The organism is Thiomonas sp. 13-64-67, from assembly GCF_002282795.1.
Taxonomy (GTDB): Bacteria; Pseudomonadota; Gammaproteobacteria; order Burkholderiales; family Burkholderiaceae_C; genus Thiomonas; species Thiomonas arsenitoxydans.
Window position 1 is genome coordinate 1 of the sequence record NZ_NCKP01000017.1, and the last position, 45,088, is coordinate 45,088.

General features: G+C 62.8%; 36 protein-coding genes and 1 pseudogene. 18 read left to right on the plus strand and 19 right to left on the minus strand.

Annotated elements, in window-relative coordinates:
- The 4 genes from B7X30_RS06535 to B7X30_RS06550 all read right to left on the minus strand — a co-directional run.
- A partial coding sequence (locus B7X30_RS06535) for a PA2778 family cysteine peptidase (RefSeq protein ID WP_286729951.1) occupies window positions 1–650 on the minus strand: 650 nt, incomplete at its 3' end.
- Between the two features lie 10 nt (window positions 651–660).
- Window positions 661–1,038: a PA2779 family protein gene (locus tag B7X30_RS06540; protein WP_286729952.1), complete on the minus strand. Its 378-nt coding sequence runs from the start codon at window positions 1,036–1,038 to the stop codon at window positions 661–663.
- A gap of 95 nt (window positions 1,039–1,133) precedes the next feature.
- Window positions 1,134–1,940, minus strand: coding sequence for a sulfite exporter TauE/SafE family protein (locus B7X30_RS06545; RefSeq protein WP_286729954.1), 807 nt, complete (start codon window positions 1,938–1,940; stop codon window positions 1,134–1,136).
- Between the two features lie 139 nt (window positions 1,941–2,079).
- Window positions 2,080–3,369, minus strand: a complete 1,290-nt coding sequence (locus B7X30_RS06550) for an NAD(P)/FAD-dependent oxidoreductase (protein ID WP_013106334.1) — start codon at window positions 3,367–3,369, stop codon at window positions 2,080–2,082.
- A gap of 425 nt (window positions 3,370–3,794) precedes the next feature.
- Between B7X30_RS06550 and B7X30_RS06555 the strand changes: the two genes are divergently transcribed.
- Together B7X30_RS06555 and B7X30_RS06560 are read left to right on the plus strand one after the other, a co-directional pair.
- Entirely contained in the window at window positions 3,795–4,304 is a 510-nt protein-coding gene (locus B7X30_RS06555) for a YeeE/YedE thiosulfate transporter family protein (RefSeq protein ID WP_276707144.1), read from the plus strand.
- Window positions 4,301–4,906, plus strand: a complete 606-nt coding sequence (locus B7X30_RS06560) for a YeeE/YedE thiosulfate transporter family protein (RefSeq protein WP_013123657.1) — start codon at window positions 4,301–4,303, stop codon at window positions 4,904–4,906. The genes B7X30_RS06555 and B7X30_RS06560 overlap by 4 nt, the downstream gene beginning before the upstream one ends.
- Window positions 4,907–4,998: 92 nt before the next feature.
- Here B7X30_RS06560 and B7X30_RS06565 read toward each other — a convergent pair whose 3' ends face one another.
- Complete coding sequence (locus tag B7X30_RS06565) at window positions 4,999–5,310, minus strand: hypothetical protein (RefSeq protein ID WP_286729958.1); 312 nt, start codon at window positions 5,308–5,310, stop codon at window positions 4,999–5,001.
- On the opposite strand from B7X30_RS06565, the gene B7X30_RS06570 reads away from it, so the two are divergent.
- The 12 genes from B7X30_RS06570 (at window position 5,309) to B7X30_RS06625 (ending at window position 29,294) form a co-directional block, all read left to right on the plus strand.
- Window positions 5,309–6,028: a DUF6969 family protein gene (locus tag B7X30_RS06570; RefSeq protein WP_286729959.1), complete on the plus strand. Its 720-nt coding sequence runs from the start codon at window positions 5,309–5,311 to the stop codon at window positions 6,026–6,028. The genes B7X30_RS06565 and B7X30_RS06570 overlap by 2 nt on opposite strands.
- 65 nt (window positions 6,029–6,093) lie before the next feature.
- Complete coding sequence (locus tag B7X30_RS06575; protein ID WP_013123659.1) at window positions 6,094–7,080, plus strand: sulfurtransferase; 987 nt, start codon at window positions 6,094–6,096, stop codon at window positions 7,078–7,080.
- 292 nt (window positions 7,081–7,372) lie between these two features.
- Window positions 7,373–7,990: an XrtA/PEP-CTERM system exopolysaccharide export protein gene (locus B7X30_RS06580; RefSeq protein WP_013106340.1), complete on the plus strand. Its 618-nt coding sequence runs from the start codon at window positions 7,373–7,375 to the stop codon at window positions 7,988–7,990.
- Between the two features lie 40 nt (window positions 7,991–8,030).
- Entirely contained in the window at window positions 8,031–9,689 is a 1,659-nt protein-coding gene (locus B7X30_RS06585) for a TIGR03016 family PEP-CTERM system-associated outer membrane protein (RefSeq protein WP_286729963.1), read from the plus strand.
- A gap of 9 nt (window positions 9,690–9,698) precedes the next feature.
- Window positions 9,699–11,846, plus strand: coding sequence for an XrtA/PEP-CTERM system-associated ATPase (locus B7X30_RS06590; RefSeq protein WP_286729964.1), 2,148 nt, complete (start codon window positions 9,699–9,701; stop codon window positions 11,844–11,846).
- Between the two features lie 52 nt (window positions 11,847–11,898).
- Window positions 11,899–13,506 carry an XrtA system polysaccharide chain length determinant gene (locus B7X30_RS06595; protein WP_013123663.1) on the plus strand — a complete coding sequence of 536 codons (1,608 nt, stop codon included), beginning with the start codon at window positions 11,899–11,901 and terminating at the stop codon, window positions 13,504–13,506.
- Window positions 13,507–13,515: 9 nt separating this feature from the next.
- A complete protein-coding gene (locus tag B7X30_RS06600; protein WP_286729965.1) occupies window positions 13,516–14,466 on the plus strand; it encodes an XrtA-associated tyrosine autokinase in 951 nt (316 codons plus the stop codon).
- 26 nt (window positions 14,467–14,492) lie between these two features.
- Entirely contained in the window at window positions 14,493–15,362 is an 870-nt protein-coding gene (locus B7X30_RS06605) for a cupin-like domain-containing protein (protein WP_286729966.1), read from the plus strand.
- A gap of 15 nt (window positions 15,363–15,377) precedes the next feature.
- Window positions 15,378–16,430 carry an acyltransferase family protein gene (locus B7X30_RS06610; RefSeq protein WP_286729968.1) on the plus strand — a complete coding sequence of 351 codons (1,053 nt, stop codon included), beginning with the start codon at window positions 15,378–15,380 and terminating at the stop codon, window positions 16,428–16,430.
- Window positions 16,431–16,482: 52 nt separating this feature from the next.
- On the plus strand, window positions 16,483–23,307 hold the full coding sequence (locus tag B7X30_RS06615; RefSeq protein WP_286729969.1) for a polyketide synthase: 6,825 nt from the start codon (window positions 16,483–16,485) through the stop codon (window positions 23,305–23,307).
- 6 nt (window positions 23,308–23,313) lie between these two features.
- Window positions 23,314–28,200 (plus strand): non-ribosomal peptide synthetase, encoded by a 4,887-nt coding sequence (locus B7X30_RS06620; RefSeq protein ID WP_286729970.1) that lies wholly within the window; start codon window positions 23,314–23,316, stop codon window positions 28,198–28,200.
- A gap of 50 nt (window positions 28,201–28,250) precedes the next feature.
- Window positions 28,251–29,294, plus strand: a complete 1,044-nt coding sequence (locus tag B7X30_RS06625; protein WP_286729971.1) for a cupin-like domain-containing protein — start codon at window positions 28,251–28,253, stop codon at window positions 29,292–29,294.
- Between the two features lie 22 nt (window positions 29,295–29,316).
- Here the strand turns inward: B7X30_RS06625 and rnhA are convergent, their stop codons facing one another.
- Window positions 29,317–29,772, minus strand: a complete 456-nt coding sequence (rnhA, locus tag B7X30_RS06630; RefSeq protein ID WP_286729972.1) for a ribonuclease HI — start codon at window positions 29,770–29,772, stop codon at window positions 29,317–29,319.
- A gap of 5 nt (window positions 29,773–29,777) precedes the next feature.
- Entirely contained in the window at window positions 29,778–30,668 is an 891-nt protein-coding gene (locus B7X30_RS06635) for a class I SAM-dependent methyltransferase (RefSeq protein ID WP_423837705.1), read from the minus strand.
- 24 nt (window positions 30,669–30,692) lie between these two features.
- Here B7X30_RS06635 and gloB point away from each other — a divergent pair, with 24 nt between their 5' ends.
- Together gloB and B7X30_RS06645 are read left to right on the plus strand one after the other, a co-directional pair.
- Window positions 30,693–31,511: a hydroxyacylglutathione hydrolase gene (gene gloB / locus B7X30_RS06640; protein WP_286729973.1), complete on the plus strand. Its 819-nt coding sequence runs from the start codon at window positions 30,693–30,695 to the stop codon at window positions 31,509–31,511.
- Window positions 31,512–31,616: 105 nt separating this feature from the next.
- A complete protein-coding gene (locus B7X30_RS06645; protein ID WP_286729974.1) occupies window positions 31,617–33,191 on the plus strand; it encodes a transglycosylase SLT domain-containing protein in 1,575 nt (524 codons plus the stop codon).
- Window positions 33,192–33,207: 16 nt separating this feature from the next.
- Here B7X30_RS06645 and B7X30_RS06650 read toward each other — a convergent pair whose 3' ends face one another.
- From B7X30_RS06650 to B7X30_RS06705, 12 genes and pseudogenes are all read right to left on the minus strand, one after another.
- The gene (locus tag B7X30_RS06650) at window positions 33,208–34,467 is read right to left on the minus strand and encodes a CaiB/BaiF CoA transferase family protein (protein WP_286729975.1); all 1,260 of its coding nucleotides are present in this window, start codon (window positions 34,465–34,467) and stop codon (window positions 33,208–33,210) included.
- Complete coding sequence (locus B7X30_RS06655) at window positions 34,460–34,858, minus strand: MAPEG family protein (protein ID WP_276707163.1); 399 nt, start codon at window positions 34,856–34,858, stop codon at window positions 34,460–34,462. The genes B7X30_RS06650 and B7X30_RS06655 overlap by 8 nt, the downstream gene beginning before the upstream one ends.
- Window positions 34,859–34,996: 138 nt before the next feature.
- Entirely contained in the window at window positions 34,997–36,535 is a 1,539-nt protein-coding gene (gene mctP / locus B7X30_RS06660; protein WP_013123673.1) for a monocarboxylate uptake permease MctP, read from the minus strand.
- A 4-nt stretch (window positions 36,536–36,539) separates the two neighbouring features.
- On the minus strand, window positions 36,540–36,752 hold the full coding sequence (locus B7X30_RS06665) for a DUF3311 domain-containing protein (RefSeq protein ID WP_013106355.1): 213 nt from the start codon (window positions 36,750–36,752) through the stop codon (window positions 36,540–36,542).
- 198 nt (window positions 36,753–36,950) lie between these two features.
- Window positions 36,951–37,469, minus strand: a complete 519-nt coding sequence (locus B7X30_RS06670; protein WP_286729976.1) for a DsrE family protein — start codon at window positions 37,467–37,469, stop codon at window positions 36,951–36,953.
- Window positions 37,470–37,559: 90 nt separating this feature from the next.
- The gene (moaE, locus tag B7X30_RS06675) at window positions 37,560–38,051 is read right to left on the minus strand and encodes a molybdopterin synthase catalytic subunit MoaE (RefSeq protein WP_286729977.1); all 492 of its coding nucleotides are present in this window, start codon (window positions 38,049–38,051) and stop codon (window positions 37,560–37,562) included.
- A gap of 4 nt (window positions 38,052–38,055) precedes the next feature.
- Entirely contained in the window at window positions 38,056–38,313 is a 258-nt protein-coding gene (gene moaD / locus B7X30_RS06680; RefSeq protein ID WP_013106358.1) for a molybdopterin converting factor subunit 1, read from the minus strand.
- A 3-nt stretch (window positions 38,314–38,316) separates the two neighbouring features.
- Window positions 38,317–39,612: a molybdopterin molybdotransferase MoeA gene (locus tag B7X30_RS06685; protein ID WP_286729978.1), complete on the minus strand. Its 1,296-nt coding sequence runs from the start codon at window positions 39,610–39,612 to the stop codon at window positions 38,317–38,319.
- Window positions 39,609–40,130 carry a molybdopterin-guanine dinucleotide biosynthesis protein B gene (gene mobB / locus B7X30_RS06690; RefSeq protein WP_286729979.1) on the minus strand — a complete coding sequence of 174 codons (522 nt, stop codon included), beginning with the start codon at window positions 40,128–40,130 and terminating at the stop codon, window positions 39,609–39,611. Before mobB ends, B7X30_RS06685 begins: the two co-directional genes overlap by 4 nt.
- Window positions 40,130–41,528: pseudogene (gene thrC, locus B7X30_RS06695) on the minus strand (threonine synthase). Before thrC ends, mobB begins: the two are co-directional and overlap by 1 nt.
- Entirely contained in the window at window positions 41,528–42,838 is a 1,311-nt protein-coding gene (locus B7X30_RS06700; RefSeq protein ID WP_286729980.1) for a homoserine dehydrogenase, read from the minus strand. The pseudogene thrC and the gene B7X30_RS06700 overlap by 1 nt, the downstream one beginning before the upstream one ends.
- Before the next feature lie 18 nt (window positions 42,839–42,856).
- Window positions 42,857–44,026 carry a pyridoxal phosphate-dependent aminotransferase gene (locus B7X30_RS06705; RefSeq protein ID WP_286729983.1) on the minus strand — a complete coding sequence of 390 codons (1,170 nt, stop codon included), beginning with the start codon at window positions 44,024–44,026 and terminating at the stop codon, window positions 42,857–42,859.
- Between the two features lie 280 nt (window positions 44,027–44,306).
- Here B7X30_RS06705 and B7X30_RS06710 point away from each other — a divergent pair, with 280 nt between their 5' ends.
- Window positions 44,307–44,627 carry an Mth938-like domain-containing protein gene (locus B7X30_RS06710; protein ID WP_286729981.1) on the plus strand — a complete coding sequence of 107 codons (321 nt, stop codon included), beginning with the start codon at window positions 44,307–44,309 and terminating at the stop codon, window positions 44,625–44,627.
- A gap of 153 nt (window positions 44,628–44,780) precedes the next feature.
- Window positions 44,781–45,088: peroxiredoxin (locus B7X30_RS06715; protein WP_286729982.1), on the plus strand; the 308-nt coding region annotated here is incomplete at its 3' end.

Sequence of the window (45,088 nt, forward strand, 5' to 3'; positions counted from 1 at the left end):
GCCACGGCGCGCAAATACGTCAATTCATCAATTCCAGGCGGAAACTGCCCGGGCTTGACGGCAATGAACGCCCATCTCCCGCCTGCAGCCCAAGACCGATCAAACTGCTCGATGGAAAGCTGCAGATCACGGGCCGTACTGGAACGCAGAGTCACGCGATCGCCCGGCAAGTCATACGCCACCAGCACGGCATAGTGCCAATCGCGCGCACCCAGCCCGACCTTCTGCAGCACCACCACCGGAAAGCCGGCAGCCACCTGCTCGAACACAGCGCCGAGCTTGGGAGGTAGAACCACAGGAATGCGCCCTGCCCGGCGCGACGCCCCGAGCAGATCGAATTGCAGGCTTCCTTCCAGACCCGGCGTGAACACCTGCGGGATCAACTGCTTCGGCGTGGTGCGCACTCCGCTGAAGACCAGCACAGAGGCCAGCGAAGCCGGTCCGCAGTAGTGACTGTCATCCGAAAAAAACGGCACTCCAGCCACAGTCGCAGAAGCTGGCAAGCCAGCGGGCTCATCCACCAAGCGCCCCTGCTGAAATTGCAGCGGCGCCGTCGAAAAGACCCCAGGCGGCAAGGCGGCGCAACCGCCGAGCAACAGACTGAGCGCAAGAGTCAGTTGCGCTGCGACGCGCAGGCGACAAGCCGTCATGCACACCCCATCAAAGCGCCAGCACGACCAGAATCGCCACCAGCAGAATGATCACCATTTCCTGAAAACCGAGCGCGCCTGCGGCCGGCATGCTGTTGATCCTGCCAGCCAGTTGCGCCACTTCGGCATTGCTCAGCGCCGCAAGGCGTTGCTGCGTCACTTCCTGGCTCAACCCCATTTGCTCCAGCTTGGCCTGCACATCGGCCCGCGCCATGAAATGGTCAAGCGTCGACCGATCCGCGGCCAGCGTAGCCGCGTCCTGGCCGGACTGCGGCTGGGTGAGCTGCTGCGTACCAATCAGTTCGGCACGCGCGGCGGGTGCAGCGGCCATCAGGCTCACGCCCAATGCAGCCACCAGGAATTGACGGGAAATACGAGAAGGAAACATTCGTCGGCCCTTTCAATAAGTGAAATTTTCCAGACTCAACCGCCCGGAAACTGGGAATGTTGGCAGGCGATCAAGTTTAATCGCCTCCGGGTCGATTACCCACCGAACGCAATCAATGCGCCGATAAAAATCAGAAAAATCGAGAACACCCGTTTGAGCGCGTCGCCCGAAATGCGATGCGCCACGCGTACCCCATACGGTGCAAGCACCATCGAAGCAACAGCAGTCGCCGCAGCCGCAGGCAAAAAAACATAGCCAAACGCCCCTGGCGGAAGGGGATGAGCGGGCGCATGAACCGAGATCATGTAACTCAGCGCGCTGGACAGGGCGATGGCCAAGCCGCAAACCGTACTCGTCGCCACCGCCTTGACCGGCTGAACGCCCAGAGCCACCAACAAGGGCACCGTCATCGACCCGCCACCGATCCCCACGACGGAGGACACAGCCCCGATGCCCACACCTGCCGGCAACAACCAGGGTGAACGCGGAATGTGCTCCTGACTTGGCACTGTCTTTTTGCGTTTACCAGCTGCCATCTGTACCGCCATAACGGCACAGAACCCGGCAATGACATAGCGCAGGACTGGGCCGCTGAGCATCTGCGCCAAATGCGCTCCGATGAAACCCCCGATCACCATACCTGGCGCCAGCCAGCGCCAACTCGGCCACAGCACGCCGCCGCGTCGGATATGCGCCGTGGCAGAGGAAATAAAGGTGAGCACGATACTGGCCATCGACGTCGCCACGGCCACATGAATGACCTCATCGGCTGGAATGCCCAACGCAGGCAGCGCAAAGCTGAGCGCAGCCACCAGCAGCAAGCCGCCCCCAATGCCCAACAGCCCACCCAGAAAACCTGCAGAGGCTCCGGCCAACAGAAAAATCGCAATGGAAAGCCACATCATCATTTCTCTTCGAGCGCCAATAACCCCTGGCAGCCTAACTGCTCAGACCGGGTTCTGCCGCGAAGCAACCGCCATGATCCCCACAAAAAAGCCCGCAGACCGTACAGCCTGCGGGCTCGAACTGATGCAAGAGGGATCAGTCTTTGCGCTCTGGATGCAGCAGGCGCTCCATGCCGATGAGCTTCATCATGTATTTTTCGTAAATCGGCTCGGAGTTGCCCTTCTTCATCTTGCGGATGAAGTATTTTTCAAACGCAATCTTCGCCAGGTGCACCCACTTGCCTTCGCCGAACCAGTTGACGTTGCGCGGCGGTATCTGCGGAATGGCCACGAACGCCGCGCCGGTATTGCCGAAGTCGGCCAGGCAGATGGCCTGCCAGGTGCCGCGGTGCGAGGGTTGTTTGCCCGCGAGTTCCTCCTCGAGGTTGTGCACGATGGCCGTGACCATCGACTCGATCATGTAACCCGTTTTGGGCACGCCGCAGGCAACCGGCGTCGGGCCGGTCGGTGGAATGGCGATGCAAACGCCAGCGGAGTAGATGTTCTTGTATTTCGGGCTGCGCTGATGTTGATCGACGATGACAAAGCCACGCGGGTTGCACAGCCCCTCCACCGCAGCCACCGCGTCCACACCCTTGAAAGCGGGCAGCATCATGGAGTGCTTGAACGGCAGTTCGTGCTGTTTGACCAGATTGCCCTGCATGTCGAGTTCATCCACGAACATCTTGCCGTCTTCCACCTTGGTGGTCTTGGCATTGGTGATCCAGCGGATGTCATGGCTGCGGAAGGCGCTTTCCATGATGCCCTTGGAGTCGCCCACGCCATCCAACCCCAGATGGCCGATGTAGGGCTCTGAAGTCACGTAAGTGATGGGCACCTTGTTGCGGATTTTTTTCTTGCGCAGCGCGGTGTCGAGCACCATGGTGTATTCGTAGGCCGGGCCGAAGCAGCTCGCTCCCGGCATTGCGCCCACAATCACCGGCCCCGGATTGGCCACCAGCTTCTCATAGTCGGCGTAGCACTTTTCAGCATGGTCGATACTGCAGATCGAGTTGGTATACCCGCCATGCGGGCCGGAACCCGGCACCTCCTCGAAAGACAGCTTCGGCCCGGTAGTGATGATGAGATAGTCGTAATTGACCTTGGCGCCATCCTGCAGGGTCAAGGTATTGCTCTCCGGCTCGATCTTGGTCACCGACTTGGCGATGAAGTCGATCCCCTTTCGCTCCAGATACGGCTTGATCGCAAAGATCACCTCGTCTCGACTGCGCCAGCCCACGGCCACCCAGGGGTTGGAGGGCACAAACTGGAAATAGTCCACGGCATTGATGACCGTGATCTTGTGTGCTTTGCCGAGCGCTTCACGCGCTTCATAGGCGGCGGGCATGCCGCCAATGCCGGCGCCCAATACAACGATATGTGCCATACCCTGGTCTCCTGATGTGCAAGTGAGTGCCCGAATGCGCTCGGGCGGCGTTCAACAAATTCGGCCCCATCCAGCGGCAAGCGAGGGTTCGACTCCTGCAAAACAGTCAGCCTGTTGGTTGAGGATGAGAACCCGCAGCGGTACTGAACGTCACCGCTTCGCCAGCGAGTCTTTGCCTAGGTATTCAAGCATATCTATACAGCCCCTTTCATCTCGGGGATTCCTGTCACGCCCACCAAAAAAGCTTGATTAAACGCAAATTCAATGAGGCCGCATCAGTGTTAGTCCTAGTCTGGAAAAACCCTAATACTCCCGGAAGCATAATGAAATCTTTCCTATACTTGATTTGAGACAAGCTGATCGTTCGATCAGCACGCGGCCACACGCATGGATGTCGCCGCATCACCCCTGGAGGAAGCCTACTCATGCGCAATACACCTCGTCCACTCTGGAACCCCTACGTTGCCGGGGTTTTGTTGGGTTTGGGACTACTGGCCACGTTTCTAGTCACCGGAAATGGTTATGGCGTGACCGGTGCAACCACCCTGGCGACTGCAGCCGTAGCGGGCAAGGTCGATCCCAATACCGTTGCCGCCCACACCTATCTCCACAACCTGTTTGAAGTCGGTCTGGATCGCTGGGTAGTCTGGGAAGTCGTTGGCTTGGCCATCGGCGGCTTGATTGGCAGCGTATTGGCGGGCCGCTTCAAGCTGCAAATCGACGGCCCCACTCAAGCAGGGCGCAGCCTGCGACTCGTCCTCGCAGTCATTGGCGGCATCGCAGCAGGTTTTGGCGCTCGTCTCGCCCTGGGTTGCACCAGCGGCATGGGACTCTCGGGCTCCGCAACGCTGGCCGCTGCGGGCTTCTTGTTCCTGATCGGATTTTTCATTGCTGGCGCCGTGTTCGGCCAACTCACGAAAGGACTCTGGAAATGAGCTTCCCTCTTGGATACACCGGCCCCGTATCGGGCATCATCCTCGGCCTGATTTTCGGCTACATCCTTGAAAACGCCGGCTTCGGCAGCGGTTGCAAACTCACCGCCCAGTTGCGCTTCAAGGACTGGGCCGTGTTCAAGGTTATGTTCACCGCCATTCTCGTGTCGGCCGGCGGCCTCTATCTGTTGCAAGGCCTAGGCGTGATTGCTGTTGACAATATGTTCGTGCCCTCGGTCTTTCTCTGGGGCAGTTCGCTGGGCGGCGTGCTGATTGGCGTCGGCATGGCCGTCGGCGGTTACTGTCCAGGCACGTCCATCGTGGCCTTGTTCTCCGGCAAGCTGGACGGCTTGATTTTTCTGCTTGGCATCGGCATCGGCACCCTGGGTTTCAACTCCGTGTTCAGTTCCATCGAGGGCTGGGCCTGGAAGCAGGTTGGCCCAGATGGACTGACCTTGCCGCAGTTGCTGCACCTTCCTGCCTGGGCTGTCTGGGGTCTGCTGTTCGCCGTGCTCGTAGTTGTGGGCTACCTCACCCGAACCAATGCCTCTGCGCGCAAGACCAGCAACAAATCTTCCGGCTCGTTTGCACCGCAAAACAGCTAAATCGCATTGCGCTGTCAGCGCATGGCCCTGCACGCACGTTGATAGTGCGCAGGGCCGCAAGCAGTTGCCCTGGATTTTTTTTCAACCACTCATCAGGAGTTCCACATGGCTAAAGCCCGCATCAAACTCTCGCAAGCCCTTCCCGCCCTGGCCCTTGCTGCGGCTGTAATCGCGCCCATGCCGCAGGCCCTGTCTAGCCTGTCCGCCACCGGCGTTGCGCAGGCTGCGAGCAATCCCTGCGCACCAAGCAATCCTTGCGCTCCGTCCAAGAAGATGGACAAAAAAATGGAAAAGAAGAGCAGCAATCCTTGCGCTCCTTCCAAGAGCAGCAATCCTTGCGCTCCGTCCAAATAAGCTGACTTGAACACATGGCGCAGTCTCTGCACTGCGTCTTGTTTATCCATGCTCCAGTCCTCTTCCCTGTTGTCTGGCCACGCGCCCAAAGGTCGACGCTTTACCGCCGACCTCTTGCGCGCATTGCCTCCGCAAGAGCGAAGCGATCTGTATGCCTACGGTCTCAAGGCGCTTGAAGCCACGCAGTCGCTGCTGCAACAGGGCAAAACGGTGATCTCCGAAATCATTGGGAATGCCGCGTATGTCGAGTGGGAGCACTATCCGCAGCGCGATGCAAAAAGCCGCACCGGGGCTTTGTTTTATTACCACGCCCATGCAGCGAGCCAACGAATGTCGGCAGAGCATGGTCACTTCCATGTCTTTGCTCCCAACGACCGTGCCGAGTGCCCGTCCGACCAGCGCTACACCCACATCGCGGGCTTGTCGATCGATGCGCGTGGCATGCCATTGCGCGTATTCACGACCAACCAATGGGTCACAGCCGAATGCTGGGAAGATGCCGAGCGCGTCTGCACCCTGGCGCGCCAGACTACGCTCAAAGATGCCAAGCCGCACAGGGTCGGGCAGTGGCTGGATGCCGTGTTCGCCTTTTTTCGACCGCAGATCGATTTGATCGCCCACATGCGCGACGCGCGCGTCAAGGCGCTGCAGGCGCGGGGGCGCACCCAGTTGCTTGAAGACCGACGCACGCATATCCTGAGCCAGTGCCGTATTGATTTTTCGACGCAGATCTTTGCGTTGGAGGAGTTGGGCGCAGATGCGCCCTGAGTAGGTAGAGTCGGGCGGGTACACGCCCTGAAATGCAGTTACACCAATCCAAACGAGGAGCCAACATGAAACTGAAACACCTGATCGGCATGAGCATCATCGCTGTAGCCGCGGCACAAACCGCCGGTGCGGCCACGCTGCCCGGCCCGCTGGTCACCCCCCAATGGCTGAATGCCAATAAAGACGCGGTCACCATCATCGACATCCGTGACGAGCCCAAGACCTTCACCGAAGCTCCGAAATTCGAGGTCGATCCCAAGACCAAGGTCAAGACCCTGGTGAAAACGGGCGGGCACATCGAAGGCGCCATTCCGGTGGACTTCGGCAAGATCCGCCAGGAACGCACGGTGGACGGTGTCAAGATCAAGGCCCAGCTGCCGACCGCCGAGTACTTCACCAAGGTCATGGACGACTCGGGCCTGAACAAGACCGACAAGCCCATCGTGATCGTGCCCACCGGCGAGAGCGTCGACTCCATGGACATGGCCACCCGCCTGTACTTCCAGCTGCGCTACTTCGGTGAGCCGCGCGACAAACTCGCCATCCTCAACGGCGGGGTCAACGCCTGGATTCAGGCCGGCTATCCCGTCTCGACCGATAAGGTAACGCCGACCAAGGGCGACTGGGCCGCCGGCGCTGAAGACAAGGCCATTCTGGCCTCGATGCAGCAAGTCAAGGAAGGTCTGCAAGGGGGCAAGGATCAGTTCATCGATGCCCGCCCGACTGCCCAGTTCCTGGGCATTGTGAAAAAGCCGATCAACAAGACCGCCGGTCACCTGCCGGGTGCGCGCTCCTTCCCGACTGACGCCATCGTCAAGCCGGTTGGCGCCGCGCATGAATTCATGAGCGCCGACGATTACAAGAAGATCTACGCCGAGTTCAACATCCAGCCCGACGCGCAGACCATTACCTACTGCAACACCGGCCACCTGGCCTCTGGTGCCTGGTTCGTCTCCCACGAGATTCTGGGCAACAAGAACTCCAAGCTCTACACCGGCTCGATGATCGAGTGGACCAACCTCGGCAATCCGACGGTCGGCCTGCCACAGTAAAGAAAGCAGCAGCCAGCCGCCCTGAGCGGCTGTCATGACGACGCCCGGGCCTGCCCCGGGCGTCGTCGTTTTAATCCCCCGCGTTCGGGCGGGATAAACAGCTCGGTGGATTCGCCCCCTCTCAGCGCAGTGCGCCCATTCGAGGGGGATGCCCGTGATTCCCGAGGCAGACGTGAGATATTTCACAGGCAAACTCACCACAAAACCGATCAAATGAGGGCTTGAACCTCCTACACTGCCCATCCACAATTCCGTCGTTTTCATCCTTTCTCCGACATTACAGAGGTCGAGCATGTTGATCCGCAATTCCCGATTCAGTCTTTGGCGCATGGCCGCCGCCTCTATGGCAGCCCTCCTGCTTGGCGCCTGCGCCGCGAACAACTACCCGCCCGCGCCGGAAAAAATCACCCAGGGCGCCTATCACTACAAGGTGGGCGCTGGCGACACGCTCAATATCAACGTCTGGCGTAACCCGGATTTGTCTATGTCCATCCAGGTTCGCCCGGACGGCAAAATCTCCACTCCGCTGGCGCCTGACGTTCAGGCGGCCGGCAAGACGCCGGGCGAAATCGGCCAGGAAATCGAGGCGCGGCTGTCGAAGTATGTCCGCGATCCGGTGGTGTCCGTGGTCGTGACCGGGTTTCATGGACCGTACAGCCAGCAGATCCGTATCGTCGGTCAGGCCGTGCGCCCCATCGCCATTCCCTACCGCGAAAACATGACCTTGCTCGACGTAATGATCGCCGCCGGTGGCCTGACCGAGTTTGCCGATGGCAATGCCGCCGTGCTGGAGCGCCATGGCAAAACCTACAGCATCAAGCTGGGCAACCTGCTCAAGCGCGGTGAAATGTCGGCCAATGTCCCGGTGGAGCCGGGCGATGTCATCATCATCCCGCAGAGCATGTTCTGACCTTGACTCTGCTTTCATTCACCTCACCCGAATCCTGCCCATGCAGACCTCTAGCCGCAAAGTCTTGTTCGCGCTGACCCCGCTGGCCTTTTGTCTTCTGCAGGCGGGATCGGCTTGTGCGCAGGCCATTCCCGGCCTCAATCTCGCCGCACCCGGTGGCGTGGCGCTGCCTCAGCAACTCGAAGGCGGCGAAGCGCAGGGTGGGCTGCTGACACCGCTGGGAACGGCCAGTGCACCGCTCCCAGCGCGTGGCAACTTCGTCCAGCCCTCTGTGGGCATGTCGGTCGTGCAGACCAGCAATGTCTATTTCGGCTCGAACAACCCCGCGCGCTCCGACACCATCTTCAGCATCACCCCGGGCATTGCGTTTCAAACCCTCGGGCCCGACTTGCGCACTTTCGGCAACTTTGTGCTCAATGCCCAGTATTACGCCCGCAGTAGCTACAGCAACACCGTCCTGCCCTCCGGCACTCTGGGCCTGAATGCCAGGCTGGTCGATCAATGGTTGTATTTCGATGCCGGCATCAACTCGCAACAAAACGCGTTGCTCACCATCCCGGCCCAATCCACCGGCACCGCGACCTACACCACCACCCAATACAGCCTCAGCCCATACATCGACCATCGTTTCAACGATGATCTCCGGTTGCGGGCGCGCAGCGAAAACGTCTGGACCCGCATCAGCGGCAATCAAACCGGCGCCGCTTTGAGCAACGGTCGCTATGGGAAGCAGAGCATCCGCCTGGATCGACGTCCCACCCCCCTGGGCTGGGGCCTCGATGCCAAGCAAGAGGAAACGGTTTACACCGACAGCGGATCGCTTGCCGTGCGTGACGAAATCGCGCGTGCCCGGGTTCTTTATGCCTTCACGCCGCATTTCGAAGGCGGACTGATTGGCGGCTATGAGCATTACTCCACGGGCTATGCCAGCCTGGGGCACAGCATCTACGGCGTGCAGCTCAACTGGCGACCCAATGTCTTCACCCGCTTCGACGGCGTGGTGGAACGGCGCTTTTTCGGCACAGGCTGGGATATCAGCGCCTCGCAGCAGATTCAGCGCCTGAGTCTGCGGCTGAACTGGAACCGGGCGCCCTCGTCCTATCTCGCTTCGCTGCAGACCATTCCGTCGGGGGTGAGTTTGTCCACCCTGCTGGGTGGCATGCTCGCCTCGCAGTACCCCGACCCTGCCGCTCGTGCGCAGGCGGTGCAAAACCTGCTGGCCGTCACCGGTCTGCCCGCCACCCTGCCCAACGCTGTCAACTATTACACCCAGTCTGCCACCCTGCAAGACACCCTGACCTTGACCGGGGTCTTGCTCGCGCAGCGCAATAGTTACACCGTCTCGGTGTTTCACACCAAAACGCAAGACCTGATCCTGCCCGGCTCACCCCCTTTGAACAATCTGCTGCTCGCCTCGGCTGACTATGTTCAAAACGGTATCGGCCTGAGCTACGGACGGCGCCTCACCCCGGTGATGAGTCTGAACGTCGGCCTGCTGCGTGCTTTGAGCACAGGGTTTGGTCCCAATGAAGGGGTCAGCACCCGCCAGACCACATTCATCGTGCAACTCAGTCGGCGCCTTTCCCCGCAGACCATCCTGGTTCTCGGCGCACGCAGGCAACTGCTCGATACCGCCAATAGCGGCCTTCTCAGCGCAAACGAATCGGCGGTTTATGCCGGTGTCACCCATCAGTTTTGAATCAGGCTCATGTACGCAGCGCACTTCGGCCTGAGCGCCCCGCCCTTCCAGCTCAACCCAGACCCCAGCTTTCTGTTCGAGAGCAAGGGACACAACTACGCCCACCAATATCTGCGCTTTGGCGCCATGCAGGGCGAGGGGTTCATCATCGTCACGGGAGAGATCGGCGCGGGCAAAACCACCCTGGTGCGCGCTCTCCTCAATGAGCTTGATCCAACCAAGGTCGCCGCAGCCCAGATCGTCAGCACCCAACTCGAAGCCGAAGATTTACTGCGCGCGGTGGCCAACGCCTTCGGCGTGCCGTCCAAAAACGCGTCAAAGGCCGAGTTGCTCGCCGCGCTCGAAGCGCATTTCACCACCCTGATGCTGCAGAACCGTCGTGCCCTGCTGGTCATCGACGAAGCGCAGAACCTAAATGCGGCGGCCATTGAAGAGTTGCGTATGTTGTCCAACTTCCAGTATGGCAACCGTGCGCTGCTGCAAAGCTATCTCGTCGGGCAACCTGAACTGCGCGAGGTGCTGCGCGCACCCAATCTGGAACAACTGCGCCAGCGCATCATCGCCAGTTGCCACATCGGCCCGATGGACTCGGACGAAACCCGCGCCTACATCATCCACCGCCTCAAGCGAGTCGGATGGACGGGGCGCCCGCAATTCGATGATGCCGCTTTCGCTTCGGTGCACGACTGGACGGGCGGGTTGCCGCGTCGCATCAATATGTTGTGCAATCGTCTGCTGCTCTCGGCCTTTCTCGACAACACCGACCAGATCGACGCTGCGCGCGTCGACACCGTGGCCCGCGAAATTCGCGAGGAGATCGGCGGCCTACTGCGCCCTGCCGATCCAACCGAACCGCAGGCCCCCACCATCACCGCGCCGGTACAGCGAACCGCTCCCGCCGCACCTGAGCCGCCCCTCCAGACGGACGCTGCTTCGAGTCTGCCCGTTTTGCGCGATGTCGCCGAAGCCCTCACCCGCGCACCTGCGCCACCCAAGCCGGGCGAGCCCGGCCCGCTGCTCTGCATCGCCCAAACCCTGGAAGATCGCATCGCCCTGCACCCGCTGATGCAAAAAATGCGGGCCTATTCCGGCTTGCCCCAACCCATGCTGGTCGGGCTGGAACAACTGTCTTCTTCCGCCATCGCCAACGACCCAGCACTGGCCGAAATCGATCTCGCCCTGCTGCCTGACGCGCAGGATGAGCGGCCCAGTCTTGCGGTCTGGGTGAATTGGCTCGACCAGATTTTCACCACCTACCGACCCGCCGCAGTGCTCACGTTCGCAGACAGCGATGCCGCCCTTGCGGCCGGCCTGATGGCCCAGCGCCAAAAGATCTCGCACGCGCATATCGAGTCCGGCCTGCGTCATGGCCAGCGTGCCGATACGCAAGAAATCGACCGCATCGTCATTGATCAACTGACCGATCTGCATCTGACCCTGGGGACGGATTGCGCCGATACGCTGACGCATGACGGCATCCCTCCCGCATCCATCCGCGTGGTGGGCAACCTGCGGATCGATGCCGTCGTGCAGGGCCTGGCCAATGCACCAGACCCCAAGCTGTTCGCCACGGAAATCGGGGTGCCCAAGACCTATCTCTCCAACCCCCAGGGCTATGCGCTGCTGCTGCTCGAAGACGCTGAATGGGCGACTTCGCGCGACAAGATGATCGACATGCTGGCCAACGCCAAGCGCCTGAGCCGCATTCTTCCTGTCATCTGGCCGATGCCGACCGCCCTGCATAGCCGCCTGCTGCAATACGGTTTGAGCAACTCCCTGCGAGGTTCGCGCGTGGCCTGCGTGCCCGAGTTGCCCTTCGGGCAGACGCTGGCCCTGCTCAGCAAGACCACCTGCCTGTTGACAGACCGCGCCAATCTGCAGGATGCCAGCTCCTATCTCGCCATCCCCTGCCTGACCCTGCAAGACTACTGCGCCCGCACCCAAACCCTCAAGCAGGGCAGCAACCAGCTCGTCGGGCGAGATTTCCGTCGCATCTTCCAGGCCATGGGTGACATTCTGGAAGGCGACAAAAAAGCCCGTCCCAACCCGTTCGAGGACGATGGCAATGCCTCCGACCGCATCGCTCAGGCGCTTGAAACCTGGCTGATGACTCAGTGGGAAAACCAGGTGCTCGAAACCCTGGAGACCCAGGCATGACGCACATAACGCCACGAGTCCACAGCCGCACTTCACTCTGAAAAGCCACATCATGAACGATTTACTACGTCCCCTGTTCAACCTCCTGCCCGGCATGTGGGACAGGCGCTGGGTCGGACTGCTCACCGCGTGGGTCATCATGGCGCTGGGCGGCATCGGCGTGGCCATGTTCCACGAGCGGTATATGGCGTCTGCGCGCGTTTATGTGGACACGCAAACCCTGCTCAAACCGCTGATGCAAGGCCTGACCGTGCAGCCCAATATCGACGATCAGGTCGCCATGGTGGCCCGCACCTTGCTTGCCCGCCCCAATCTGGAGCGGCTGGTGCGTGAAAAGCATCTCGCGGTCGATGATGGTCAGCCCGAATCGGTCAACCGCACCGTCGATCAACTGCTCAAGAGCATCAAGCTCGGCATCAACGCGCGAGAAAACCTCTACAGCGTCAGCTACGTCAACAGCGATCCGCAGGTTGCGCTCGGCGTCGTCAAAGATCTGGTGAACATGTTCCTCACCTCGGGTATTGGCGGCAAGCAGCAAGACACCCAGCAGGCGCTCAACTTTCTCGATGCCCAGGTCGCCGACTATGGCCGCCAGCTCAGTGCCGCCGAGCAAAAGCTCAAAGACTTCAAGACCCAGCATCCCGGCTATTCCGGTGCGGCGAATGTCGACTACTACACCCGAGTCAACCAGGCCTCCGACCAACTCTCCCAGCTCCAGGGTCAGCTCAGCGCGGCGATTGCCGCGCGCAATGCCATCAGCGGCCAGATGCGTGGGGAATCTCCCACCATCAGCGTGACATCGCCCTATATGGCTGCCGCCGCTGGCCCCGCGGCGCCCGGTGTTCCTGCGTCCGTACTCGATGTGGACCGGCGCATTCAGGAGCAGCGCGCCCGGCTCGACGATCTGTTGCAGCGCTACACCAACGACTATCCCGATGTCATTTCTGCGCGCCAGACCCTGGCCCGGCTGGAAGCGGAAAGAAAATCACGCCTGAAGGCCGCCGCGGAACATCCCGCGCAAGCCGCTGAACCAGCGTCTATCGGCGCCAACACCATCAGCACCGCCAACCCGGCCTACCAGCAGCTGCGCGTGCAGGTCGCACAGGCCGACGCCAACGTGGCCTCGCTTCAAGCCCAGGTGGGCGAGGCTCAGGCACGGTTGGCCGAGCTGCGCAGTCAGGCCAACAAAATGCCCGCGCTCGACCAGCAATATGCCGAACTCATGCGCGGCTACGACGTCATTCGCAAGAGCTACGACGACCTGGTTGCGCGACGTCAGTCTGCCGGGCTGACGCAAAGCGTCGATGCTTCTTCGCAGCTTGCCGTGTTCCGCGTGGTCGATCCCCCGCGTGTGGAGCAGCGTCCGCTGTTCCCGAGCAAGCCCATGCTCATCGCTCTGCTGGTGTTTTTTGCACTGGCCTGCGGAGTGGCGGCAAGTTTCATCGTCTCGCAGATCATGCCGACCTATCACAGCCCGCGCCACCTGCGCGAAACCATCGACCGCCCCGTGCTCGGCAGCATCTCCCTGCTGAACTCGCCCGAAATTCTCAGCCACGACAAACGGAACAATATCAATCTCGCGCTGGGTATCGCCGGACTCGTGCTGATCGGGCTGCTCTGGGCCATCTGGGCCCATTTCACGCGGCAGCCCGGCGTTTAAGGAAACACCATGAGCACCATTGAACAAGCCGTCAAGCGTCTCGAGGAACTCCGCACCGCCGGAGTCGATGTCCTCTGGAAGCCCGAATCCGCCGCTGAAGTCGCCCCAACTGCGCCCTCGCCCTCACCTTTTGCAACCGCGCCCGCTGGCGCCGCGAGTACGCAACCCCATACCGCCCCAACCCAGCCGTCCGAGGCCGCCAAACACACGGCGAAGCCACAAGACATGGGCACGCGTTCGAAGCAGGTCGAGATCGACTTGAACAAGCTGGCGGCTCAGGGCTATATCGTGCCGCACGCCACCCGCTCGCTGCTGGTCGATGAGTTCCGCGTGGTCAAGCGGCCGCTGCTTGCCAACGTCACCGGGGCCGCCTCGGCCAAGATCGACCGGCCCAATCTCATCATGGTCACCAGCTCGCTGCCGGGCGAAGGCAAGACCTTCGTGGCGGCCAACCTCGCCATGAGCATCGCCGCCGAGCTGAACCACACGGTGCTGCTGGTCGATGCCGATCCTTCGCGCAGCAGTCTGCTCGAACGCCTGGGCATCGCCCCGGCGCAGGGTTTGATCGACAAACTGCTCAACCCCGAGCTCGACCTGTCCGATCTCATCCTCGCAACCAACGTCCCCAAGCTCGCCGTGCTGCCCGTGGGCACACCCAACGCGCAAGCCACCGAGCTGTTTGCCAGCGCCACCATGGACCTGCTGCTCGAAGAAATGGCGCACCGCTACCGCGACCGGGTCATCATTCTCGACGCACCGCCGCTGCTGCCCTCCGCCGAAGCGCGCGCGCTGTCTTTGCACGCCGGGCAGATTCTTTTCGTCGTGCAGGCCGGACGCACCCATCAAGGCACGGTGCAGCAGTCACTCGGCATGCTGCAAGACCATCCCATGGTCTTCACCCTGCTCAACCAGAGCCGCGGGCCAAAGGCCGGGTCGCCCTACGGGTACTACGCCTACTAAATCAAGCGCAGGAAAACATCGTGGTTATGCAATGTTTCGACGCTGAGCTGGAAGCCATGCTGCTGGACCGCGCGCCCTTCAAGCTATCTCACAAACTCCTCGGCCACCCGGCGTTGACCTTGGAGAACCTGGGCGCCGTCTTACCGAAACTGCCCAAACGACAAGTGATGTTTTCCAACTCGAAGCTGCAAAACGGTGACGATTTCGAAGCCACTTTCCGCAAACGCCCCAAAGAAGTCAGTATTGATGAGACGATAGAGCAAATTCGCACCTCGAATGCCTACATCATGGTCAGCCGTCCCGAGACGGATGATTCATTCAAAGACCTGCGTAACGCCTTGGTTGACGACCTGCGCGGAATTCTGCGCAGCCACGGACTCGGAAGCGAGCCCATCGATCCCCACCTCTATTTGTTTATCGCTTCACCGAACAGCATCACTCCATTTCATATTGATCGCTACTCCACATTACTGATGCAATTTCGCGGCTCAAAGACGATTCACGTCTACGAGCAGTGGGATGATCGTGTCGTGAGCCAGATTGATCGGGAGGCCTACGTCGCCTACGCGCGTACAAAGCTGCCTTGGTCTGCCGAAATCGATGCACTCGGACATTCGTTTCATTTTTCGCCTGGGGAAACCTTACACATCCCGTTCATTGCGGGGCACCACGTGCGCAATGGTCCCGATGATGTGTCGATTTCCATGTCGATCATCTTCAATACAGAACAGAGCATCCGCTGGCGACGGGCGTTGGCCTTCAATTACGAGGTGCGCAAGCGAATCGGCGCAATCCCGGCTGGCTTGAGCAAAGTCGGGCGTTCTCGTGTCTTGGATGGCACCAAGGCGGCGATGATGCGCGCCATCGAGCGTCGGCGGACGCTTGCAGAAAGATGAGCACGGGAGCGGCAGTTGAGCCCACAGTCCCATGCCCGCCACTTTGATGCCCTAGACGCCTTACGGGGGCTGGCCGCTTTTGCGGTGGTGGTTTTGCACTACACCGAGCACAGCTCGCTCAACGACTTTCTGCCAGGCGCCTGGGTTGCGGTTGATCTGTTCTTCGTCTTGTCTGGCTTCGTGTTGATGCACAGCTATGGCGAGCGTATTTTGACCGGTATGCGTTTCAGTCGGTTTGTCAGGGTACGGCTGACGCGCCTGGGGCCCATGTACGTCATGGGATCGCTCCTCGGCATCATTTCCGCCGTGATGCTCGCCCAGACGCAGACCCCACCGGTTCCGGGGATTCATCAGCTCGTAGCCGCCTCAGTATTTGGCGTTCTCGGTCTGCCCTTTTTCAATCATGGGGTCTGGCCGTTCGGGCATGGGCATCTGACCGGCCCTTTGTTTCCACTTGAAGTCCCCGCGTGGTCTTTGTTCTTCGAGGCCGTGGTGAATGTGCTGTTTTTTGCCTGGCTGAAATATGCGCGACGTCTGAGCGCATCCGTTCTCTCGGCCTTGGCATTCATCGTCTTCATCGTGCTCACCGCCAAGATGCACGTTTTCAACCCAGGCTGGGGAACTTCCAATTTCTGGCTGGGTTTTCCGCGTGTCATCGCAGAATTTTTTTTGGGGGCCTGGCTTTACCAACTGCGCCCTCAGACCTGGCGTCCTCATAGCTTGCTGGCGGTAGGCGCCGCCGTGCTGTTTTTTGGGGCCATGTTCAGCGCTCACCCCTGGATCAATTTTTTCGATGCCCTCTTGATCGCCCCCCTGACAGTCGCCCTCGCAGCAAGTCTGTCCTTGAGCCGTTTTTTTCACAAAACAGCCAGCTTGGCCGGAAAGCTGTCTTATCCGCTCTATCTTGTGCACTATCCCCTCTATCGAATCGCGTCGTCAAACCGCTTCGTTGTCCTGCTGTCACCCAGAGCGCATCTGGCGACGATGGCATGTCTTGCCCTCACGCTGGCTTGGGCCTTCCTGCCTGTGGACACGGCCATACGTCAATGGCTTGAGGGTCTGCCATGAAACATTTCGCTGATGCATCCCCTCTTCACGGCCTTACCAGCAAGGGCAGATGATGGAACCTCATCCTCCAGAAAACGCACAGACGCGCGAGCCAGATTCGCCGTCTCAAAGAGCCGATTTTCTGCTGCACGAGCTTTTTGAACGGCAGGCCAGGCTCAGCCCGCAGGCCATTGCCTTGGTCAGCTCGGAGGCCTCATTCACTTACGACGAACTCGATCGGCGCACCAACCGACTCGCCCATCTGTTGAGTGAACAAGGCGCGAGGCCAGACGCCCTTGTTGCGATCATCCTGGATAGTGGCGCGCTCTTGGTTGAAGCAATTTTGGCGACCTTGAAATGCGGCTGCGGCTACTTGCCGCTTGACCCGAATCAGCCCATCGCCAGGCTGGAGAGCCTGCTAGGCGATGCGCAACCCCTGCTGCTGATCACAACGACCGACACCGCCGCAGCACTCGAAGACTGCCGCGTGCAAACCCTCGCCATCGACGACCCCGCTGTGCTGCAGAACTGGGCCTCGCAGCCTGCCGCTGCGCTGCGTCCACGTGAACTTGGCCTGACGAGCGCCTCACTGGGTTATTTGATTTACACCTCCGGCTCGACTGGCGCCCCCAAAGGGGTGCTCATGCCGCAAGGGCCGCTCCTTCATCTCATCAACTGGCATCTGCGCTGCGCGCCCGAGCAATCCGGTTTGCGCACCTTGCAGTTTTCCGCCCCCGCCTTCGACGTCGCGTTTCAAGAACTGTTCTCCACGCTGGCCAGCGGAGGCTCACTCGTACTGGCGACCCGCGAACAGCGGCGTGATGTGCAGAAATTGGTGCAATTGATCCAACACCACCGCATCGAGCGCCTGTTTCTGCCCTTCATCGCTTTGGCGCATCTGGTCGATTACTGCGAGCAGCATCGAATCGACCTGCCATCCCTGAAGCATGTCATCACCGCGGGGGAGCCCTTGCGCGCTGACGCCGCGATCAAATCGTTCTTTTCCCGGTACCCGCAAAGTCGTCTGCACAACCACTACGGCCCGAGCGAATCCCATGTCGTGACGGTCAAGACGCTTCCCGATGACCCGACCTCCTGGCCCGCGCTTCCCAGTATTGGGCGACCCATCGGAGAGGCGCGCATCCTCATTTTGAATGCCCAGGGCGAGGTGCTCACCGCAGGCGCGGAAGGCGAAATCGCGATAGCGGGTCCAGTCATCGCACGCGGTTATCTCAACCGCCCCGAGCTGACGGAACAGCGATTCAAAGACTTGCCTGCAGTGGGAAGGGTTTACCTGACGGGAGATCTGGGCTTCATCGACGCCGAAGGAGACATTCGCTGCCTCGGGCGCGCGGACGACCAAGTGAAAGTGCTCGGTCATCGTGTCGAACTCGGTGAAATCGAAACACGCCTGCGAGAACATGCCGACATCGCCGATGCCGCCGTGACACTGCGCAACGATCTGCCCTTCGGCTCAGGCTTGGTCGCCTATTTGACCGCGCGGCATCCAGGCCACGTTCCAAGCCCGACCGACATTCGCGCCTGGTTGGCGCAAACGCTGCCCCAATACATGCTGCCAGCCGTTTACAACTGGCTGAAGCACATGCCGATCAGCGTCAACGGCAAGCTCGATCGGCGGGCACTGCCCATGCCGGAATTCGGGCCGCAAAAAACCGCAGCGGACGACAGCGTCGCCTCCACAAGCACGCAAGATCGCATCCGCGCGGCATTTACCCGCGTACTCGGTTTGGGCAGCGTCACCCCCACGGACAATTTTTTCGATATCGGCGGCAATTCGCTGCTCGTCATGCGCGTTCTCTCTTTGCTCGAAGCGGACGGCGTGACGCTGAGCACCAGCGCGTTTTTCAGCAACCCAACCCCCGCGGCGCTGGCCGAACAGTTGGATCGCGACCAAGACACATCGTGGGACGAAGCCCGCCGCATGCCGCGTGGAGCAAACCCCCGAGATCATCGCGCTACGCACGCCGGCGCCTCCGTGCCGATCGCCATCGTCGGCATGGCGGGCCGCTTTCCCGGCGCGAAAAACGTGCAGGATTTCTGGGACATGCTGCTGGCTGGCGCCGACGGCATCAAACACTTGCGTGATGACGAACTCGATCCCAGCTTGCCGTCAGAACTCACGAACGACCCGCTCTATGTCAAAGCACGCGGGCTGATCGACGACGTGGACGGCTTCGATCCCGCCTTTTTCGGTATCTCCCCGCGAGAAGCCATGTTGATGGATCCGCAGCAACGCATCTTTCTGGAACTGTGCTGGGAATGTCTTGAGCATGCTGGGCATGCCCCCGACCTAAGCCAGGCTCCCGTCGGCGTTTTTGCGGGCATGCACAACGCCAGCTATTTTCTGCACCATGTTCAGCACCGCCCCGATCTGATCGACAAAATCGGCGACTTTGCCGTCATGCTGGCCAACGAAAAGGACTACATCGCCACCCGAATTGCCAACCGCTTGAACCTCACCGGCCCCGCAGTCAGCGTGCATACCGCGTGTTCCACATCGTTGGTGGCGGTTGCGCAGGCCGTCACGAGTTTGCGCGCAGGTCAATGCGACATGGCACTGGCTGGCGGCGTTGCCGTGACTTGCCCGCCCAACAGCGGCTATCTCTACCAAGAAGGCGCCATGCTTTCGCCCGATGGCGTCACCCGTACCTTCGATGCCCAGGCGCAGGGCACGGTGTTTTCCGATGGCGCTGCCGTGGTGTTGCTCAAGCGACTGAGCGACGCCCAGGACGATGGCGACACGATCTACACGGTCATTCGCGGCGTAGCCATCAACAACGACGGACGCGACAAAGCCAGCTTCACAGCGCCAAGTCTGGACGGTCAGGCCGCCGTCATCACCGCCGCACTGGCTGACGCCGGCGTCAGCCCGCGCAGCGTGAGCTATGTCGAATGCCATGGGACCGCCACGCCTTTGGGCGACCCCGTCGAGGTCGAGGCGCTCACCCGCGCCTTCCGCAGGCAAACCGCAGACATCGGCTTTTGCCGACTGGGTTCCGCCAAGAGCAACATCGGCCATACCTTGACTGCTGCGGGCGTCACCGGCGTCATCAAAACCGCGCTGGCTTTGGCACAGGAGTGCATCCCGCCGTCGATCCACTACACCACGCCCAACCCCAAGATCGATTTCGCGTCCAGCCCCTTCATCGTCAACGATGCACTCACGACATGGGCGAGCGGCGAGCAGCCGCGCCGCGCCGGGGTCAGCTCCTTTGGGGTGGGAGGCACCAATGCCCACATCATTCTCGAAGAAGCGCCCGCGACGCCAACATCCAGCCCAGCGAGCGGGCCGCAACTGCTGATGCTGTCGGCCCGCAGCCCAAGCGCGCTCGACGCCCAGGTCAGCCGCCTCACCGCGCATTTGCGCAAAAATCCCGATGTCAATCTGGCCGATGTGGCCTACACCTTGCAGGTGGGCCGCAGCCCTTTTGCACAGCGTCTTTGCCTCGTCTGCGAAACGCCAGAGCAGGCGATAAGAGCCTTGTCGGAACCGGCCTGGCCCCTGCGTTCACAACGCACAGCGCGCGGTGATCCACCCCCTCAAATCTGGCTTTTCCCGGGCCAGGGTGCACAGTACCCCGGCATGGGAAGCGGTCTCTACGCTGCAGAAAGTGACTTCCGCGCAGCGCTCGACGACGCCATCGCCGCCTGCGCCCCGCACCTGAGTTTTGATTTGCGGGCACGCCTGTTCAGCGCCGACCCAGATGCGCTGGCCAGCACGCAAACCACGCAGCCCGCCACATTCTGCATTGAATACGCACTGGCGCAAACCTGGCTGGCGCGCGGCGCCAAGCCCATCGCCCTGATCGGCCACAGCATCGGCGAATTCGCTGCGGCCGTTCTGGCCGGCGTTCTGTCGTTGGCCGACGCGGCCCGGCTGATCGCACGGCGCGGCGCGCTGATGCAAGCGCTCACGCCCGGAAGCATGTTGTCGGTGCGATTGTCGGCAGACGATTTACGCATCCAGCTGCCGGACGACATCTCGCTTGCCGCCATCAACGGCCCGACGTCCTGTGTCATCGCCGGGCCGACTGCAGCGATCAGCAGCTTCGACGCCGCTCTGCAGGTGCAAGGCGTGCAAACCCGGCTGCTGCAAACCTCCCATGCTTTTCACTCCGCCATGATGGAGCCCGCGCTCGTAGCCTTTCGCTCCGAAGTGTCTACTGTCGCCTTGGCGCCTGCGCGCCTGCCCATCGTCTCGACCCTCACAGGCCGTAGCTTGACCCCGGCAGAGGCCGTCGATGCCGAATACTGGGTACGCCATCTGCGGGAGCCGGTTCGCTTCTCCGCCGCCGTACGCGACGCGCTGAACCGTCATGCCAACGCCGTTTTTCTGGAAATCGGCCCGCGTCGTGCGCTCTCCACACTGGTGCGTCAGCATGCCCCCGCCGATGGCACCTCGGTCGTGGCCATCCCGTCACTAGCCGATGCGCCCGAGCAGGAAACTGCCTGCATGTTGCTGGCGGCAGGCGCACTCTGGACCGCAGGCATCGCCTTGCCAGTTTCAGCCGCCCATCCGCCCACGAATCGCCACCGGATCAGCCTGCCCACCTATCCCTTCGAGCGCCAGCGTTACTGGATCGAGGCCATAGCGCAGCACCCTTCCCGCCCCGCCACATCCCCGGCCTCGGATCGTCCTGCCGCAACGAGTTCCATCGCACCAGCCGCGCAAACGCTGACGTCCACGTCAATCGAGCCAGTACCCGCCATGTCCATCGCCCAGCCCATTCCCACAGCCCCCCTGCGCAAAAACCGCCTGATCGCCCAGTTGCGCGATTTGTTCGAGGATGTCTCAGGCCATGAGGCAAGCGGCGCCGACCCGGGCATGGCCTTTGTCGAACTGGGCATCGATTCGCTCACCCTCACCCAAGCCGCGCTGCAAATCAAAAGGCAGTTTGGTGTGCCGGTCACCTTCCGTCAGCTGATGGAAAACCTGCGCAGTTTCGATCTGCTGGCCGATTACCTCGACGCCCAACTGGAGCCCGAGCCCGCCGCGATGCCTGCGCCGAGTCCGTCACCTCTTTCAGCGCCTCTTTCGGTATCTCTGTCCGCGCCGCTCGCTGCTACACCCCCTCATCCCGCCGTGCTGCCGCAGCACGCGCCGACCGACGCAGTGCAGTGGCTCATCCAGCAGCAAATGCAGCTCATGTCCCAGCAACTGGCCTTGCTAGGCGGGCAGACGATGATCGCCCCTCAAACGCCGCCGCCTGTGTCCATGCCGACGCCCACGCAGACGCCCGCAACGGTGCCTCCACCTGCGGCAAACGCCAGCCCTGCGCAGCCCCTGCCCGCAGCGCCCGATGCAAACGGCGAAGACAGCGCGCCATTGCGCTACGACGTCAAAAAAGCCTTTGGCGCCATCGCCCGCATCCACACTCAGTCCAGCCCGCTGACCGAACGTCAAAAGGTGCGCCTTGCCGCCTTCATGCGCCGCTACGTCGAACGCACGGCCAAGAGTCGCGCCTACACCGTGCAATACCGCGACCATCTGGCCGACCCGCGGGTGGTCAACGGCTTTCGTCCGATGACCAAGGAGATCACCTATCAAATCGTGGTCAATCGCAGCAAGGGCGCGCGCCTTTGGGATCTGGACGGCAATGAATACGTCGATGCCCTCAACGGTTTCGGCATGAATTTGTTCGGCTGGCAGCCCGACTTCGTGCTCGACGCCGTGCGCCGCCAGCTCGACGACGGTTACGACATCGGCCCGCAACACCCGCTGGCCGGCCCCGTGGCCGATTTGATTTGCGAACTCACCGGCTTTGACCGTGCCGGTCTGTGCAACACCGGTTCCGAGGCGGTCATGGCTGCCGTGCGCATTGCCCGCACCGTCACCGGCCGCAACACCGTGGTGCTGTTCTCAGGCTCTTATCACGGCACCTTCGACGAGGTCGTGGTGCGTCCAAGCAAGGGCGGCAAAGGCATACCGGGCGCGCCGGGCATCATGCGGGGCATGTTCGGCGATGTGCGCGTGCTCGACTACGGCACGCCCGAATCGCTGGAGTTCATCCGCGCGCATGCCGATGAACTCGCCGCCGTATTGGTCGAACCCGTGCAAAGCCGCCGACCCGAATTCCAACCCGTCGAATTCCTCAAGGAAATCCGCGCCGTCACCGAACGCAGCGGCGCTTGCCTGATTTTCGACGAAGTCATCACCGGGTTCAGATCCGCCCTGGGGGGAACCCAGCAGCTCTTCGGCATCCGCGCAGATCTGGCCACTTACGGCAAGGTCATCGGCGGAGGCATGCCCATTGGCGTCGTTGCGGGCAGGCGCGAGTTCATCGACGCGCTCGACGGCGGCGCCTGGCAGTACGGCGATGACTCAATTCCCACTGTCGGCGTGACCTACTTCGCCGGCACCTTCGTGCGCCACCCCTTGGCGCTAGCCGCCGCGCATGCCAGCCTGCTGCACCTCAAAGCGCAAGGACCGGCGCTGCAAGACACGCTCAACGCCAAGACCGCGCAAATGGCCGACGAGCTGACTGCGTTCTGCCGTCAAGTCGGTGCGCCGCTGGAAATCCGTCATTTCGCCTCGCTTTGGCGCGTGGGCTGGCTGGAAGATCACCCGCTGCAAGACCTGCTGTTTGCCATGATGCGCAGCCGCGGCGTACACATCCTCGACAACTTCCCCTGCTTTCTGACTACGGCGCACAGCGAAGCCGACATCCGCCTGATCAAAGAAGCGTTCAAGGACTCGGTGCGCGAATTGCAGGAGGCGGAATTCCTGCCGCAGCGCAAATCATCGGCATCGGCGTCTTTCGACGCCAGCCACCCGCCCGTGCCCGGCGCGCGCATCGGCAAAGACCCCGGCGGCAACCCCGCCTGGTTCGTCCCCAACCCCGAGCAGCCCGGCAAGTACCTGCGCCTCGACGCCTAAAAAGCCATGGACACTCCCAACGCCACCGCGGTCGATTACGACCCCTTCGCCGACGCCGCGCCCGTCGCCCGCGTCGCCCCCACCACTGAAGCCCAGCGCGAAATCTGGCTGGCCTGCCAGCTCGGCGGAGACGCCACGCTGGCGTACAACGAATCCATCACCCTGCATCTGCGCGGCGCGGTCGATCTGCCAGCGCTTACCGCCGCGGTGCGCGCCCTGCCGGATCGCCACGACGCGCTGCGCGCCACCCTCAGCGCCGATGGGGAACAGTTGCTCATCGCCGAGCGCCTGAACCTCGACATCCCCACAGACGATCTGCGCGGCCTGACCTCCGAGCAAAGCGATAGCGCCCTGAAGCAAGCCGCCGCGCAGGCCGTCGCCATGCCTTTCGATCTGCAACAAGGGCCGCTGTTTCGCGCACGCCTGCTGCGCCTGGCCGACGATCATGTCGCCCTGCTGCTCAGCGCGCATCACATCGTCTGCGACGGCTGGTCGTTCGGCGTACTGGTGGACGAAATCGGTGCGCTCTACTCGGCCCGCAAGGGCGAAGCCCCTGAGCCCGATGCGCCCGCGAGCTTCGTTTCGTTTGCGCAAGCGCTTTCCGCGCGACAAGGCAGCGCCGAACATCAGGCCGATGAGGCGTACTGGCTGAACCGCTACGCCAGCATTCCTGCGGTGCTGGAGCTGCCTTGCGACCACCCCCGGCCCGCCACGCGCGCTTTCGACTCCAAGCGCATCGACCATGTGCTGCCCGCAAACTTGGTGAGCGCCGTGCGTCAACTCGGCGCCAAGTCAGGCGCCAGCTTGTTTTCCACCCTGCTGTGCAGCTTCGGTGCGTTGCTGCAGCGTCTTTCGGGCAATGATGAAGTGGTGGTCGGCGTACCCGCTGCGGGGCAAACGCTGCCGGGTTTCGAAACCGTCGTCGGCCACGGTGTCAATCTGCTGCCTTTGCGGCTGATGCCCGACGCCGCCGCCCCGCTGGTGCAGTCGCTGCCGGCCGTGCAATCGGCCGTGCTCGATGCCTTCGAGCACCAGCATTACACCTTCGGCACCCTGCTGCAAAAACTGTTGATCGAACGCGATCCATCGCGGGTGCCGCTCGCCCCGGTCATGTTCAATCTCGACCAGGCCATCGATCTGCGCAGCTTTGGCCATCTGCAAGTCAGTACGGTTTACAACCCGCGGCAGGCCGAGAACTTCGAACTGTCCATCAATGCCGTCCCCGTGGTCAACGGCGGCCTTCGGCTCGAGTGCCAATACGCCACCGCGCTGTTCGACGAAGCCACCGTGCGCCGCTGGCTGGCGAGCTACCAAGCCTTGCTGACGCATCTCTGTGCCGCGCCCGATGCGGCGCTCGGCGCCATCGACATCGTCACCGATGCCGACCGGCAGCAACTGGCGCAACTCAATGCCACTTCGTCGCCGCTGCCTCCCGGCCTGCTGCTGCACCAGTTGCTGCATGCGCAGGCCACGCGCACGCCCGACGCCACCGCGCAAATCTGCGGCGCTAGCCCGATGTCCTACGCCCAACTCTGGGCGCAGGCGCATTGCATCGCCCACACGCTGCGCGCACGCGGCGTGCAGCGCGGCTCGCGCGTCGGCCTATGCCTGCCCCGTGACGCCGACATGCTGCCCGCTTTGCTGGGCGTTCTGGTCGCCGGTGCAGGCTATGTGCCGCTGGACCCGAGCTTTCCCACCTCGCGCCTGGCCGACATGGCCGAAGACGCCGACCTCGCCCTGCTGATCGCCAAGTCCACCACAGCCGCCGCTCTGCCCTGGCCGCGCGCGCAAAGCCTGTGGCTCGACGGCGATGCCGCCCAAATCGCCGCCCAGCCCGACACCCCGCCAGCCGCAGAGGCCCAGCGCGACGCCACGCCCGAATCGCTGGCCTACATGATTTACACCTCGGGCTCCACCGGCAAACCCAAGGGTGTCATGCTGCCGCATCGCGCCGTGGTGAACTTTCTGCTCGCGGTCGCCCAACGCCCTGGCCTGACGTCCGGCGACATGCTGCTGGCCGTGACCACACTGTCGTTCGACATTGCCGTACTTGAACTCCTGCTGCCGCTCGCCGTCGGCGCCACCGTGCTGCTGGCCAGCCGCGAACAAGCCGCCGATGGCTTCGCCCTGCGCGACCTGCTGCAAACCCACCCGGTCACGGCCCTGCAAGCCACGCCGAGCACCTGGCGCCTGCTGTTCAGCGCAGACTGGGCGGGCCAAAGCAAGCTCAAAGCGCTGGTCGGCGGCGAACCCCTGCCTGCCGACCTCGCCACCCAGTTGCAGCGCAGTTGCGGTGCGGTGTGGAATATGTACGGCCCGACGGAAACCACCGTGTGGTCCACCTGCTGGCGGGTGCAAGACAGCGCCGCAGGCATCGCCATCGGCACGCCGCTGGCCAACACCCAGGTGTGGGTGCTCGACCCTCGCGGCAATCTTTGCCCCGTTGGCGTGCCCGGCGAAATCCACATCGGCGGGGCCAGCGTCGCCCTGGGCTATTGGCAACGTGAGGCGCTCACGGCGGATCGTTTCGTGCCCGACCCTTTTTCCAACGAACCCGGCGCGCGTCTGTACCGCACTGGCGACCGTGGCCGCTGGCGCAACGACGGCCAGCTCGAACATCTCGGGCGGCTCGACTTCCAGGTGAAGCTGCGCGGCTTTCGCATCGAGCTGGGCGACATTGAAACCCACCTCACCCATCACCCCGAAGTCGCGCAGGCGGTAGCGATGGTACGCGAAGACACCCCGGGCGATGCCCGGCTGGTGGCCTATGTCGTCCCCCGATTCGCGCAAGTGGAGTTGGACCCCGCGCAGTTGCGCAAGCATCTGCAGCAAGACCTGCCCGCCTACATGATTCCGCAGCACATCGTTGCGCTGCAGACGCTTCCGCTCTTGCCCAATGGCAAGATTGACCGCAAGCGCCTGCCTTCGCCTGTCAGCGGCGGCGGGCCGGTCGAGGCCGAGCGCAGACTTCCGCAGACGCCCACGCAAAAGCGGGTGGCCGCAGTGATGGAGCAGGTGCTGCGGCTGCCCGGCATGGCACTCGACGACGACTTTTTTTCCCTCGGCGGGCATTCGCTGCTGGCGGCGCAACTCGCGGCGCGCCTGCGTGAGCAAACCGGTCTGGATGTGCAAATGCGCACCGTATTCGATGCGCCCAGCATCGACGGTCTGTCGCGCTGGATCGACACCCACGCCCAAGACAATAGCGCCAAGGTCGAAGCCATTGCGCACCGCAGCGAGCAGACCGTCGCGCCCGCCTCGCTGCAGCAGGGGCGCATCTGGTTCCTCGAACAGCTCGACCCTGGGCTGCCAACCTACAACACCCCTTCCGCGCATCGCCTGCGCGGGGCGTTGGATGTCGTCGCCCTCGAACGCGCGCTCAACGCCATGGTGGCACGCCAAGCCAGCCTACGCACAGTGATCGTGGAGCAAGACGGCGCGCCGCTGCAGGTCGTTGCCCCCGAACTGACTGTGCAACTGGGCAAGATTCACGACCTCTCCGCCCTGCCCCCTGCCGACCGCGAGGTCGAATTGATGAAAAGGCTGCAGGCCCGCAGCGCCGAGGTCTTCGATTTGGGCGAACTGCCGCTGTTCAAACTGGGGCTCTACCGTCTGGCAGAAGACGACCATGTGCTGTTTTTCATGCCGCACCACATCATCTGGGACGGTTGGTCGTTCGATCTCATTTACGACGAAATGGCGGCGCTTTACCCCGCCTTTGCAGAAGGCCGCGCGCCCGATCTGGCGCCGCTTCCCGTCACCTATGGCGACTACGCCGCCTGGCAGCGGCGATGGCTTGAAACGCCCGACCTTCAGCGCCAGCTCGGCTACTGGCGTGATCAACTCACCCCGTTGCCCGCGCCGCTGAATCTGCCCGCAGACCGCCCCCGCCCCAAGCGCATGACCGGTGGCGGCGACACCTTCTGGTTCAGCCACCCGACCGATTGGTTTGCCAGCCTGCACCAATTCGCGCTGCAACAAAACGCCACGCCCTACATGGTGTTGCTCAGCGCCTTCGCTGCGCTGCTGTGGCGGCAATCGGGCCAGACCGATCTGGTCATCGGCACGCCGGTACGCGGGCGGCCCACGGTGGATCTGGAGAGGGTCATGGGCTTTTTCGTCAACGCCTTGCCGCTGCGGATGTTTGCCGCTCCCGACGCGCCGCTGGAGCAAATGCTGCATTTCTCATCGGTTCAGAGAGACGACAGCCGGAACCCGATCTATCAGGCCTTCTTCTCGTATCAGGATGTGCGACAGCGAAACACCCACTGGGGAACCCTGGAGCAGGAGAATCTCAAGGTCTATCAACCTGCCGCAGCCGAGGACGTTCGCCTGTGGTTCCTCAACACCCCGAGCGGCGTGATGGGTGGGTTGACCTATAACACCGACGTGTTCGAGGCCCCTCGCGTGGCGGCGTGGATGGCGCAGTACAGCCAGTTGCTCGTCGACGCCATGGCGCACCCCGAGACCGCGCTCGCGGATTTGCCCGCCTTGGGGGGCACGGTGAGTGTCAGCAGCCCGGCTTCGACCGCATCGCCCGTCGCTTCGCCAAGGGCGCCCGCCGCAGCCGCACCTGCTGCAGACCGCCTGCAAACCGAGACGGAGCGACAGCTCGCCGCCCTCTGGGCCGAGCTACTCGCCACCCCGCATATCGAGCCCGACGACAACTTCTTTGATCTGGGCGGCCACTCGCTGCTGGTCATGCAGGCCGTCTCGCGTATGGAGAAATTAACGGGAAAACGCCTCGGCCCCCGTCATTACGTGTTCGATTCATTGCGGCAGATCGCCCTCGAATACGACAAAACAGAACAAGCCGCACCCAGTGGCAAAAAGAGTCTCTTCCAGCGCCTGTTCGGGAAAGAGACCAGCAGTTCGACACACTCAGCAAACTGACGCCGCCCAAAGAAGGCAGCCCATCATGCACATTTCCTGGAGTTCAAACCATGCAGCAAGCCACACCGATTGGAGGTGGACCTGATCGCGCACGCGCCCAGCCACTGCAAACCCGCCCGCCCCTCGCCATCGACGTGGTGCAGGCACAGGACCTGCCCTACAACGAGTTCCTGAACGAGTACGTTCGCAAGAACCGGCCCGTGGTCATCGCCGACTCGGTGCGGGAGTGGCCGGCGCTGAGCCGATGGACGCCCGGATATTTCCGCGACAAGTTCGGCGACCAAACCGTGCAGGTGTCCTACACCAAACGCATGGCGATGCGCGACTTCGTCGATGCCGTCGAGGCATCGACCGTCGATGCGCCGGGGCCTTACCTCTATCGCCTGTTCATCCACGATCACCTGCCGCAACTGCTGGCCGATCTCCGTCCGCAAAATGCCTACGCCTTTGCGGGTCGCCATGCGAGCCCGCTGATGCCCGAGCGCTGGCGCCGTCCCGACGGTTTTCTCAAACTGCTCATGGGGGGCGTGGGCAGCAAGTTTCCAGTCATGCACTACGACCTGGAACACGCCCACGCGCAGATCACCGAAATCTACGGCGACAAGGAGTTCTATCTCTTTCCACCCGATAACGGCGACAAGCTCTACCCGCGCCCCACCCAGAAAAACTGGTCTCAGGTGGACAACCCCGCCGCGCCCGATCTGAGCCGCTTTCCGCGCATGGCCGAAGCCACGGCCTACCGCGCCGTGCTCAAGCCCGGGCAGACTATTTTCATTCCCATGCTGTGGTGGCATGCAGCCCGGCCGTTGTCCATTTCCATCTCGGTCTGTACGGCCTTGATGGATCGCTCCAACTGGCCCGGTTTTGTGGAGGACGTCTGCGACCGATCCAAGAACTCGGCGGCCAAGACGGCGCTCAAGCGCTTCTATCTCAAAGGGGCGGGCAGCGTTATGCAAGCCATGGAAAACCTGCAGACGGCAACACCGCTACTGGCAAAGCGCCTCAAATTCCCGTCGGCCCTTTCACCGGCATCCCCGGACTTCGCCAAAGACCCCTCAGAAACGCCGATGAAGTTCCGACTTTCAGTCGAGTGAATGGGCGTGGCGGCGCAGTGACCTACCCGCGCCCCGCCGCCTCCACGCCCTGGTTCGCCAGAGCGTCGGCTTGTTCGTTGCCGGGGTCGCCGGTGTGGCCGCGCACCCACACCCAGCGTAGGGTGTGGGGCGCGGCGGCTTTTTCCAGGCGCTGCCACAGATCGACGTTTTTCACCGGCTTTTTGTCGGCGGTGGTCCATCCGCGCCGCTTCCAGCCGACGATCCATTCGGTCATGCCTTTGAGCACGTATTGCGAATCGGTGTGCAGCAGCACGCGGCTGGGGCGCTTGAGGGCTTCGAGCGCCATGATGGCGGCCATCAGTTCCATGCGGTTGTTGGTGGTTTGCGGCTCGCCGCCGTGCAGAGTTTTTTCATGGGCACCGCTGCGCAGCACCACGCCCCAGCCGCCGGGGCCGGGGTTGCCTTTGCAGGCGCCGTCGGTGTAGATGATGATCTCGTTGTCGGATTCGCTGGTCATAGGGTTCAGATTTTTGTTTTCGCCCGGCGCTGCGCGATGGGTCGCAGCGCGACGGCGCGACGCTGGGTGCGCATTTCCACCTTGCCGACCAGACGCATGGCGGGCACGCGCTTGATCGCCGCTAGGAAGTACACCGCGCCGAACACGGGCCACCAGCGGTCTCCGGCCTGGTCCATGAAGCGCCAGCGGTGCAGCCACAGCGGCGAGCACAGCGCGGGGCGGTAGCAACCGAAGCGGCCTTGGGTGACTTCAAAGCTGAGCAGCCGCAGCCAGTCGCGCACGCGGCGGGGTGCGAGAAATTCGCCGTGCTGAGGCAGATACCAGCCGCCGCCCACGCGCCCGACCAGTTGTCGCATACCCCACAGGCTCCAGGTGTTGAAGCCGCTGATGACGATCTGCCCGCCGGGCACCAGCACGCGGTCCACTTCGCGCAGGCAGGCGTGCGGATCGTCCACCCACTCCAGGGTGTGCGGCAGCACGACCAAATCGAGCGATTGGGCGGGAAACGGTAGCGCGGTGAAGTCGCATTGCAGATGCTCGGTATGAATGGCGTGGGCGTCGGCGGGCTGCGGCTCGGGGGGAAGCTGTGCGCTTTCTGCCGCCAAGCCTACGGCGTCCACCAGGCCGGGCTCGGCATAGACCGGCTCGCCGCCGTAATGCTCGGGCAGCAGGCAGGCCGGGCGCACGCCGGGCAAATCGGGCTGGGCCGACTCGGCGCCGTCGAGCGCCAGCCAGCGATGCGGCATGCGGTTGTGCGCCAGCCCCTGCAAAGCCGGATTGCCGAGTTGCAACGCGTGATAGCCGAAAATGTCGGTCACCACGCGGTCGATCTGGCTCTGTTCCCAAGCCAGGGCGTAGCGACCAGGAGGCGTCTGCAACCAGTGCTGCAGGCTCATCAACGGCCACAGATCGGAGTCACCATGCATACAGAAGCGCTTGCTGCCTTTCGCGATAACTACATCTGGTTGATTAGGCCCGACGCGAACGATCCGCGCACTTTGGTGGTCGACCCGGGCGACGCCGCGCCGGTGATTGGCGCCCTGGAACGGGGCGGCCTGGAACTGCGCGGCATTCTAGTCACCCACCATCACAGCGACCATGTGGGCGGCATTCGCGAGTTGCTGCAGTGGTGGCAGGCGAAGCACCCCGCCGATGAGCCGCCCGTCTGGGGGCCAGCCGCCGAGGCCATTCCCGCACGCACGCAGGCCATGCGCCAGGGCGATGTGTTCTCGCCGACGGGCTGGCCCCTGCGTTTGGAGGTGCTGGAAGTGCCGGGCCACACCCTGGGGCATATCGCCTATGTGGCCACCGCGCTGCAGGGCGAGGAGCCGCCGTCGCTGTTCTGCGGCGACACGCTGTTTTCCGCAGGCTGCGGTCGTCTGTTTGAAGGAACTCCGGCCCAGATGCACCATTCTTTAAACAAACTGTCGCAACTCCCTGAAAATACGACAGTAAATTGTGCCCACGAGTACACCCTCTCTAATCTACAATTCGCACGGGCTGCAGATCCCCTGAACGAGGCGGTGGTGGCGCACCAGAAACGGTGCCTGGCCTTACGCGCCAAAGGGCTGCCCACCTTGCCGAGCCATATCGGCCTGGAGAAGCAGATCAACCCGTTCCTGCGCACCGACCAGCCCGGCGTGCTGCAGGCGCTGGAGCAGCACAAGGGCCAAAAGCCCGGGGACGCGGTGCAGGCGCTGGCCTGGCTGCGAGAGTGGAAAAACGATTTCAAGGGGTGAGAACCGATGCGGCAACTGAGACGACTGCGATTTTGGGCTTTGGGTGCAATGGTCGCAATGGCCGCCGGATGCGCCGCCGTCCCTCCCTCCGAAAAAACCGCCGCCTTGTCTCTAACCTCACCGCCCAGCAGTTCCACCGCCGCCGCTTCCGCAACCGCTGAACCCGGCACACCGCTCAAGGCCGAGGTGGTCGGCGGCGGCGCCATCACTCCCGCAGAGCAAACGGCGCTGCAAGACGACACCAAAGACATCACCCCGCAGTACAACGACATTTGGCAACGCATCCGCGCCGGTTTCGCCATTCCCAATATGGACAGCCCGCTGGTGGGGCAGGCCGCGCAGTGGTACACCACCCGGCCCGACTATGTCGCCCGCATGACCGAGCGCGCGCGCAAATACCTCTATTACACCGTGCAGGAAGTGCAAAAGCGCGGCATGCCCACCGAACTGGCGTTACTGCCTTTCATCGAGAGCGCCTACAACCCCGACGCGCGCTCGGTGGCCCACGCTGTGGGCATGTGGCAGTTCATTCCGTCCACCGGCAAGCACTACAACCTCAAGCAGAACATGTTCCAGGATGATCGCCGCAGCGTGCTGGCCTCGACCAACGCCGCGCTCGACTATCTGCAGAACCTCTACAACATGTTCGGCAACTGGCAGCTCGCCCTGGCCGCCTACAACTGGGGCGAAGGCAGTGTGCAACGCGCCATTGCCTACAACAAGGCGCACAACCTGCCAGTCGATTACCAAGACCTGCGCATGCCCAACGAAACCCGCAACTACTACCCCAAGCTGCAGGCGGTGAAAGACATCATTTCCGATCCGAGCAAGTACGGCATCACCCTGCCCGAGATTCCCGATCATCCCTACTTCAAGGCGGTCACCATCACGCGTGATATCGACGTGTCGCTGGCCGCCAAACTGGCCGGCCTGACGCCCGACGAGTTCCGCTCGCTCAACCCCTCATACACCAAGCCGGTGATCCTGGGGGCGACCAACCCGCGCATTCTCTTGCCCTACGACAACGCCACGCACTTTGCGCAAGCGCTGCAGGCTTACAACGGCCCGCTGTCCACCTGGACGGCCTACACCGTCAAAGCTACTCAATCGCCGATGCAACTGGCGAGCGAACTCAAGGTCAGCGAAGCCGTGCTGCGCGAGACCAACGACATTCCGGCGCGGCAGCTCATCCGGGCCGGTTCGACCGTGCTGATTCCCAAGGCGGATGACGGCAGCAATAAAAACGTCAGCGCGGCCGTCGCCGAAAACGCGGTGTTGGCCTTTGCGCCCGAAGCCCCGCCGGGGCGTCGCATGGTGCTGCGCGTCGGCCGATTTGGCGACTCGGTGCAGGGCGTAGCGCACCGCTATCACCTCAGCCCGCTGCAAGTGGCGCAGTGGAACCGCACGACCGAGCGCGGCATTTTCCGCAAAGGGCAGTTCGTGACCATTTACGTCACGCACACCCCGCGCATTTTCGTGGCCGAGCGCCAGGCGGACGAGCGGCGCATCGTGGCCGAGCGTAAGGTGGTCAAACGGCGCGTGGTGGCCGAACGCAAACCGCAGGTCAAGCGCCGCAACATCGTGCGCCAGCCTGTCAAGGTCGCCGAGCGTCAGCGCAAAGAACTGCACTACAGCGTGCAGACGCGGGACAAGAAACTGATCGACGTCGCGCAGCAGTAAGCGCGCGATCACGCGTTCAGACCGCGCCGTCCTGCCGCAACGCGGCGATCTGCCCGGCGTCCAGACCCAGTTCGGCCAGCACCTCATCGGTATGCGCTCCCAGCGCCGGGCCGAGCCAGCGCGTGGCGCCGGGCGTGGCTGACAAGCGGGGCGCGGGCGCGGGCAAATCGACCGGCGTGCCGTCTGCCAGAGCGTGCGGCTCGATCATGCCGCGCGAGCGAAACTGGGCATCGGCCGCCACATCGGCAATGCTGTAGATGCGGGTGGCGGGCACCTCGGCCGCACGCATGGCCTGCACGATGGCTTCGGGCTCTTGTCCCGCAGCCCATTGCTGTATGGCCGCGTCGATTTCGTCGGCGCGGGCCATGCGGCCTGGATTGCGCGCCAGCCCGGCATCCTCGGCCATATCGGCGCGGCCGATGGTGAGCATCAGCCGCTTGAAAATCGCATCGCCATTTCCCGAAATCTGTACCCACTCGCCGCCCTTGCTGCGATAGACGTTGGATGGCGTGATGCCCGGAATGCTCGTTCCCGTGCGCTGCCGCACCGTGCCGTCGTAGCTGTATTCCATCAGCGTGCTTTCCAGCAGATTGAACACGCTCTCGGTCAGCGCCACATCGACCACTTGCCCTTCGCCGCCCTGCTCCCCGTTCCACCGCCCGCCGGTGGCGTCGCGGTGGCGCAGCGCCATGAGCGCGCCCATGGTGGCGTGCAACGCGGCGATGGAATCGCCCAGCGACAAATTGGCGCGCATGGGCGGGCGATCCGGGTCGCCGGTGACATAGCGCATGCCGCCCATGGCCTCGGCAATGGCGCCAAAACCCGGCTGCAAGCGCATCGGCCCGGTCTGGCCGAAGCCGGAAATGCGCACCATCACCAGACTGGGGTTGACGGCGCGCAGGTCGTCCCAACCCAGGCCGAGCTTTTCGAGTGCGCCAGGACGCATGTTTTCCACCACCACATCGGCCCGCGCCGCGAGCTGCAGCACGATGTTGCGGCCCTGCGGGTGTTTGAGATTGACCGTGATGCAGCGTTTGTTGCGCGCCTGCGCGGTCCACCAAAGCGACTCGCCTTTGTGTAGCTTGCGCCAACTGCGCAGCGGGTCGCCGCCCGGATCATCGCCGCGTGCGGGCGACTCGATCTTGATCACGTCCGCGCCGAACTCGGCCATCAGCCGAGTGGCAAACGGCCCGGCAATCAGGCTGCCGAGTTCGAGCACGCGCAGGCCGCCGAGCGCACTGCGCGCAGGCTGTGTTGAAGCGACCTGCTTATCCATAGAACGGAGCAAACAACAGGGCGATGTTGACCAGCAGCGCCAGCCCCCACACCGCCGAGCGCAACGAGGCGCGGTCGTTGAGGTAGCACCAGAGATAAACCGCGCGCAACACCAGCCAGGCGATCAGCAGACCGTTGATCAGTTCCAGCGGCGCTTTCAGATACAGGGCAAACAAGGCCGCCGCAAACAGAAAGGGCAAGGCCTCGAAGCTGTTGGCCTGCGCCGCGTTGGCACGGCGTCTGCGTGGGTCGGTCTGCCGCTCCATCCAGAGCCGGGGCTCGTTGTTGTCGTAGCGGTTTTCCTTAGAGCGAAACGTGCCCGACTTGGCCTTGCCCGCCGCGACGATGGGCAGTTGCGAGGCAATGAGCAGCAGGATGGCGGTGAGCAGCATGGGGGATCTCCGGGGTGAGTGCGCAGCATACAAAAACCAAGGGCCGACTGCTGTCGGCCCTTGGCACTACCGTCGCGTTTGGCCGGAGTCAAACCTCCGGCGTGCGATCTTCAGGGAGCAGAAACTTGTCTTATGTCGTTAGCCCGCGTAGTCTGCGGCCACGGTTGCATCCTGCTTGTTGGCCATGCCCAAGGCACCGATGACCAGGGTGGCGACGATGGCGACCACGAAGTTGATCACCAGCGCGTACAAGCCGATGTAAGCCGGAATCACCATGCCCGCAATGTGCAGCCCATAGCCCGAGGCCTTGAAGCCGCTGAGCGACGCCGCCCAGACGCCCCAGACCAGACCCGCCGCCCAACCCAGCAGCAGCGCCTTGGCGTCGAACCAGCGGGTGTAGATGCCTGAGACGATAGCCGGCAGGGTCTGCAAAATCAGAATACCGCCCAGCAGTTGGAGCTGAATGGCATAGGTCAGCGGCAGAAACACGATGAACAGCAGCGCACCGAACTTGACCAGCAACGATACCAGCTTGGCCATCTCGGTTTCCTTGTGCGTGCTGCAGTTCGGATTGATATAAGGCTTGTAGATATTGCGGGTGAACAGGTTGGCCGCTGCGATCGACATGATGGCCGCAGGAACCAGCGCACCGATCGCCACCGCCGCAAAACCCACCCCGACAAACCAGCTCGGAAAGTAGTGCAGCAGCAAACCCGGCATGGCAAACTGCGGGCCGTACTGCTTGAAGTAAGGCGCCAGATCAGGCAGCTTGGCAATGCCCGAGGCATAGGCCATATAACCGAGCAGCGCGATGAGGCCGAGCATGAAGGAGTAAGCGGGCAGGAACACCCAGTTGCGGCGCAGGGTGTTGGGCCCCTTGGCCGAGAGCACGGCCGTGGTGGCATGCGGATACAGCATCAGCGCCAGCGCCGAACCAAAGGCCAAAGTCGGATAGAACGTCTGCAGGCCCAGGTTGCCGTCTTTCACCGGCGGCAGCAGCAGATGCCCCTTCGGGATGGCGGCGAAAATGTTGCCGAAGCCGCCGAGCTTGTACGGCACCACGATGATGAGCGCGATCACCGTGATGTAGACCAGCAGATCCTTGACCACCGCAATGGACGCTGGGGCGCGCAGCCCGCTGGTATAGGTGAACGCAGCCAAAATGACAAAGGCGATGACCAGCGGCACATCCCCCATCAGCCCCTGCGTGGAAAAACCCAGCCCGCCGATCACCACCTGAATGCCCACGAGCTGCAGCGCGATATAGGGCATGGTGGCGACGATGCCGGTCACCGCGATCGCCAGCGCCAGCGCCGGGCTGCCGTAGCGTCCGGCGACGAAATCGGACGCGGTGATGTAGTTGTGCTTCTTCGCCACGATCCACAGACGCGGCAGGATGGCGAACACCATGGGATACACCAGCACGGTGTAAGGCAGCGCAAAGAAACCCAGCGCCCCGGCGCCGAACACCAACGCGGGCACGGCCACGAAGGTGTAAGCGGTGTAAAGGTCACCCCCGATGAGGAACCAGGTGATCCAGGTGCCGAAGCGTCGTCCGCCCAGACCCCACTCATGCAGATGATTCATATCCCCCTTGCGCCAATGCGCCGAGGCGAATCCCAGAACCGCGATACCGACAAACAACGCGACAAAAACAACGGTGGCAACGACATTCATGGCGTCAGTCTCCGCTTCCAGACGGCACGACCATCTTGTAGACGATGGCGATGAAAACCCCGGACAGCGGCACCCAGACGAGTTGCCACCAGTAGAAGAAGGGAATGCCGAACACGCTGGGTTCCAGCTTGTTGAAGTAGGGAATGGCGAGCACGGCAACGCAGGGAATCGCAAGCAGAATGAACTGCAGCGGCCCCAGTTTTTTGGGTGTGGACATGGAACGGGTCTCCAGGCTCGGCTGACGCGCCAGGGGCGGCCAACCTTCGGTTTTTTCACCGGCATCCATCGCCGGTGCGCTGACCTGTCGGAGATTAGCCCAGCCGTTTACAAATTCGGGTATCCGAATGTGTCATTCGCAAGCAGGAGAAAACGAACGAGCGTTCGTGAGGGTTTCTACTGAGAGCGAGCAAAAAAATCAGCGGATTTGTTCGGTCGATTCCCGCTTGATCAGGATGCGCGGAATGATCAGGGCATAACCCTGCTGCTGCCAATAGATCAACTCGGTCATGGCGTTGGGCACGATTTCGATGAAATCCAGAAAATCCGCCGGGGTGTAGCCGAAATCGTGCGCCGCCTGTCCGCACACCTTGAACTTCACGCCCATCTGCGCGTAATAGCGCATGCGCTCGACGGCTTCACGGTAACGGTCCTGATTGCGGATAACGGTGGCGGCAATCTCAGTGCCGTGCAGCACCACGACGGCCTGCACATCTTCGGGCGAGAAGTCATAGGGCGAGGCCTGCACCGTGTTGGACACCGAGCGCACCCAGAACAGTGCATTGGAAAGGGTTGCGGGGTCGTCGAGGTAAAACTCGAACACCACTTTCATCGGCGCCTTGTAGGGCGTTTGCACCACCTGTCCAGCGGCGTTTGCTGCGCTGCTGGACACCGCGCAGAGCGCTGCGATCAATACCTGTCGTCTTTTGGCTTGCATGACATCCCCTTGCGAACCCAGATGTATCCGGGTGTAATCGATGGGACATCGAGCGCCTAGCGGGTCAACCCGAGGGCAACCCAGGGATGCTCAGTCGGCGTTGTCGGACTCGACGCCCCAACGGCGCAGAGCGGCGTCGTCGGATTCGCGGGCATCGACCCAGTGACCGCCCTCGGGCGTGGTTTCCTTCTTCCAGAACGGCGCCTGGGTTTTGAGGTAATCCATCAAAAATTCGCAGGCGGCAAAAGCCGCGGCGCGGTGGGCGCTGGCCACCAGCACCAGTACGATGTCGTCGCCCGGCAGCAGGCGGCCCACGCGGTGAATCACCGTGACACCCAGCAAGGGCCAACGCGCCTGTGCCTCATGCACCATGTCGGCAATGGCGCGCTCGGTCATGCCGGGGTAATGCTCCAGGTCCATTGCCTGCACATGGCCGGGGTCGAAAACGCCCGGATGATGATCGCGGCAAATCCCGACAAAACTGGCGATCGCGCCCACGTCCAGCCGCCCAGCCCGCAGCACCTGCAGTTCTGCGCCAAGGTCGAACGGCTCGGTCTGGATGCGAATGGTGATCGGCTCCATGGGCTCAGCCCCCGGTGACGGGCGGAAAAAACGCGACTTCGCAGCCGGGCTGCAGCGCTGTGTCGCCGTCGCACATGAGCTGATTGCACGCCATGCGTAGCGGTTTTTCAGCCGCCAGCGCCAGGGCATAGCGCCCGCCCTGCGCCCGCAGCCAGTCGCGCGCCTGTCCCACGGTGAGCACCGCTTCGGGCAGGTCGTGCGTTTCTTGTGACACACCGACGATTTCGCGCACGCTGGCGAAATACCGAATCTGAACGAGCATGGGTCAGCCCTGAAGCAAGGATGAAAACGGAAGGTAGCGCAGCACATCGCCACGGGCGATGGGCTGCTGCGGCGGGTTGTCCACCAGGCCGTCGGCCCAGACGGTCGAGGTGAGCACCGCGGAATTCTGCGAGGCAAACAGCTCGGCCTCGCCTTGCGCGTTGAGCCGAACGCGCAGATATTCGCGGCGCCTGTCCGGCTTGGGCCAATCGAACGCGGCGCGCACCGGCAGCGTCTGCACGGCGGTTTGCCCTGCACCCTGCAAGGCGAGCAAAAAGGGCCGCACAAACAGCAAAAAGGTAACGAAGCTCGAAACCGGATTGCCGGGCAGGCCGATGAAGGCGGCTTCGCCCTGTTCTCCGCCCTGTTCTCCGCCCTGTTCTCCGCCCTGTTCTCCGCCCTGTTCTCCGCCCTGATTTTCGCTGCGGCGCAGATGGCCGAAGGCCAGCGGCTTGCCAGGCTTCATGGCGATCTGCCACAGATCGAGCGCGCCTTCGGCCTGCACCGCGGGTTTGACGTGGTCTTCCTCGCCCACCGACATGCCCCCGGTGGACACCACGAGGTCGTGGCCCAGCGCGGCTTGGCGCAGCACGGCACGGGTGGCCTCGAGCTGATCGGGCACGATGCCGAAATCGGTCACCTCGCATCCCGCAGTTTCCAGCAGGGCGCGGATGACAAAGCGGTTGGAGTTGTAGATGGCGCCGGGGCGCAGCGGCTCGCCGGGCATGGCGAGTTCGTCGCCGGTGAACAGCATCGCCACGCGCGGCTTGCGACGCACTCGCAGCGAGGCCACTCCCACGGAAGCGGCCAGCCCGAGATCCTGCGGCCGCAGCCGTTGCCCGGCCGCGAGCACCACACTGCCAGCCGCCACATCCAGGCCGCGTCGCCGCACCCAATCACCGGCCTTGGGCGGCGCGTTGATGCGCACCTCGTCACCCTCGGCGGCGCATTGCTCCTGCATCACCACGGCGTCTGCGCCCGGTGGAATGAGCCCGCCGGTAAAAATGCGCGCCGCCGTTCCCGGCTGCAAGGGCTGCGGCACGGCACCGGCCGGAATGCGCTGGCTCACCAGCAGGCGGGTGCCCGCGGCAGACACATCGGCGCTGCGCACGGCGTAGCCGTCCATCGCGGTGTTGTCAGCCGGGGGCACGTCGATGGTGGAGCGCACCTCTTGCGCCAACACCCGACCGAGAGCGGATGAGAGCGGCAGCGTCTCGGTCTCGCTGATTGCGCTCGCAGCGGCCAGCAGACGCTGCAAAGCGACATCGGGATCGATCAGGGGCGAAGCTGGTGCAGTCATGGCAGGTACTCGAATTTGGGGGCATTGTCCGTCAACCAGTCGGCCACGGCAGCCGGGTCGTTGATGTCGAGGACGGCGGCAGGGGCAGGCTGCGGGAGTTGCTGCGGCGAGTCGGTGGCGATGGCGAGAACCTGCGCATCCTCGGGGTAGCACAGAGGCCGCCCGGTACTGGCGCGCCACACTTCAACCTTGGGGAGCCGGGCCTGCTTGAAGCCTTCGACAAACACCCAGTCAGCGGCTGGATCGAGCATGGGCAAAAGCTCGTGCGCCCCAAGCTCTCGCGGCTCTGGCAGACGGCGCTGCAGCGTGATCAGGCGGTCGGATGCGGCCAGCACCTCAAACGCGCCGGCCTCGCGGTGCCGCCAGGTGTCTTTGCCCGGATGATCGAACTCGAAGCGGTGATGCGCGTGTTTGAGCACCGACACCCGCAACCCCTGTTGCACGAACCGCTTGACCAGCGCCTCGACCAAAGTGGTCTTGCCGCTGCCAGAAAATCCGGCAAATCCGACGACCTTCATCAGGAGCCCGCCAGCCCTGCGCCGCAGTGCATCGCAATGTAGGACTTCACCGCCTCCACCTCGACCGGCATGACGGCAAAACGCTGCGGGCGGCGTTCGAGGTCTTCGAGCCCGGCCGGGCGCTGCGGGCAGGTGCCCACGGCTTCCTGAATCGTTTCGGGGAACTTGGCGGCCAGCGCCGTTTCGAGCACCAGCATGGGCACGCCCGGCTCCAGGTGCTCGCGCGCCACTTTCACGCCGTCGGCGGTATGGGTGTCGATCAGCCGTTCGCTGCCCTGCCACACGCTGCGGATGGTGGCGAGCCGGTCGGCATGGGTGCTGCTGCCCGAGGCGAAGCCGTAGTCGGTCGCAATCCTGGCAAACGCCGGGTCGGCCGAGAGGTCGAAAAAGCCCTTGCTCGGCAGTTCGTCCGCGAACAGCGCGTGCACGCGCGAAGCGTCGCGCCCGAGCAGATCGAAGATGAAGCGCTCGAAGTTCGACGGCAGACCTGCGCGGGCGGTAGATGCCGGTGCGGAAAAACTCGTCGAGCACATTGTTTTCGTTGGTGGCCAGCACCAGCTTGCGGATCGGCAGCCCCATCATCCGCGCCACATGCCCGGCGCAGATGTTGCCGAAGTTGCCCGATGGCACGGTGAAGCTCACCTGCTCGTCGTTACTGCGCGTTGCCTGAAAATAGCCGGCGAAGTAATAGACGATCTGCGCCGCCAGCCGCGCCCAGTTGATGGAGTTGACCGTGCCGATGCGCCAGCGGCGCTTGAAGTCGAGGTCGTTGGACACGGCCTTGACCATGTCCTGCGCATCGTCGAACACGCCTTGCACCGCAATGTTGTGGATATTGGCGTCGGCCAGCGAATACATCTGCGCGGTCTGGAACGCGCTCATCTTGCCGAAGGGCGAGAGCATGAACACGCGAATACCGCGCTTGCCGCGCATGGCATATTCGGCCGCGCTGCCGGTATCGCCCGAGGTCGCGCCGAAAATATTGAGTTCGCTGTGCTGGCGGGCCAGCGCGTACTCGAACAGATTACCGAGCAACTGCATGGCCATGTCCTTGAACGCCAGCGTGGGCCCTTCGGACAAGCCCAGCAGCGCCATGCCCGGATCGCCTTTCAGCGGTTTGAGCGGCACGATCTCGGCGTGGCCGTCGAACACCTCGGGCGTGTAGGTCTTGGCGATGAGGGCGCGCAGATCGTCCGCCGGAATATCGGTGATAAAACGCGACAGGATTTCATACGCCAGATCGGCGTAAGACAGCCCGCGCCATTGCGCCAGCGTGGCGCGATCGATCTGCGGATAGCTTTCGGGCAGATAGAGCCCGCCATCGGGCGCCAGCCCTTCGAGCAAGATGTCGGAAAAACCTCGGGTCGCGGACTCGCCGCGGGTGCTCAGATAACGCATCAGCGCAACTCCTCTTTGCGAATACGCACGATGGGCGCGTGCACGCTGGGCAGGGTCTGCATACGGCCGATGGCCGCATTCATGCGCGCCTCGACGGTGTCATGCGTGAGAATGATGAGATCGGTCTGATGCTCGCCCTCCCCGGCTTCGCGCTGAATGAGACCGTCGATGGAAATACCCTCATCGGCCAGGATGCGCGTGAGGTCGGCCAGCACCCCGGTCTGATCGGCCACGCGCAGGCGCAGGTAGTAGGCGGTGACCACCCGATCCATCGGCAGGATGGGCAAGTCGCTCATCGCATCGGGCTGGAAGGCCAGATGCGGTACGCGGTGCTCGGGATCGGCGGTGTGCAGCCGGGTCACGTCCACCAGGTCGGCGATGACGGCAGAGGCCGTGGGCTCGGAGCCCGCCCCCTTGCCGTAATACAAGGTCGGGCCCACCGCGTCGCCCTGCACCACTACCGCATTCATCGCGCCTTCGACATTGGCGATCAGACGTGTGGCCGGTATCAGAGTGGGATGCACGCGCAACTCGATGCCCTCACCGGTGTTTTTGGTGATGCCCAGCAGCTTGATGCGGTAGCCGAGTTGCTCGGCGTAACGGATGTCGGCAGCCTGCAGCGCGGTAATGCCCTCGACATAGGCTTTGTCGAATTGCACCGGCACGCCGAACGCGATGGCGCAGAGAATGGTCGCTTTATGCGCCGCATCCACGCCCTCGATGTCGAAGGTCGGATCGGCCTCGGCATAGCCCAGCGCCTGCGCCTGTTTGAGCACGGTGGCGAAATCCAGCCCCTTGTCGCGCATCTCGGACAGGATGAAATTGGTGGTGCCGTTGATGATGCCCGCGATCCATTCGATGCGGTTGCCGGCCAGCCCTTCGCGCACCGCCTTGATGATGGGAATGCCGCCGGCCACAGCCGCCTCGAAGGCCACGATCACGCCCTTGGCCTGTGCCGCGGCGAAGATTTCGTTGCCGTGTATGGCCAGCAATGCCTTGTTCGCGGTGACCACATGCTTGCCCGCAGCGATGGCCGCCAGCACCAACTCGCGCGCCGGGCTGATGCCCCCCATGAGTTCGACCACGATGTCGATGTCGGGCCGGGTCGCCAACGCCATGAAATCCGTGGTGATGGGCAGAGCGTCCCCTAAAGCGGCGCGCGCCTTGTCGGCGTTGCGCGCGGCAATCGCCGCGAGGGCAATGCCGCGCCCTGCGCGGCGCTGCAGCTCTTCCTGGTTGCGCGCCAGCACCTTGACCACACCGCTGGCGACGGTGCCCGCGCCGAGAAGGGCAATCTGTAAAGGTTTCATAGAGAACGGGACAGGAAATCAGGCCGAGACCGAGGCCGAGGCAACAGCGCGGCTGCGCTTGCGGAGGGTTTCAAGAAAGCGCGCGATGCGGCCGATGGCTTCCGTCAGATCGTCGGCATTGGGCAGAAAAACGAGCCGGAAATGGTCGGGCTGCGGCCAGTTGAAGCCGGTACCCTGCACGATCAACACTTTTTCCTGCGCCAGCAGGTCATAGGCGAACTGTTGATCGTCGGCGATGGGGTAAATCTCGGGATCGAGCCGCGGGAACATATACAGCGCCGCCTTCGGTTTCACCACGCTGACACCCGGAATCTGCGTGAGCAGGTCGTAAGCCAGATCACGCTGCTTGGTCAGGCGCCCTTGCGGCGCGACCAGATCCTTGATGCTCTGATAACCGCCCAGCGCGGTCTGAATCGCCAACTGCCCCGGCGTATTGGCGCACAGGCGCATCGAGGCCAGCATGGTCAGGCCCTCGATGTAGTCGCGCGCACACCGTTTGTTGCCCGACACCACCATCCAGCCCGAGCGGTAGCCGCAGGAGCGGTAGTTTTTCGACAGGCCGTTGAAGGTGATGAACAGCACATCGTCGGCCAGCGAGGCGATGCTGGTGTGGGTGTTGCCGTCGTACAGCGTCTTGTCGTAAATCTCATCGGCGAACACGATGAGTTCATGCTCACGCGCCACCTGCACGATCTCTTCGAGCAATTCGCGCGGGTACAGCGCACCGGTCGGGTTGTTGGGGTTGATCACCACGATGGCCCGGGTGTTGGGCGTGATTTTGCTGCGGATATCGGCAATGTCCGGATACCAGTCCGACTGCTCGTCGCAGATGTAGTGCACCGGCTTGCCGCCAGACAGCGCTACAGACGCGGTGTAGAGCGGGTAATCCGGCGCGGGAATCAGCACTTCGTCGCCATTGTTGAGCAGCGCGTTCATGCTCATATTGATGAGCTCGGAGGCGCCGTTGCCGATGAACACATCGTCGATGCTCACCCCCGCAATGCCCTTTTCCTGCGTGTAATGCACGATGGACTTGCGCGGCGCGAACAAGCCCTTGGAATCGGTGTAGCCGGCCGCACTGGGCAGGTTGTGGATCATGTCCTGCACGATCTCATCGGGCGGCTCGAAGCCGAACACGGCCAGATTGCCGATGTTGAGCTTGATGATCCGCTGCCCCTCCTCTTCCATCTGCCGCCGGAATTCGCGCACAACCACCTCACTCTCTGCCTAGAAAAAGCGTCCGCACAAACACCGTGCGTGCTACCACCCTGGCCACTCATCCCCATCCTGAGCGCCTCTCTTCAGAGGTAGGGGATTCAGACCCGCGCCCGCCCGCCATGCGGAGGGCGAACCCTATAATTTACCTTGATCTGCATCTTCAACCCATGCATTTCCCTCGGTTTGCGCCGTCTTTCCCCCACGCCCGCCCCTGCGCGAGCCTGATGTAGCGGCCCGCACCCGTCCAGTCATGAAACTCCAGCCCGACTTCTCCCCCGATACGCAGATGGTCTCCGTGTTCGCCCCGCAGCAGTCGCCTAAGCCCTGGGGTGCCGAGCATGTCGGCGCGCTGTTGCCCGCGCACATCGACGCCCTGCTGCTCGATCCGCTACCCGAGGTGGTGCTCATAGGCACGGGCCGTGAGCAGCATCTGCTGCCCGCCGCCTTGATGCGCCAACTCATCTCGCGCCGCATCGGCTGGGAAGTCATGGACACCGCCGCCGCCTGTCGCACCTACAACATTCTGGCGGGCGAAGGTCGTCATGTGCTGGCCGCGCTGATGATCGAATGATCGGACCGGCGCGAACCGACACAAAACAGCGTGAACCGGCTCTGGTTCGCGCGGCAAGATAAAATAAGGTTTTACGTCCTTCCGTTTCCCTCAGCAGTATCAACGACTGATCAGAACGAGGAGAAACGATGCAGCAGCCCAGCAGGAGACTTCATGGCTTTGGTCTTGAATAAAGTGGTTCCCGATTTCGAAGCCGCCGCCACCAGTGGCGTGCAGTTCAGCCCGAAAAACTATCTGGGCAAAAAAATTGTTCTCTACTTCTACCCCAAGGACATGACGCCCGGGTGCACCACCGAGTCCATGCACTTTCGCGACAACTTCGAAGCATTCGAGCAGGCCAATGCCGTGATTTTCGGCATCTCGCGCGACAACCTGCTGTCGCACGAAAAGTTCAAGGAGCACCTCGAACTGCCGTTCGACCTGATCGCTGATACGGAAGAAAAGCTCTGCCACATGTTCGG

Coding starts and splice junctions, on each gene's coding strand:
- B7X30_RS06540 (WP_286729952.1), bottom strand. CDS start 1,038: ATGTTTCCTTCTCGTATTTCCCGTCAATTCCTGGTGGCTGCATTGGGC.
- B7X30_RS06545 (WP_286729954.1), bottom strand. CDS start 1,940: ATGTGGCTTTCCATTGCGATTTTTCTGTTGGCCGGAGCCTCTGCAGGT.
- B7X30_RS06550 (WP_013106334.1), bottom strand. CDS start 3,369: ATGGCACATATCGTTGTATTGGGCGCCGGCATTGGCGGCATGCCCGCC.
- B7X30_RS06555 (WP_276707144.1), top strand. CDS start 3,795: ATGCGCAATACACCTCGTCCACTCTGGAACCCCTACGTTGCCGGGGTT.
- B7X30_RS06560 (WP_013123657.1), top strand. CDS start 4,301: ATGAGCTTCCCTCTTGGATACACCGGCCCCGTATCGGGCATCATCCTC.
- B7X30_RS06570 (WP_286729959.1), top strand. CDS start 5,309: ATGCTCCAGTCCTCTTCCCTGTTGTCTGGCCACGCGCCCAAAGGTCGA.
- B7X30_RS06565 (WP_286729958.1), bottom strand. CDS start 5,310: ATGGATAAACAAGACGCAGTGCAGAGACTGCGCCATGTGTTCAAGTCA.
- B7X30_RS06575 (WP_013123659.1), top strand. CDS start 6,094: ATGAAACTGAAACACCTGATCGGCATGAGCATCATCGCTGTAGCCGCG.
- B7X30_RS06580 (WP_013106340.1), top strand. CDS start 7,373: ATGTTGATCCGCAATTCCCGATTCAGTCTTTGGCGCATGGCCGCCGCC.
- B7X30_RS06585 (WP_286729963.1), top strand. CDS start 8,031: ATGCAGACCTCTAGCCGCAAAGTCTTGTTCGCGCTGACCCCGCTGGCC.
- B7X30_RS06590 (WP_286729964.1), top strand. CDS start 9,699: ATGTACGCAGCGCACTTCGGCCTGAGCGCCCCGCCCTTCCAGCTCAAC.
- B7X30_RS06595 (WP_013123663.1), top strand. CDS start 11,899: ATGAACGATTTACTACGTCCCCTGTTCAACCTCCTGCCCGGCATGTGG.
- B7X30_RS06600 (WP_286729965.1), top strand. CDS start 13,516: ATGAGCACCATTGAACAAGCCGTCAAGCGTCTCGAGGAACTCCGCACC.
- B7X30_RS06605 (WP_286729966.1), top strand. CDS start 14,493: ATGCAATGTTTCGACGCTGAGCTGGAAGCCATGCTGCTGGACCGCGCG.
- B7X30_RS06615 (WP_286729969.1), top strand. CDS start 16,483: ATGGAACCTCATCCTCCAGAAAACGCACAGACGCGCGAGCCAGATTCG.
- B7X30_RS06620 (WP_286729970.1), top strand. CDS start 23,314: ATGGACACTCCCAACGCCACCGCGGTCGATTACGACCCCTTCGCCGAC.
- B7X30_RS06625 (WP_286729971.1), top strand. CDS start 28,251: ATGCAGCAAGCCACACCGATTGGAGGTGGACCTGATCGCGCACGCGCC.
- rnhA (WP_286729972.1), bottom strand. CDS start 29,772: ATGACCAGCGAATCCGACAACGAGATCATCATCTACACCGACGGCGCC.
- B7X30_RS06635 (WP_423837705.1), bottom strand. CDS start 30,668: ATGAGCCTGCAGCACTGGTTGCAGACGCCTCCTGGTCGCTACGCCCTG.
- gloB (WP_286729973.1), top strand. CDS start 30,693: ATGCATACAGAAGCGCTTGCTGCCTTTCGCGATAACTACATCTGGTTG.
- B7X30_RS06650 (WP_286729975.1), bottom strand. CDS start 34,467: ATGGATAAGCAGGTCGCTTCAACACAGCCTGCGCGCAGTGCGCTCGGC.
- B7X30_RS06655 (WP_276707163.1), bottom strand. CDS start 34,858: ATGCTGCTCACCGCCATCCTGCTGCTCATTGCCTCGCAACTGCCCATC.
- mctP (WP_013123673.1), bottom strand. CDS start 36,535: ATGAATGTCGTTGCCACCGTTGTTTTTGTCGCGTTGTTTGTCGGTATC.
- B7X30_RS06665 (WP_013106355.1), bottom strand. CDS start 36,752: ATGTCCACACCCAAAAAACTGGGGCCGCTGCAGTTCATTCTGCTTGCG.
- B7X30_RS06670 (WP_286729976.1), bottom strand. CDS start 37,469: ATGCAAGCCAAAAGACGACAGGTATTGATCGCAGCGCTCTGCGCGGTG.
- moaE (WP_286729977.1), bottom strand. CDS start 38,051: ATGGAGCCGATCACCATTCGCATCCAGACCGAGCCGTTCGACCTTGGC.
- moaD (WP_013106358.1), bottom strand. CDS start 38,313: ATGCTCGTTCAGATTCGGTATTTCGCCAGCGTGCGCGAAATCGTCGGT.
- B7X30_RS06685 (WP_286729978.1), bottom strand. CDS start 39,612: ATGACTGCACCAGCTTCGCCCCTGATCGATCCCGATGTCGCTTTGCAG.
- mobB (WP_286729979.1), bottom strand. CDS start 40,130: ATGAAGGTCGTCGGATTTGCCGGATTTTCTGGCAGCGGCAAGACCACT.
- B7X30_RS06700 (WP_286729980.1), bottom strand. CDS start 42,838: ATGAAACCTTTACAGATTGCCCTTCTCGGCGCGGGCACCGTCGCCAGC.
- B7X30_RS06705 (WP_286729983.1), bottom strand. CDS start 44,026: ATGGAAGAGGAGGGGCAGCGGATCATCAAGCTCAACATCGGCAATCTG.
- B7X30_RS06710 (WP_286729981.1), top strand. CDS start 44,307: ATGAAACTCCAGCCCGACTTCTCCCCCGATACGCAGATGGTCTCCGTG.